Here is a 57,671-nt window from a genome sequence, read left to right on the forward strand (position 1 = left end):
GTTCCGGATCGAGTACTGGGCGCTCGAGGAGGCCAAGCTGCAGCGGATGCCGAAGCCCAAGCCGCTGGCCACCAGGGTCGCGCTCGTCACCGGTGGCGCCTCCGGCATCGGCAACGCCACCGCCCAGCGGCTCGCCGCCGAGGGCGCCTGCGTCGTCGTCGCCGACCTCGACCTGGAGAAGGCGCAGGCGGCCGCCGCGGAGATCGGCGGGCCCGACGTCGCCGTGGGCGTGCAGGTCGACGTCTCCGACGCCGCCGCGGTGCAGGCCGCGGTGGACGCGGCCGTGCTGGCCTTCGGCGGGCTCGACCTCGTGGTCAACAACGCCGGGCTCTCGCTGTCGAAGTCGCTGCTGGACACCACGGAGGCGGACTGGGACCGGCAGCACGACGTCATGGCCAAGGGCTCCTTCCTCGTCTCCCAGGCGGCGGCGCGGGTGCTCATCGACCAGCGGATGGGCGGCGACATCGTCTACATCTCCTCGAAGAACTCGATCTTCGCCGGCCCCAACAACATCGCCTACTCCGCGACCAAGGCCGACCAGGCCCACCAGGTCCGGCTGCTGGCGGCGGAGCTGGGCGCGCACGGGGTCCGCGTCAACGGCATCAACCCCGACGGCGTGGTCGCCGGGTCCGGCATCTTCGCCGGCGGGTGGGGCGCCAACCGGGCCGAGGTCTACGGCGTCGAGGAGAAGGACCTGGGCGCGTTCTACGCCCAGCGCACCATCCTCAAGCAGGAGGTCCTGCCCGAGCACTGCGCGGCAGCGGTCTTCGCGCTCGTCGGCCCCGACCTGCGGCAGACCACCGGGCTGCACGTGCCGGTCGACTCCGGGGTCGCCGCCGCGTTCCTGCGGTGAGCGGTATGCCGGAGGAGACCGGGACCGCCACCGTCGCCGCGGTCGACCTCGGCGCCAGCAGCGGCCGGGTCGTCCTCGCCCGGGTCGGGCCGGGGACGCTGGAGCTCACCGAGACCGGACGCTTCGACAACGGTCCGGTGCGCCTGCCGAGCGGGCTGCACTGGGACCTGCTCGCGCTTTATGCCGGGGTGCTGGAGGGCCTGCGCGAGGCCGGGCGGCAGCTGGCCGGGACCGGCGAGGACCTGGCGAGCATCGGCATCGACTCCTGGGCGGTGGACTACGCGCTGCTCGCCGGTGAGCGGGGCGTCGGGCTCACCCATCACTACCGCGACGAGCGCCGTGGTGAGGTCGGTCCCGCACGCGTGCACGAGCAGATCTCCCGCGAGGAGCTCTACTCCCGGACCGGGCTGCAGTTCCTGCCGTTCAACACCGTCTACCAGCTCGCCGCGGAGGACAAGGGCGTGCTCGCGACCGCCGACCGACTGCTCCTCGTCCCCGACCTGCTGGCCTCCTGGCTGACCGGGGTGCAGGTGACCGAGAGCACCAACGCCTCCACCACCGGGCTGCTCGATCCCCGCACCGGTGCCTGGGACGGCGGGCTGATGGACCGGCTGGCGCTGCCCCGGACCCTCTTCACCGACCTCGTCGCGCCGGGGGAGCGCATCGGCTCGCTGACCCCCGAGGTGCAGGAGCAGACCGGCCTCGGCGAGGTCCCCGTCGTCGCCGTCGGGTCGCACGACACGGCCTCGGCGGTCGTCGGCGTGCCCCTGGCCGGTGAGGGAGCGGCATACCTCTCGCTGGGGACGTGGGGACTGGTGGGGCTGGAGCTGCCCGCGCCCGTGCTCACCGACGCGGCGCGCGAGGCGAACTTCACCAACGAGGGGGGTGTCGACGGCACGACCCGCTTCCTCACCAACGTCATGGGCACCTGGATGCTCAGCGAGGCCCAGCGGGTGTGGGAGGAGTCCGGTGAGGCCTCCCAGCTCGCGGATCTCCTGGCCGCCGCCGCGGAGGTGCCCGTCGGCACCGTGCCGGTGATCGACGTGCAGGACCCGCGCTTCGCCCCGCCGGGCGACATGCCCGCGCGGATCGAGCAGTGGTGCGCCGAGCACGACGTGACGCCCCCGCAGGGCCGCGGCGCCGTCGTGCGCTGCATCCTCGTCAGCCTCGCCGCGGCCTACGCCCACGCGCTCGAGGACGCCGCCAGGCTCACCGACCGGAGCATCTCGACCGTGCACGTCGTCGGCGGGCCGGCCCGCAACGAGCTGCTCTGCCAGGCGATCGCGGACGCCACGGGGTGCGAGGTCGTCGCCGGCCCGGTCGAGGCCACGGCCATCGGCAACGTGCTGGTGCAGGCCCGGGCCGCGGGGGTCGTGGGGCCGACCTTGTCCGATTTGCGTGCGGTCGTGCGTGAGACCCAGGACCTGCGCACCTTCGCGCCTCACGGGCAGGGCTGACGCCGCCCGCGCCCTGCCGGACCGTCCCTGCCCCACCGCTTTGGGGCTCGAGCTCGTCTGAGATCCGAGACGGTGAGGCCGCCGCAGGGGGTGACGCCGGCGCGGCAGACCGCTCCAATGGTCTCCATGAGCCGTCTCCCCGAGCCTGACCTGCCCCGCGAGGTCGTCGTCACCGTCGGCCCGATGTCGCACGCCGAGGTCGTCGCCGTCGCCCGGCACGGCGCGCGCGTGAGCATCGCGGACGACGCCGTCGAGGGCATCGCCGCGACCCGCCGCATCATCGAGGACCTGGCCGGTGACACCCAGCCGCACTACGGCATCTCGACCGGCTTCGGCGCGCTGGCCAACACCAGCATCCCCCCGGACAAGCGGGCGCAGCTGCAGCGCAGCCTGGTCCGCAGCCACGCGGCGGGATCCGGCCCGGAGGTCGAGCGCGAGGTCGTGCGTGCGCTCATGCTGCTGCGCCTGTCGACCCTCGCGACCGGCCGCACCGGGGTGCGGGTCGAGACGGCGCAGGCGTATGCCTCGCTCCTCAACGCCGGCATCACCCCCGTCGTGCGCGAGCACGGCAGCCTCGGCTGCTCCGGCGACCTCGCGCCGCTGGCCCACTGCGCCCTGGCCGTCATGGGCGAGGGCATGGTCCGGGTCGGCCCGGAGGCGGGCGCGGACCAGGAGGCCTGGCAGGCGTCCCCGCAGGAGCTCATCCCCGCCGGCGAGGCGCTGGGCCGAGCCGGGATCGCCCCGGTCGAGCTGGCCGAGAAGGAGGGCCTGGCCCTCATCAACGGCACCGACGGCATGCTCGGCATGCTCGTGCTCGCCCTGCACGACCTCGACACGCTGCTCACCACCGCCGACGTCGCCGCCGCGATGAGCGTCGAGGGCCTGCTCGGCACCGACGACGTCTTCGCCGCCGACCTGCACGACCTCCGGCCGCACCCCGGCCAGGCGCGCTCGGCGCAGAACCTGCGAGACCTCATGTCCGACAGCGCGATCCGCGAGTCGCACCGCACCGAGGCGTGCACCCGCGTGCAGGACGCATACTCGCTGCGCTGCTCGCCCCAGGTCCACGGATCGGCCCGCGACACCTGCGGGTATGCCCGCACCGTCGCCGACCGCGAGCTCGCCGCCGCCGTCGACAACCCGGTCGTGACGCGGGACGGACGGGTCGAGAGCAACGGCAACTTCCACGGCGCGCCCGTCGCCCACGTGCTCGACTTCCTCGCGATCGTCGCCGCCGACGTGGCGAGCATCAGCGAGCGGCGCACCGACCGCTTCCTCGACGTCGCCCGCAGCCACGGGCTGCCGCCCTTCCTCGCCGACGACCCCGGGACCGACAGCGGGCACATGATCGCGCAGTACACCCAGGCCGCGCTGGTCAGCGAGCTCAAGCGGCTGGCCGCCCCGGCGAGCGTGGACTCCATACCCTCCTCCGCGATGCAGGAGGACCACGTGAGCATGGGGTGGGGGGCCGCCCGCAAGCTGCGCCGCGCCGTCGACGGGCTGACCCGCGTCGTCGCGGTCGAGGTGCTCACCGCCGCACGCGCCCTCGACCTGCGCGCGCCGCTCACCCCGGCCCCCGCGACGGCCGCCGTCGTGGCGCTGCTGCGCGGGTCCGGCGTCGAGGGCCCCGGCCCGGACCGCCACCTCAGCCCCGAGATCGAGACCGTCGTCGACCTCGTCGCGGACGGCCGCGTCCGGGACGCCGCCGAGAGGGTCACGGGCCTGCTCCACTGACGACCGGACATACCGGACGTCCGGTATGTCCGGTCGGAGAACGACCGACAGACACACACGCAAGAACGAGTCGAAGGAGACCACCATGGAAGGCGCCCGCCCCGTGCGCGCACCGCGCGGCACGAAGCTCACCGCCCGCTCCTGGGCCACCGAGGCCCCGATGCGGATGCTCATGAACAACCTCGACCCCGAGGTCGCCGAGCGCCCGGACGACCTGGTGGTCTACGGCGGCACGGGCCGCGCCGCACGCGACTGGCGCAGCTTCGACGCCATGGTCCGCACCCTCACCGACCTGCGCGAGGACGAGACCATGCTGGTCCAGTCCGGCCGCCCGGTGGGCGTCATGCAGACCCACGAGTGGGCGCCCCGCGTGCTCATCGCCAACTCCAACCTCGTCGGCGACTGGGCGACCTGGCCCGAGTTCCGGCGGCTCGAGCAGCTCGGCCTGACGATGTACGGCCAGATGACCGCCGGGTCCTGGATCTACATCGGCACCCAGGGCATCCTGCAGGGCACCTACGAGACCTTCGCCGCGGTCGCCGCCAAGAAGTTCGACGGCAGCCTGGCCGGCACCCTCACCCTCACCGGCGGCTGCGGCGGCATGGGCGGTGCCCAGCCGCTCGCGGTCACCCTCAACGGCGGGGTATGCCTGGTCGTCGACGTCGACGAGGCGCGCCTGCGTCGGCGGGTCAAGAGCCGCTACCTGGACGAGGTCGCCGACTCCCTCGACGCGGGCGTGGAGCGCGCGCTGGCGGCCAAGGGGGCGCGCGAGGCCGTCTCGATCGGCGTCGTGGGCAACGCCGCCGAGGTCTTCCCCGAGCTGCTGCGCCGCGGCGTCGACATCGACATCGTCACCGACCAGACCTCCGCGCACGACCCGCTGTCCTACCTGCCGACGGGGATCGACCTCGCCGACTGGCACGACTACGCGGACAAGAAGCCGGAGGAGTTCACCGACCGGGCGCAGGAGTCGATGGCCCGGCACGTCGAGGCGATGGTCGGCTTCATGGACGCCGGGGCCGAGGTCTTCGACTACGGCAACAGCATCCGCGACGAGGCCCGCCAGGGCGGCTACGACCGGGCCTTCGAGTTCCCCGGGTTCGTCCCGGCATACATCCGGCCGCTGTTCTGCGAGGGCAAGGGGCCCTTCCGCTGGGCCGCGCTCTCGGGCGACGAGAAGGACATCGCCGCCACCGACCAGGCCGTCCTCGACCTCTTCCCCGACAACGAGCACCTGCACACGTGGATCCGGGGCGCGCAGGAGAAGGTCTCCTTCGAGGGGCTGCCGGCGCGGATCTGCTGGCTCGGCTACGGCGAGCGCGACAAGGCCGGGGTGCGCTTCAACGACATGGTGGCCTCCGGCGAGGTCAGCGCCCCGATCGTCATCGGCCGCGACCACCTCGACTGCGGCTCGGTCGCCAGCCCCTACCGGGAGACCGAGGCCATGGCGGACGGGTCGGACGCGATCGCCGACTGGCCGCTGCTCAACGCGATGGTCAACACCGCGTCCGGGGCGTCCTGGGTGTCGCTGCACCACGGCGGCGGCGTCGGCATCGGCCGGTCGCTGCACGCCGGCCAGGTCAGCGTCGCCGACGGCACCGACCTGGCCCGCCAGAAGCTCGAGCGGGTCCTCACCAACGATCCGGGCATGGGCGTCATCCGGCACGTCGACGCCGGCTACGACCGCGCCGACGAGGTCGCCGCCGAGCGCGGCGTCCGGGTCCCGATGCGCGAGGGCGACTGAGTGCATACCCGAATTCGACCTCTCGAAACGTCGCCATGGCGAGCAAAGCAGTAGTCGAAAACGGGCAGAGACACATCCGGCAGAGAGAGGACCATGAGTGACATGAGCGCCCAGACCCGTTCCGAGGAGGTCCCGGACACCGCCGCCCCGATGTGGAAGTTCTTCGTCCTGTCGGCGATCGGCGTCTTCATGTTCTTCGTGCCGATCACGATCGGGGAGCGGAGCACCATCCCGCTGGACCACATCGTGTCGTGGCTGCGCGAGGCGATCCCCGGCGTCCTGCCCTGGTATGCCCTCGCGCTCATCCTCGCGGGCGCGATCTACCCCTGGGTCACCGGGTCGTGGCGGCGGAGCACCACCGACGCCGTCTTCGCCGTGGCCCGCGTCATCGGGCTGGTCGTCGGGGTGATGCTCGTCCTCGGCGTCGGCCCGGACTGGCTCTTCGCCGACGACATCGGCCCGTTCCTGCTCAACGCGCTGGTCATCCCGGTGGGGCTGCTCGTCCCGATCGGTGCGGTCTTCCTGGCGCTGCTCGTGGGCTACGGGCTCATGGAGTTCATCGGCGTCCTCGCCCGCCCGCTCATGCGCCCGGTCTTCCGCACGCCGGGCCGCTCGGCGATCGACGCGGTCGCCAGCTTCGTCGGCTCCTACTCCCTGGCCCTGCTCATCACCAACCGGGTCTACCTCGACGGGAAGTACACGCGTCGCGAGGCCATGGTCATCGCGACCGGCTTCTCCACCGTGTCGGCGACCTTCATGATCGTCGTCGCGAGCGCGCTGGACCTCATGCAGCACTGGAGCCTCTACTTCTGGTCCACCCTGCTCATCACCTTCGCCGTCACCGCGATCACCGTGTGGATCCCGCCGCTGTCGCGGGTGCCGGACGAGACCGTCCCCGGCGTCGAGCACCAGCCGGAGCATCCCGTCGAGGGCGGCCGGTTCGCCACCGCGTGGCGGGAGGCCCGGCATACCGTCGCCGCGGACCCCGGCCTGCTGCGGACGGTCTGGTCCACCTTCCTCGACGGGCTCAAGATGGCCATGGCGATCCTGCCGAGCATCCTGTCGATCGGGCTGCTGGGCCTGGTGCTGGCGGAGTTCACGCCGGTCTTCGACTGGCTCGGCTACGTTTTCTACCCCATCACCTGGGCGCTGCAGATCCCCGAGCCGCTGCTCGTCGCCAAGGCCGCGGCGCTCGGCGTCTCGGAGATGTTCCTGCCGGCCGCGCTCGTCGCGGAGTCTGCGATGTCGGTGAAGTACGTCGTCGCCGTGGTCAGCGTCAGCCAGATCATCTTCTTCTCGGCGATGGTGCCCTCCCTCGTGGGCACGCAGATCCCGGTGTCGATCCCGCGGCTGCTCGTCATCTGGTTCGAGCGGGTATGCCTGAGCCTGGTCCTCGCGATCCCCGTGGGGCTGCTGCTGTTCTGAGGCGCGGCCGGCGTGGGCCGTGGGTACGTTCGCAGCATGGGCAACGTCGCAGTGCAGCGCCTCGGCGCCGAGGAGTTCATCTCGTTCACGACCTTCCGCCGCACCGGTGAGCCGGTGCCGACCCCGGTCTGGGTGGTGCCGCTGCGCGACGGTGAGCGGATCGGCTTCTACACGACCATGGGCACCGGCAAGACCAAGCGGCTGCGGCATACCTCGCGGGTCACGGTGCAGCCCTGCGAGCGGCGAGGCACCCCCAAGCCCGGCACCGAGCCGGTCGAGGGGACCGCCGAGATGGTGCAGGGCGGGGCCGACTTCGACGAGGTCAGGGCCGCGGTGCGCGCGAAGTACGGCTGGCAGACGCGGGTCTTCCGCCTGGTCGGCAAGCTCACCCAGCGCGGCAAGGGGCTGACCTACGGCGACACGGTCGTGCTCGTCACCCCGGGGGTCCTGCCCGGCTGACCTGTGGACGACGCCGGTGTGGGTCGGCCCGGACCGGCATGCTGGACGTCATGACGCGGGAGGGGCACGATGGAGAGCATGAGCATGACCGAGGTCGGCATCTACACGGTCGAGGACCTGTATGCCTACCGCGAGCAGCGGGACGACATGACGATCCAGCTCATCGAGGGTGAGCTGGTCGTGTCGCCCGGACCCAGCATCATCCACCAGGCGGTGAGCGGGGAGCTCTTCGCCCTCCTGCGGGCCGCCTGCCCGCCTCACCTGCGCGTGCTCACCGCACCGCTGGACCTGAGGGCAGGGGAGCGCAGCATGATCCAGCCCGACCTCATGGTCATCCCGCGCGAGATCCGCGAGGGCGGTCAGGTCGAGGTGCCGCCGGTGCTGGCGGTCGAGATCCTCTCGCCGTCCAGCCGTCGGGCCGATCTCGTCGCCAAGCCGGACGTGCTCGCCCGGTTCGGGTGCCGGCACTACTGGGTCGTGGACCCGGAGGCGCCGGGGATACGCGTCTACCGTCTCGTGGGTGGCGCCTACGAGTCGGGCGAGGTCGTCATGGGAGCGGCGACCTTCGAGGTGCGCGAGCCGTTCGAGGTGTCCTTCCGGCTCTCCGACCTCACCCGGTGACGTCGGCGACCCGGGCGTCGAGCGCGGCCAGGGCCGCCTCGGCGTCGACGGTCACCGCGACGCCGTGCGCGCCGGCCCCGAGCGAGATCCGGCGGCCCGGCTCGCCGGTCAGGCTCTCGTCGGCGACGACCGGCCACGCGGTCGTCGAGCCGAAGGGCGTGATCGTGCCGCGCTCGTAGCCGGTCGCCTCCTTGGCCGTGGCGGCGTCCGGCATCGAGAGCCGGCTGACGCCGAGCAGCGCTCGGAGCTTGGGCCAGGCGATCTCCCGGTCACCCGGCACGAGCACGAAGAGGTGGTCACCGTCGCCGCGCCGCACCACCATCGTCTTGACGATGTCCCGCGGCTGCACCCCGCGCACCCGGGCCGCCTCCTCGAGGCTGCCGACGCGCCCGTGGCGGGTGACGGCATAGGCCAGCCCGGCCGCCTCGACCGCCGCCAGCGCGCGTTCCTCGCTCATGGGACGAGGGTATGCCCCACGCATCTTGGCCTCCCCCGCACTTCGTCCCACGGCCCCCGCCCTGCAGCGTGGGGGAGGTGAGCGAAGCGTGGGGCTGTCGTGGGGGCGCGGGGCCGCGGAGGAAGGGGGGCGGCGAGGTGGCTGGTCTGGGATCCGAGACGCCTAGGACGCCTGCGGCCTGTCCGCGACGCCGGACCCCGCCCTAGGGTCGGGGCGTGAGCACCGCAGCCGCCCTCGCCGCCTTCGACCGCATGTGGGCCGACCTCGACCCGGTCGGCCGGGTCGGCAGCGGCGGCTACCGCCGCTTCGCCTGGACCCGGGAGGACGCCACGCTGCGCGAGTGGTTCGCCGGGGAGGCGGCGGCGCGTGGCCTCGACGTTGTCGAGGACCGGGTCGGCAACCAGTGGGCGTGGTGGTGGGACGGCCCGGGGAGCGTGGACGACGCGGTGCGGGCGGGGCATACCGGCCTCGTCATCGGCTCGCACCTGGACTCGGTGCCGGACGGCGGCGCCTTCGACGGGCCGCTCGGGGTGGTCAGCTCGTTCGCCGCGCTCGACCTGCTCCGCGCGGGCGGGGTCGCGCCGTCCCGGCCGGTCGCCGTGGCCAACTTCGTCGACGAGGAGGGGGCGCGCTTCGGGATCGCCTGCGCGGGCTCCCGGGTGCTCACCGGGGCGCTGCCCGCCGACCGGGCGCGGGCGCTCACCGACGGCGACGGCGTGACGTATGCCGAGGCGCTCGCCGCAGCCGGCCGCGACCCCGAGGCCCTGGGCCGGGACGAGGAGACGCTGGCGCGCGTCGGCGCCTTCGTCGAGCTGCACGTCGAGCAGGGCCGGGCGCTGGTCGACCTCGACGCTCCCGTCGCGGTGGCCAGCGACATCTGGCCGCACGGGCGGTGGCGCTTCGACTTCCCCGGCGAGGCCAACCACGCCGGGACCACCCGGCTCGAGGACCGGCGCGACGCGATGCTCGGGTATGCCGACCTCGTCCTGGCAGCCCGGGCCGGTGCCACCGATCGCGGCTGCGTCGCCACCGTCGGCAAGGTGGCCGTCACCCCGGGCGGGGTCAACGCGATCCCCTCGCACGTCACCGGCTGGCTGGACGCGCGCGGGCCGGAGGAGGCGCAGGTCGAGGCGCTCGTCGCCGACCTCGAGGGACGGGCCGGGCAGCACGGCGCCGAGGTCGTCCGGGAGTCCTGGACCCCGACCACCCGCTTCGACGCCGCCCTGGCCGACCGGCTGCGCGCCGTGCTGGGCAGCAGCGACGAGCTGAGCGTGCCGGTGCTCGGCACCGGCGCCGGGCACGACGCCGGCATCCTCGCGGGAGCGGGCATACCGACCGCGATGCTCTTCGTGCGCAACCCGACCGGGGTCTCGCACAGCCCGGCCGAGCACGCCGAGACGCCCGACTGCCACGCCGGCGTCGAGGCCCTCGCGGCGTGCGTGGCCGACCTCGCGGCGGGGCAGCCGTGAGCACGACCTTCCACGCCGCCCACGCCCACCTGCCCACCGGTGTCACCGCCGACGTGCGCATCGCCGTCGAGGACGGTCGGATCACCGCGGTGGGCGAGGGCATACCCGCGGCCGAGGGCGACCACCGCCTCCCCGGGATCGTGCTCCCCGGACTGGCGAACGCGCACAGCCACGCCTTCCACCGGGCGCTGCGCGGGCGGACGCACGGCGGTGGCGGGACGTTCTGGACCTGGCGCGAGACGATGTATGCCGTCGCCGCCCGGCTCGACCCGGACCGCTACCTCGCCCTGGCCCGCGCGACCTATGCCGAGATGGCGCTCGCGGGCATCACCGCCGTGGGCGAGTTCCACTACCTGCACCACGGGCCGGGCGGGAAGCGCTACATGGACCCCAACGTCATGGGGAAGGCGCTCGTCGAGGCGGCCGCCGAGGCCGGGATCCGGCTGACGCTGCTGGACACCTGCTACCTCGCCGGGGGACTCGACGGCGCGGGGCACACCGAGCTGGAGGGCACGCAGCTGCGCTTCGGCGACGGCGACGCGCAGACCTGGGCGCTGCGGGTCGAGGACCTGCGCGACCACACCGACGGCGGACCGGAGCACGTGCGGGTCGGTGCCGCGATCCACTCGGTGCGGGCCGTGCCCCGCGACCAGCTCTCGACCGTGGCCTCGTGGGCACGCACAGCAACCCCCACCCCCGACCGGACACCCCTTCTCACCCCCGACCGGACACCCCTTCCGTCCGCAAATTCGCGGACGGAAGGGGTGTCCGGTCGGGAGGTGGCTGGGCGGCGTGGGCCGGCTGGGCGGCCGGTGCACGTGCACCTGTCCGAGCAGCCCGCCGAGAACGACGCCTGCCTCGCCGCGCACGGCCTCACCCCGACCGGGCTGCTGGAGGCCGAGGGGGTGCTCGGGCCCGACCTGTCCGCCGTCCACGCCACCCACCTCACCGAGCGCGACGTCGCGCTGCTCGGGCAGCACCGGTCCACCGCCTGCTTCTGCCCCACCACGGAGCGCGACCTCGCGGACGGCATCGGCCCGGGGCGGGCGCTGCGCGACGCGGGAGCCCGGCTGTCGCTCGGCTCGGACCAGCACGCGGTCGTCGACCTGCTGGAGGAGGCCCGGGCGCTGGAGATGCACGAGCGGTTGGCGAGCCTCGAGCGGGGCCGCTTCGCCCCCGCCGACCTGCTGGCCGCGGCCACCGCGCACGAGAGCATCGGCTGGCCGGACGCCGGCCGGATCGAGGTCGGTGCCCGCGCCGACCTCGTCGCGGTGCGCGACGACACGGTCCGCACGGCCGGCTGCGACCCGGCCCAGGTCGTGCTCGCCGCGAGCGCTGCCGACGTCGACACCGTGGTGACCGACGGGCGGGTCGTCGTGCAGGACGGGCGGCACCGGCTCGGCGACGTCGGCCGGCTGCTCGCAGGCGCCATCCACCCGCTCCTGAGCGACTGACCCCGGCACGAGAGGATCGAGCCCATGAGCATGCTCATCACCGGCATCCGCGAGCTGGTCACCTGCGACGACACCGTCGAGAACGCGCGCGGGAGGACCAACGCGGACCTGACCCGCGGCCTCGGTGTCGTGCCCGACGCCGCGGTCGTCATCGGCGGCGGGAGCGAGGACTCGGCGCCTGCCGTGGAGTGGATCGGGCCGGCCGACCAGGCGCCCGCCGCGGACTGGGCGATCGACCTCGGCGGCAAGGCGGTCCTGCCCGGTTTCGTCGACAGCCACGCCCACCTCGTCTTCGCCGGCGACCGGTCGGCGGAGTTCGCCGCCCGGATGACCGGGCAGCCCTACGACGGCGGCGGCATCGCCCTCACCATGGCGGCCACCCGCGAGGCGGGCGACGCCGAGCTGCGCGACCTGCTCGCCAAGCGGGTCGGGGAGATGCGCAGCCAGGGCACGACCACCGTGGAGATCAAGAGCGGCTACGGCCTCGACGTCGAGCACGAGGTCCGGGCGCTGCGGCTGGCCCGCGAGGTCACCCCCGAGACCACCTTCCTCGGCGCCCACGTCGTCCCGCCGGACCGGCGTGGCGCCGGCGGGCGGGAGGCATACCTCGACCTCGTCTGCGGCGAGATGCTCGCCGCCTGCGCGCCGTACGCCCGCTGGGTCGACGTCTTCTGCGAACCGGCCAGCGCCCACGCCTTCGACGGCGAGGAGTCGCGCCGCGTGCTCGAGGCCGGGCGGGACGCCGGGCTGGAGCTGCGGGTGCACGGCAACCAGCTCGGGCACGGCCCCGGTGTCCAGCTGGCCGTCGAGCTCGGCGCGGCGAGCGTCGACCACTGCACCTACCTCAGCGACGAGGACGTCGAGGCGCTCGCCGGGAGCGGCACCGTGGCCACCCTGCTGCCGGGTGTGGAGTTCTCCACCCGGCAGCCCTACCCCGACGCGCGCCGGCTCTTCGACGCGGGCGTGGACGTGGCCCTCGCCACCGACTGCAACCCCGGCACGTGCAGCTCCTCCTCGATGCCGCTCATGATCGCGCTCGCGGTCCGCGAGATGGGGATGACGCCGGCGGAGGCGCTGCGCGCGGCCACCGTCGGCGGGGCGCGGGCGCTGCGCCGCGACGACGTGGGGCGGATCCGCGTCGGGCAGCGGGCGGACCTCGCCGTCGTGGACGCCCCGAGCGTGCTGCACATCCCCTACCGCGTCGGGGTGCCGATCGTGCGCGCGCTGGAGGTCTGAACCCGAGCCGGCGCCTCCGACCACGGACGGACGCAGGACGCGACCGCGGTATGACGCGGCCCGGCCCTCCGCGGCCTAGACGGTATGGAGTGACCGCTCGGGTTGACTGAGGGGTTGCGGGCCGGGGCCTCGCTCACAAGATTCGTGGGTTGCCGGGCAGGGGCCGCCTGCTCGGCCTATCCGACAAGTGTGGGAGGCCCCGGGTGTTTACCGAGCGTACGAGTGTTGGGTTGGACGTGCACGCTCGCTCGGTCGCGGCAGCAGCGATCGATAGCGACACGGGCGAGTTGATCCAGGCGAGGTTGTCGCCGTCCAAGGAACAGATCACGCACTGGGTTCAGGCTCTGCCTGGGCCGGTCGCGGTGACATATGAGGCCGGCCCGACGGGTTTCGACCTGTGCCGGGCACTGATGGCGGTCGGCGTCCGGTGCGAGGTCGCCGCCCCCTCGAAGGTGCAACGCCCGTCCGGGGATCGGGTCAAGACCGACGCCAAGGACGCGGTCCACCTGGCCCGGCTGCTGCGGATGGATGAGATCACTCCGGTGGCGGTCCCCTCGGTCGATCAAGAAGCCGCCCGGGACCTGGTCCGTGCTCGGGAAGACGCCCGTGGGGACCTGATGCGGACCCGGCACCGCCTGTCCAAACTGCTGCTACGCCACGGGATCGTCTACTCCGGCGGGGCGGCGTGGACCGGTCGACACGATGCGTGGCTACGCACCTCGGCACTACCGCAGCTAACGTCGGCGGCGACCCGGTTGACGTTCGACTCCGACTACGAGGCGGTCCGGGGCACGCTCGCCCGGCGAGACCGTCTCGATGCCCACATCACGCAGCTGGCCGCGGACAGCGAGTTTACCCCGGTGGTGCACCGACTGGGGTGCCTGCGCGGCATCAGCACCCTGACCGGGTTCGCTCTGGCCGTGGAGATCGGGGACTGGCACCGGTTCACCGGCAACACCATCGGCTCCTTCGTCGGACTCGTCCCCTCTGAGCACTCCTCCGGTCAGTCCCGGTCCCAGGGGTCGATCACCAAGACCGGGAACACCCATGTGCGCCGGTTGCTGGTCGAAGCGGCCTGGCATCACCGGGCCCGCTACCGGATCGGTAAGACCATGCGGGACCGGTGGGACCAGGCCCCGGCAGGTGCCCGGGCACGCGGCGATGTCGGCAACCGGCGACTGCACGCCCGGTGGGTGAACTTCCTGGAGCGACGCAAGAAGCCGACCATCGCCAACGTCGCTGTCGCCCGCGAGCTCGCCGGCTGGTGCTGGTCCCTGGCGGTGATGGACGACTGAACCCCACAGTCTGCTGAGTCGAGCCACGGTGGCTGGAAGCAGCGCGTGGAGCGACCCGCGGAACACCTATGGGCAGTCAGCCCATGCTGGCCACGCCCGTTCCTAGACACGCGGTCCCGCTCCTTGCCGAACCACCGTCCTGCGGTACCCAACCCGCGCATATCAGTCAGACCGCGCGTCGCCAACGACACGCTCACCGCCCATCGGCACGACACAGCACGAGGCGCCCGCCCCGATCGCTACGGGACGGGCGCCTCACCCTGCCACTTGACAAGAGATCACTCCATATCAGGTGTACTCGGCCGTCAGGTTGGTGACAGTCGGCTGGTCGGTGGGAGTCCGCCGAGCGCGCTGTGGCGTCGTTCAGTGTTGTAGGACTCCAGCCAGGGCGCAAGCGCGTCCCGCCGGGCCTGGTTGCTGGTGAAGGCGTGCCGGTAGGCCCACTCGGTCTGCAGGGTGCGGTTGAACCGTTCGACCTTGCCGTTCTGCCAGGGGCAGTGTGGCTTGATGAACTTCTGCCGGGCGCCGATGGCGGCGATGGCGTCGAGGAACGCGCGTCCGTGCCGGTAGGCCAAGGCGTTGTCGGTCATCACCCGCTCGATGCGGGTGATGCCGTGGCCGGCGAAGTAGGCCGCCGCGCGGGTTAGGAAACCGGCGCAGGTGTGGTCCTTCTCGTCGTCGTGGATCTCGGAGTAGGCCAGCCGGGAGTGGTCATCGACCATCGAGTGCACGTAGTCGTAGCCGATCTTGGCCCGCCGGTTCTTGTCCGCCGTCGTGGCGGCGCGGCCGTGGGCGCGCCACCCGCCACCGTCGGGGATCTTGCCGATCTTCTTGACGTCGACGTGCACCAGCTCCCCGGGGCCGTCGCGCTCGTACCGGGTCGCCGTGACCTTGGAAGAGCGGATCACCTGCCCGGTCATCGGGTCCAAGCAGGCCAGGTAGGCCACCCCGGCGCGGCGCAGCACCCGGGACACGGTGCGCGGGGCCAGCCCGAGCTCACCAGCGATCCAGTCCTGCCCACGGCGGTGCTCACGGCGGCAGGCCAGGATCTGCTGCTCGACATGGGACGGGGTGCGGCCGGGACAGGTACGTGGCCGGCTGGAGCGCTCACCCAGCCCGGCGATGCCGTGCTGGTCGTAGCGGGCCAGCCACCGGTGGGCGCACTGGCGCGAGATGCCCATCGCCTTGGCGGCATGGGCCACGGCCCACCCCTGCTCACGGACCCGCTGCACCAGCAGCAGGCGGCCATGGACGGTCAGACGGGCATTAGCGTGGGGCATGAGGACCTCCGGGTTGCGGGCAGTGACTCTCGACAAGCCACACCCCACCCGGAGGTCCTCCTCACGTCAACACCCCACTGTCACCAACCTCCCGGCCGGGTACACCTGATATGGAGTGATCTCTTGTCAAGTGGCAGGGTGAGGCGCCCGTCCCGTAGCGATCGGGGCGGGCGCCTCGTGCTGTGTCGTGCCGATGGGCGGTGAGCGTGTCGTTGGCGACGCGCGGTCTGACTGATATGCGCGGGTTGGGTACCGCAGGACGGTGGTTCGGCAAGGAGCGGGACCGCGTGTCTAGGAACGGGCGTGGCCAGCATGGGCTGACTGCCCATAGGTGTTCCGCGGGTCGCTCCACGCGCTGCTTCCAGCCACCGTGGCTCGACTCAGCAGACTGTGGGGTTCAGTCGTCCATCACCGCCAGGGACCAGCACCAGCCGGCGAGCTCGCGGGCGACAGCGACGTTGGCGATGGTCGGCTTCTTGCGTCGCTCCAGGAAGTTCACCCACCGGGCGTGCAGTCGCCGGTTGCCGACATCGCCGCGTGCCCGGGCACCTGCCGGGGCCTGGTCCCACCGGTCCCGCATGGTCTTACCGATCCGGTAGCGGGCCCGGTGATGCCAGGCCGCTTCGACCAGCAACCGGCGCACATGGGTGTTCCCGGTCTTGGTGATCGACCCCTGGGACCGGGACTGACCGGAGGAGTGCTCAGAGGGGACGAGTCCGACGAAGGAGCCGATGGTGTTGCCGGTGAACCGGTGCCAGTCCCCGATCTCCACGGCCAGAGCGAACCCGGTCAGGGTGCTGATGCCGCGCAGGCACCCCAGTCGGTGCACCACCGGGGTAAACTCGCTGTCCGCGGCCAGCTGCGTGATGTGGGCATCGAGACGGTCTCGCCGGGCGAGCGTGCCCCGGACCGCCTCGTAGTCGGAGTCGAACGTCAACCGGGTCGCCGCCGACGTTAGCTGCGGTAGTGCCGAGGTGCGTAGCCACGCATCGTGTCGACCGGTCCACGCCGCCCCGCCGGAGTAGACGATCCCGTGGCGTAGCAGCAGTTTGGACAGGCGGTGCCGGGTCCGCATCAGGTCCCCACGGGCGTCTTCCCGAGCACGGACCAGGTCCCGGGCGGCTTCTTGATCGACCGAGGGGACCGCCACCGGAGTGATCTCATCCATCCGCAGCAGCCGGGCCAGGTGGACCGCGTCCTTGGCGTCGGTCTTGACCCGATCCCCGGACGGGCGTTGCACCTTCGAGGGGGCGGCGACCTCGCACCGGACGCCGACCGCCATCAGTGCCCGGCACAGGTCGAAACCCGTCGGGCCGGCCTCATATGTCACCGCGACCGGCCCAGGCAGAGCCTGAACCCAGTGCGTGATCTGTTCCTTGGACGGCGACAACCTCGCCTGGATCAACTCGCCCGTGTCGCTATCGATCGCTGCTGCCGCGACCGAGCGAGCGTGCACGTCCAACCCAACACTCGTACGCTCGGTAAACACCCGGGGCCTCCCACACTTGTCGGATAGGCCGAGCAGGCGGCCCCTGCCCGGCAACCCACGAATCTTGTGAGCGAGGCCCCGGCCCGCAACCCCTCAGTCAACCCGAGCGGTCACTCCATACCGTCTAGGGTCGACCTCGTGAGCGAGATGGTGCGGGAGGCCCGCGAGCAGGTGGCCGGTGCGTGGCGCCGGGCGCGCGCCGTGCCCTGGCTGCTCGACGCCGCGCTCGTCGGCGCCCTGCTGCTCTTCGTGCTCGTCACCGGCGCCGGGCTGGCCGGGCCGGGTTACGTGCTCGTCAGCCTGGTGCAGATCGTGCCGCTGCTGTGGCGCCGCAGCCACCCGCTCACCGCGGCCCTGGCGGTCGCGGGCGGCTGCCTGCTGCAGGTCGTGCTCCTGGACCGGCCCGTCCCGGCGAACGTCGCCGTGCTCCTCGCGGTCTACAGCGCGGCGGGGTTCGGCAGCCGCCGCACCTCGCGGATCGTCCTCGGGGTCGGGCTGGTGGGTGCCGTCCTCGCGGGGCTGGACTGGGCGGCGTCGATCTACGACGGGCTCGGCTACTTCCTCGCCGTCGCCTCGGTGCAGACGGGTTTCATGGCCTGCTTCGTCGGTGTCGCCTGGGCGCTGGGTGACGTGATGCGTCGCCGCCGGGAGGTGGTCTCCCGGCTGCAGGCGCAGAACCGGGCGCTGGCGCGCGACCAGGCGCAGCGCGAGCGGCTCGCCGCCCAGGACGAGCGGGCCACCATCGCGCGGGAGATGCACGACGTCGTCGCGCACTCCCTGGCGGTGGTCGTCGTGCAGGCGGACGGCGGGCTGTATGCCGCCCGGCAGGCGCTCGCGCGCGGGACCGACCTCGACGCCGACCGGTCGCGGGCCGCGCTGGAGCAGGCCGCCACGACCCTGGAGACGTTGGCGCAGACGGCACGGGCCTCCCTCGCGGACACCCGGCGCCTCGTGGGGGTGCTGCGCGACCCGGGGTCGGACCCGGACTACGCGCCGCTGCAGGGGCTGGCGCACCTGGAGGAGCTGGTGCAGCGGGTCCGCGCCTCGGGGGTCGACGTCGCCGCGCACGTGCGGGGCGAGGTGGGTGACCTGTCGGCGGACGTGGACCTGGCGGCCTACCGGGTGGTCCAGGAGGCCCTGACCAACGCCATGAAGCACGCCGGCCCGGACGCCTCGGTGGACGTCGACGTCCTGCGCACCCCGGGCGTCCTCATGGTCCGGGTCACCGACGACGGACTGGGGGCGGCCGAGCAGCCGCTCGACGGCGAGGGCAACGGGCTGCCCGGTATGCGTGAGCGCGTGGAGGTGCTCGGCGGCACGGTCCATGCCGGGCCGCGACGGCGTCGCGGCTGGGAGGTCGTGGCGACCCTCCCGCTCGCCGCGGCCCCCGCCACGGCGACCCCCACCACCGCGACGGAGGACCGACCGGGCGCCGCCGTGGCGCCGGGCGGAGGGCATACCCCAGGAGACGGCAGATGACCGACGCACCCACCCGGCTCTTCCTCGTCGACGACCAGGAGCTGGTGCGCGCCGGCTTCCGCATGGTCCTCGACGCGCAGGACGACATGACCGTCGTCGGCGAGGCGGGCGACGGGGTGCGGGCGATCGAGGCAGTCGCGCAGACCCGGCCGGACGTCGTGCTCATGGACATCCGGATGCCGCGGATGGACGGGGTCGAGACCACGCGCCGGCTGCTCCAGGGGGCTCCCGCCGGCCAGAGCCCCAGGGTGCTGGTGCTGACGACCTTCGACCTCGACGAGTACGTCTTCGCCGCGCTGCGTGCGGGGGCTTCGGGCTTCCTGCTCAAGGACGCCGGGCCGGCCGAGCTCCTGGCGGCCATCCGGGCGGTGCACCAGGGCGACGCCGCGATGGCCCCCTCGACGACCCGACGGCTGCTCGAACGCTTCGTGCCCGACCTGCCCGACGCGCGGGCGGAGGACGCGGCGGCGAACCGGCGCCGTGCCGCCGCCGGACGGCTGGACGTCCTCACCGAGCGGGAGCGCGAGGTGCTCGAGGCCGTGGGTCGGGGCCTGACCAACACCGAGATCGCCGCCGAGCTCTACCTCGCCGAGGCGACCGTCAAGACCCACATCGGCCGGGTCCTGCACAAGCTCGACCTGCGCGACCGTGTGCAGATGGTCATCACCGCCTACGAGACGGGCCTCGTCGGCCGCCCAGGCTGACCGGACGTCCGCCCGACCGGGCGCCCGGTCATACCTGGGGTGGACGTGGGAGAGGCCAGGTCGCGACCGGCGACTGATGTGGGCCGCGACCCGGGGTCCATAGCGTCGCCGGTATGACGACCACAGCATCGCGCTCCACCGCCGCGCTCGCGGCCAGCGCCCTCGACCTGACCAAGACCTACGGCCGTGGGGAGGCCGCGGTGACCGCCCTGGACGGCATCACCGTCGGCATCGACGCCGGCCGGTTCACCGCCATCATGGGGCCGAGCGGCTCGGGCAAGTCCACCCTCATGCACCTGCTCGCCGGACTCGACACCCCCACGACGGGGCGGGTCCACCTCGGTGACCACGAGCTCACCGGGATGCGGGACGCGGCGCTGACCCGGCTGCGCCGCGACGCGGTCGGCTTCGTCTTCCAGGCCTTCAACCTGCTGCCCACCCTGACCGCCGCGCAGAACATCCGGCTCCCCCTGGAGCTGGCCGGACGTCGGGTGGACCCCGCGTGGGAGCGCACGGTCGTCGACGGGCTGGGGCTTTCCGACCGGCTGGGGCACCGGCCGGGTCAGCTCTCCGGCGGGCAGCAGCAGCGGGTCGCCCTCGCGCGGGCCCTCATGACGCGGCCGGAGGTGATCTTCGCCGACGAGCCCACCGGTGCCCTGGACTCCACGACGGGCGCCGAGGTGCTCGCCCTGCTCCGCCGCGCCGTCGACGAGTGGGGCCAGACCGTCGTCATGGTGACCCACGACCCCACCGCTGCCGCGGTCGCGGACCGGGTCCTGCTGCTGGCCGACGGCCGGCTGGCCGGCGAGATCCTCGAGCCGGACGCCGACGCCGTGCTCGCGGCCGTGCGCGACCTCGGGAGGGCCTGATGGCCGCGGCATACCTGACCTCGGGGCTGGCCTCGCGGGGCCGACGCCTCCTCGCCGCCGCGGTGGCGATCGTCATCGGCGTCGCCTTCCTGGCGGCGAGCCTGATCGTGGTCCGGACCGCCCAGACCGCGCTCGAGGACGCGGTCGCCGCGGGCGTCCGCGACGCAGACCTCGTCGTCATGGGCGAGGACGGTCTCGCTCTGACCCCGGAGGAGTACGACGCGGTGGGCGACCTCGACGGCGTCACCGGGGTGGTCGGTGAGGGGGTCGCGACGGCCGAGACCGAGGACGGGTCCTTCGTCGTCGGCCTCAGCGTCCCGAGCGCCGGGACGACCCTGCTCGAGGGCCGGGTCCCGCAGGAGCGGGGCGAGATCGCCCTCAACCCTGCCGCGGTCGAGGGTGGTCTGGCCGTGGGGGACGAGGTCACGGTGCGCGCCTTCGACGAGGAGGGGCAGCCCGGTCGGGAGACGCAGCTCACCGCCGTGGGCGTCCTGCGCCCGGACGCCGGACCGGGAGGCATGTTCGGCGAGGGCTTCTACGCCGCCGACGCCACGCTGCGCGCGGTCGACCCGCTGCTGAGCTACCAGGCGCTCCAGCTCACGCTCGCCGACGGCGCCGACCAGGCCGCCGTGCGAGAGCAGGTCCTCGAGGCCGTGCCAGGCGGCAGCGTCATGACCGGGCCGGAGGCGGCGGAGGCACGGGTCGCCACGCTCACCGGCGGGACGCTCGTGCTCGGCGCGATGCTGCTCGGCTTCGGGGCGGTGGCGCTCGCGACCGCAGCCATCGTCATCGCCAACACCTTCACGATCACCCTCGCCCAGCGCACCGGCGAGCTGGCCCTGCTGCGCTGCGTCGGCGCGACCCGGGCGCAGGTGCGCCGGTCGGTCCTGCTCGAGGCCGCCCTGCTCGGGCTCGTGGCCTCGGCCGCCGGGGTCGCTCTCGGCATCGGGGCGGCCGCCTTGCTGCTGGCCACGGGGCGCCGGATGGACATCGGCATCCCGCTGGGCACCGGCCTCAGCCTCGGCTGGACGGCGCTGCTCCTCCCGGTCCTGGTGGGTGTCGGGGTCACCGTTCTCGCGTCGCTGTGGCCGGCCCACCGGGCCACCCGCGTGTCACCGCTCGCCGCGCTGCGACCCGCGGACGGCGCCGCGTCGCCGGCCCGCGCCGGGGTCGTCCGCATCGGCCTCGGGCTGCTCCTGGTGGCCGGTGGCACCGGGCTGATGCTGGTCGGGGCCGGCTCGCGGGACGTGCTCCTCGGGGTGGCCGGCGGTCTCGTCTCTTTCGCGGGCGTCCTGGTGGCGAGCACGCTCATCGTGCCCGCGGCCGTGCGCGCCCTGGGCGTCGGGGCCCGGGTCGCCGGGGTGCCCGGCCGCCTCGCCGTCGACAACGCCGTCCGCAACCCCGGCCGCGCCGCCAGCACCAGCGCCGCCCTCCTCGTCGGCGTCACGCTCATCACGATGACGACGGTCGGTGCCGCGTCCGGCGAGCAGACGGCCCTCGGCGAGATCGACAAGGAGTATGCGATCGACCTGGTCGCGCAGGCGCCCCCCACGGACGCGTCGGGGGAGCGGCCGGTGAGCGGTGAGATCACCGCCCAGGACGCCTCCCGGATCGCCGAGGTCGAGGGGGTGGGGTCCGCGGTGCCGGTGCGGACGGCATACCTGACCGTGGGCGGGTCGCAGGTGGTCAGCCCGGCCCTCGCGCTGGACCGTCGGACGGCGGCGGAGGTGCTCCGCAGCGAGCAGCTCGTCGCGTCGGTGGGTCCCGGGATGCTCGGCATGGACGGCGTGGACATGTCGATGAGCGGCCTCGAGCCGGGGGACACCGTGCCCGTCGAGGGTGCCGGCGGCACCGGAGAGCTGACCGTGACCGAGCTCGGGCTCGGCGGCGGGCGGCTGGCGCTCGACCCGGCGGACCTGGACCGGCTCGCCGGCGAGGAGGCGCGCGAGGGCGCCGTGCTGGTCCGGCTGGACGAGGACGGCGACCTGGTGGGCGCGTTCGGCGAGATCACCGACATCGCCGAGGAGGGCGGCCTCATGGTCGACGGGGCCGCCGCGCTGCGCGCGCAGGTCGTCCAGATCCTCGACGTGCTCGTGCTCATCGCCGCAGCCCTGCTGGGAGTCGGGGTGGTGATCGCCCTCGTCGGCATCGCCAACACGCTGTCGCTGTCGGTCATCGAGCGGCACCGCGAGCACGCGCTGCTGCGTGGGCTCGGCCTCACCCGCACCCAGATGCGGTCGATGCTGCTCGCCGAGGGGGTGCTGCTGGCGCTGGTCAGTGCGGGCCTGGGGCTCGCGCTGGGCATCGGGTATGCCGCGCTCGGGATCCAGACGATCCTCCCCGAGGACACGGCGGTGGCCGTGAGCGTGCCCTGGGAGCGGGTCGGCCTCATCCTCGGCGTCGCGCTGCTGGCCGGGGTGCTCGCCAGCGTCCTCCCGGCGCGGAGGGCCGCGCGGGTGAGCCCGGCCGAGGGGTTGGCCGCGGCGTAGACCGGGTGGTGCGGCGCAGGGACTCGCCGCACCGCTCAGGGGGTGCTCGCCTCAGGGCGCGGGCAGACCCCCGAGGGCCGGCCGGGACGGGACACCCGGCCGGCCCTCATGCCGTCCCCTCCCCGACGCGGGTCAGCTTGTAGTGGAGCCGGACGGCCCGTGCGGACCACAGGCGCAGGGCGTGGTCGGTCCGCAGCACCCCCTCGTCGTCGACGTAGACCCGGAAGCTCTCGTGGATCGGCACCCGTGCGGCGTGCGTGCCGGCCTCGTCCACGACGACGTAGGCGCCGTTCTCGCCGAACCTGCCCGCGGGGGAGCTCAGCTCGAGGTCGCCGCCGGGAAGGACGCGGGGCCGCAGGAAGACCTGCACGTTGCCCGACTCCAGCGGGAAGGTGACGTGGACGCTGGGACGCGTGCCGCCGGGGAGCAGACGGGTCGAGTAGCAGCCGCTGTAGACGTACTCGCCCGTGGCGCGCAGCGTGCGCAGCCACGCGGCAGCGCGTTGCCGGCCCTGCTCGTCGGTGATGAGCGTGACCCGGCTGTCCATCCCCCGGGCGACGTCCAGCGGGCGGGTCGGCAGCGCGAGCTGCTGCACGCGGCGCCCGAAGAGCCGGGAGACGAGCTCGCCACCGGGCTGGAAGAGCGGGTTCCACTGGGTCCACACCTCCATCCGCCAGTCCGCGGTGTGCTCGTAGAAGTCCCGGACCTGCGGCCTCAGGTCGGCGGCGCGGAAGCCCGGCCCGTCCAGCGCGCCCATGTCCGCCAGCAGCCCGGCCCCAGGACGCTCGACCGCCTCCCCGCCGTGCGCGGCGGCCGCCGCGCGCACCCAGGCGTCTCCGACGGTGGGGCCCACGCTCATGGGCGCGGCCAGCCACGACTCGGTGCCGGCGAGGTCCACCGGCCGACCGCTGACCCTCCAGAACCGCCGGGTCAGCCGGTCGAGGTTCGCCGTGGGCAGAGCCATGGGCTCACCGTGCCACAGCCGGGTCGTCGGCGCGTGGGTCGTCGACGCGTGGGTCGTCGGCGCGCGGGCCGGCGCCGAGACGCTGCCGCAGACCGCTCGCCCGGACGACGCGACGCTGCACGGCCGCCCGCACCTCCTCCTCCGAGCCGACGACCCGGATCGACCTCTCGGCGCGGGTGACCGCGGTGTAGAACAGCTCGCGGGTCAGCAGCGGGCTGTCCAGCTCGGGCAGCAGCACGGTGATCGCCTCCGCCTGGCTGCCCTGCGCCTTGTGGATGGTCATCGCGTGCATCGTCTCGACGTCGCCGAGGCGGGACGGCGTATACCTCTTGCGGCCTGCGGCCCCGTCGATCGCGGCCATCCGCACGGGGACCCCGGCCGAGGTCTGCGAGGCGACGACGACGCCGGTGTCGCCGTTGAGCACGCCGGTGGCGTAGTCGTTGGCGGTGACGAGCAGCGGGCGCCCGAGGTACATCGGCTCGTAGAGGTTCAGCCCGGTGTCCTCCGCGAGCCAGGTCTCGACGAGGTGGTTCCACCGGCGCACGCCGCGCTCGCCCTCGCGGTGCGCGCACAGCAGCCGGTGCCGGTGCAGGGCGCGCAGCGCGGCGTCGTCGTCGCCGCGCCGGGCGGCCTGCTGGATCTCCCGCGCCTGCCGGGTCAGCTGCTCCTGCAGGTATGCGCTCGCGTCCTCGTCGCGGACCCACTCCACCTCGGTGCCGCCCACCGAGAGGGCGCTCACCACGGCGTCCGCGTCGCCGACCCGCAGCGCCTGGGCCAGCGCTCCGATCGTCTCGCCGAAGCGGTGCACCGTGCGCAGCCGCGCCAGGGCCAGCGGGGCGGGGCCCGGTCCTGGGCTCTCCGCGGCATCGTCCGAGGCCTGCCCGGCCGCGCCGTCCTCGCCTGCCGCGTCCCCCTGGGCGTGGCCCTCCTCGCGCTCCGGCACGGCGGCGACGAGGTCGGCGAGGACGGCGCCCGCCTCCACCGAGACCAGCTGGTCGGCGTCGCCGACGAGGATGAGTCGGGCCGAGGGACGCAGCGCCTCCAGGAGCCGCGCCATGTGGGTCAGCGACACCATCGACGCCTCGTCGACGAGCACGACGTCGTGCGGCAGCCGGTTGCCGCGGTGGTGCCGGAACCGGCTGCGCGACCCGGGCCGCCATCCCAGCAACCGGTGCAGCGTGCGCGGCTCGACGGTGCGCAGCCGCTGCACGACCTCGCGCCCCTCCTCGCTCACGGCCCGGGCCTCGATCTCGTCGAGCGCCCGGTCCACCGCGGCCTTCACCCGGGCCGCGGCCTTGCCGGTGGGCGCGGCCAGGCCGACCCGCAGCGGCTGCTCGCCGGCCTGCGCCGCCTGCTCGGCCAGCAGGGTGAGGACCCCGGCCACGGTGGTCGTCTTGCCGGTCCCCGGACCGCCGGTGATGACGCCGGTGCGCGAGCGGACGACGACATCCGCCGCGAGCCGCTGCTCGGCATACCCCGCGCCGGGGAAGATGCGCTCCAGCCCGGCCTGCAGCACCTCCTCGTCCACCGCGGGGGGTCCGAGCTCGGCCCGGGCGCGCAGGTCGGCGACCACCTGGACCTCCTGGTGGTGGTAGCGCTGGAGGTAGACCAGGCCGGTCGTCCCCTCGACCACGAGCCCGCCCTCGCGGGCTAGCCGGCTGCCGGCGACGCTCGCGGTCCACGTCTGCGGGTCGGGCCACGGCAGGTCCGGGAGCGCCTGCGCCCCCTCGGTCGCGAGCGCGGCGAGGTCGACCGCCACCGACCCTGAGCGCACCGCCCTCGTGGCCACGGCCGCGGCGAGGAGGACCTCCGCGTCCTTCTCGCCCGCCGCCCGGGCCAGCCCGGTCGCCACGTGGACGTCGGCCGCGGTGAGCAGCCCGGCCCGGTTGAAGTCGCGCAGAGGGCCGGTGGCGGTCAGCGCCAGCCTCCGGTCGTGGTCGTCGACCCGCTCGAAGAGCTCGATCATCGGCGCCGCACGCTCCAGGACGTCCTCACCGGCCGCGATCGTCCTCGACCCCTCGCTCACGAGCCCACCTCCACGTCGCGCCCCGCGCCGTCGAGCAGGTCGGACAGCCCGAGCACGAGGTCGACCGGCGGGCGCCAGGAGAAGACGCCGCACGGCATACCGTCGACGACCGGGGTGTCCGGCCCGCACATCCCGCGGAGGTAGAGGTAGAGCACACCGCCCAGGTGCTGCTCCGGGTCGTAGCCGGCCAGGCGCCAGCGCAGGAAGCGGTGCGCCACGACGGCGTAGAGCAGCGCCTGCAGCGGGTAGGACGAGTGCCCCATCGCCTCGGCGAGCCGCTCGGGGCGGTAGTCGGCGGCGGTGAGCGCCTCCTCGGGGCTGCCGAGCCAGTTGGTCTTGTAGTCGGCCACGAGGAAGGTCTCCCCGCCTCCGCCGCCGACCCGCAGCACCACGTCGACCGACCCGGTGAGGTAGCCGCGCAGTTCCTGACCGGCGAGGTCGGGCGCCGCGTCGAGCACGTCGGCCCAGGCGCGCACCGGGTCCCCGGGCGGGAGGTGCTCCCGCAGCAGCGGGGCGAGGTCGCCCAGCACCGCCGCCTCGCCGGAGGGGCCCCGGCGCAGGTCACCGCCTCCCAGCGGCAGCTCGAAGTCGAGCTCGCACAGCCGGTCGGCGGTGCCGATCCGCCGCAGCGTCGTCCCGCCGGCGAGCGGCCCGAGCGGGGTGTCGCAGACGGCGACCAGGGCGTCGACGAGCAGGTCCTCGCCGGCCTGGTCGAGCTCCACCGGCCACAGCACCTTCTGCTCGTGCAGGTGACGGGCCAGCTCGGCGTGCAGGTCGGCGGCCTGCGGGTCGGCGTGCTCGAGCACGGCGTGCACCAGCGAGCCGAAGGTCGCGCCCACGGGCAGCTCGGCCATGGGGGAGGGGACCTCGGAGCCGGCGGGCGGCGCGACCGCGTCCAGCCCCGGCAGCGCCGGGGTGCTCTCGGCGACGGGGTCGGGGCCGGAGGGCTCGTCCTCGCGCCCGGTCAGGCCGACCTCCGGCTCGCTGCCGACACCGGCCACGCCGGGACCGCTCTCGGCCGGCGTGGACAGCGCGGTGTAGGACGTGCGCCGCCAGTCGTGGTCGATGCGCCGCGACCACATGGCCAGGCGCAGCTCCGGCGCGGTCGGCCGCAGCGCCGGGGCCAGGTCGGTGGCCGGGTCGGCCCGCTCCAGCGCGAAGGCCCCCTGGTCGGCCCACCGGCGCAGGTGCTCGGTGGCGGCGTCGTCCTGACGCGGCACCCGCACCCGTTGCGGCACCTCGCCCTGCCCCGGCTCGCGGCCGAAGAGCACGCGGTGCAGCGCCGAGCTGCTGGCGTTGTTGACCGGCGCCCACCAGGTGACGACCTGGCTCTGGGCCCGGGTCATGGCGACGTAGAGCAGCCGTAGCGACTCCCCGGCGTCCTCTTCCTTGTGGCGCCGCACCGAGTCGGCCCAGCCGGGGTTGGCCGCGTGCTCCCCACCCACGTCGAGGCAGCGGGTGCGCTCGGGGGGCGACTCGTGGAAGAGCGGGATCGTCGGGGAGTCGCTGACCCACCGGTCGCCGAGGGAGGGGAGGTAGACGACGGGGTACTGCAGGCCCTTGCTCCCGTGGATCGTGGCGAGCTGCACCGCGGCGGCGTCGCTGTCCAGCCGACGGGTGCGCGCCCCGGCGCTCTGCGGGGCGTCCTGCGCCATCCCGGCGCGCAGCCACTCCAGCAGCGCGACGAGGCCGAGCTGGTCGCGCCGCGCGGTCTCGTGCAGCAGCTGGGCGACGTGCCGCAGGTCGGTGAGCGAGCGCTCGCCGCCGACCTGGCCCAGCACCCGGTCGGGCAGCCCCTGGATCGTCAGCAGCTCGAGCACGGCGGCGATGCCCTGGCGGGCGTAGACCCCCGCCAGCTCGCGACAGGTCTGCGCCAGCTCGTCCTCGAGCTCGGCGTCCGCCCGCTCGCCGCGCTCGCCGACCCGGGCGACGGCATACCCCAGCAGGTCGGTGAGCGCCGCCGCGCGCGTGAGCACGGGGCGGTGCGGCGCGACCATCGCCTCGAGCAGGGCGAGCCAGTCGTGCGCCGCGCGGCTGTGCAGCACGGTCGACCCGCCCGTGGTGACAGCGGGTATGCCCAGCTCGGCCAGGGCGTCGCGCGCCGCGACGAGGTCCTTGCCGCGGTGCGCGAGGACGGCGACGTCGCGGGCCTGGACCGGGCGGCCCTCGAAGGTCGCGCCGGAGGCGAGCAGGGCGGCGACGTCGTGCGCCAGGTCGCGCGCGATCCACGGCCGCACCGTGGGCATCCGGCTGTCCCCGCCGAGGTGGTCGCGCAGCAGCACCTGGCGCAGCCGGACCGGTGCCGTGCTCGGCGCGCCGACGAGGCGCGAGCCCTCCCGGTCGGCCGTGACCGGGTGCACGAGGATCTCCTCGTCGCCGAGCTGGGTGCCGGTGAGCATCGCCCCCAGCGCCTGCGTCACCCCGGGGTCGGAGCGGAAGTTGCGGGGCAGGGTGCGGCGGTCGGCGGCCGTCGCCGCCGCGGTGAGGTAGGTGGGGACGTCGCCGCCGCGGAAGGCGTAGATCGCCTGCTTCGGGTCGCCGATGAGCACCATCGCATGGGCGTGACCGGAGAAGGCCCGCTCCAGCACGGACCACTGGATCGGGTCGGTGTCCTGGAACTCGTCGACGAGCACGACCCTCCACCGGCGCCGCATCCGCACGCGCGCCGGGGAGCTCGGCTCCTCCAGCGCCTCGGCGAGCTGGGTCAGCAGGTCGTTGTAGTGCATGACCTGCAGCCGCTGCTTGCGCAGCCCCAGCTCGTGGCGCACGGCATGGGCGAAGCGGACCCGTCGGTCCGGCACCGAGCGTGGCTCCGCCCCGTCCGGCCGCAGCTCGGCGTGGACGTCGTCGACCACCGTGCGGGCGATCTGCAGCGCCTCGCGGCGGGAGAAGAAGGGCTCGTCCTCACGCTGGGCGAAGGCCCGCAGGTAGAGGTCGTCGACGACCTCGACGAGCAGCCGGTCCAGGTCGTCGACCAGCTCGGCGTCGGCGTCCGCCGTGCCCGCGACCCCGAGGCTGCGCAGCACCTGCTGGCAGAACTGGTGGGTGGTCGCGATCGTCGCGGCGTCGATGTCGGAGAGTGCGGTACGCAGGCGTCGCCGCCGCGCGGCCCGCTCCTCCTCGTCCACGTCCAGGAGCAGGGTCAGCAGCTCGTCGCGCTCCTGCGGCGGCGGGGGCTCGGTGAGCGCCCGCTCGGCGGCGACCAGCTGCTCGCGCACGCGGGCGCGCAGCTCCTGGCTGGCGGCCCGGCCGAAGGTGACGACGAGCATCTCCGGCAGGAGGACCACGCCCTCGGCGACGTAGCGGGTCACGAGCGCGGCGATCGTCCAGGTCTTGCCGGTGCCCGCGCTCGCCTCGAGCAGCACCGTGCCCGTCGGCAGCGGGTCGGCGATGGAGAAGTGGGCCAGCGCCGTCATACCCGCTCCTTGCGCTCGGCGTCGCCGCTCAGCACCGGGCCCCACACGCGCAGCGCGAGCTGGCCGAGCCGGTGCTCCACCCCGGGCGTCCACCGCTCGTCCTCGAGCGGCACGCCGAGGATCTCCTGCAGCGGGACCGCGCCGCCGTGGACGTAGGAGCGGCTCGGGTCGTCCTGCTCCTTGGGGAAGGCCTGGTCGAAGGTGTCGTCGGTGCGCCACTCGCGGACGGCGTCGAGCGTCGCGGCCCGGTCGTCGCCCGGACCACCGAGGTAGGACTCCGCCCAGCGCAGCGAGGTCTGGACCGGCAGTGGCAGCGGCTCGACCAGGCCCCGGTCACGCAGGTCCACGAGCTGGCCGAGGAGCTCGCGTGCGCGGGTGGGGTCGTGCGGGCCGTGGACGTAGTGGACCCCGCCCTGGTGCCTGCCCCAGCGCTGCCGCCCCAGGAGGTGGCTCGTGGCGTCGCCCCCGAGCGCGGCGGACAGCACGAGCGAGGTGATCCACGAGCGCAGCCGCTGCTTGGCCTTGACCGTCGAGAAAGTCGCGGTCACCGCGCGGTCGCCGACGAGCCCGGTGACGGTGCCGGTGAGCCGCCGGCCGCCGGGCAGGTCGAGGTCGACGTCGAGCGTGTCCCGCTCGAGCGGGACGCCCCAGCCGCCCTGGCCCAGGGCGGACCAGGTGGCCTCCGCCACCCGCTGGGCGTCCCGGGTGACGTCCTTCATCACCCCGGTGCCGAGGGCTCCGGGCGGCAGCTCGCCGCGCCACAGCTCGGCGTCGACGGTGGCGCCGGGGTCGCGCCCGGCGAGGACGGCGGCCAGCACCCGGTCGCCGACCGCCCACTTCTCCAGCCCGTCCAGCTCGACGGGTATGCCCTCGCTCGCCTCCTCCGGCACCTCCGGCAGGAGCAGCCCGAGTCGGTCCCGCAGGTAGGCCCGCGCCGGGTTGTCGAAGAAGCGCAGCAGCGCGTCCAGCTCCACCGGCTCGTCGGCGTCGGCACGCGGGGCCAGCGCCGTGTCCACGGGTCGCGGACGGGGCTCGCGCTCGCCCACCGCGGCGCGGCCCCCGCGCAGGGCGGCCGGGTCGTGGCTGAACGGATCGTCCTGCGGCAGCAGCGGCGGTATGCCCTCGCCCGCCGCGCCGAGGTTGCGCGGGTCGAAGGGCTGCAGCGGGTGGTGCGTGAGCACCCGGGAGACACCCGGGGACATCGGGTCGGCGGTGCGCCGCACCGTGTCGATCAGCTCCCCGAGGGGCACGGCCGGGGGACGGGGGGCACCGGTGTGCTCGTCGAAGCCGGTGTAGGTCACGACGAGGGCGTCCCGGGCCGCCATGAGGGCGTCGAGCAGCAGCTGGCGGTCCTCGCTGCGCGGGTCGCGCTCGCCGGTCACCGAGCGTCGGGCGGTCGCGTCGTCGCCGTCGGCGGCGGTGGTGCGCGGGAAGACGCCGTCGTCCAGGCCCACCAGCGCGACCACGCGGTGCGGCACCGAGCGCATCGGCACCATGGTGCACACGGTGAGGGTGCCGGTCCGGAAGTTGGACCGGGTCGCGCGGCCCGCGGCCTGCTCGTCCAGCAGCGCGTGCACGTCGGAGAGCGCCAGCGTCGTCCCGGACGCCGTGCCCGCCGTGCCCGCGTCGGCGGCGGCTCCGGCGTGCCGGCGCACGAGGTCCAGCTCGCGCCGCAGCTGGGTGACCTGCCACCCCTCGGTGGGGCCGACATCGGCCAGACCCAGCACGCCCTCGTCCAGGCCGTCGGCCCACTCGCTCACCTGCTCTGCCCGGCGCAGCGCGCGCAGGGTCCGGCCGAGCCGGTCGACGAGCTCGCTCATCCGACCGGCGAGGTCGAGGTCACCGCTGTCGAGGTCGTCCAGGCCGAGCGTGGTGCCGAGGTGGTCGACCTCCTCGCCGTCGACGGCGGCGCCGACGAGCACCCGGGCCAGCCCCGCCTGCCAGGTGTTCTGGCTGAGACCCGCCAGGGCGTAGTCGGCACGGTGCTCCTCGTCCAGCCCCCAGCGGACGCCCACGGCGCCCACCCAGTCGCCGAGGCGTTCGAGGTCGTCGTCGTCGAGCCCGAAGCGACGGCGCACCGGGGCGCTGCGGGCGAGGTCGAGCACCTCGCCCGCCGTGAGCCGCCCCCCGGCGAGCTCGACGAGCCGGGCGGCCAGCGCGAGCAGCGGGTTGCCCTGGGTCGGGGCCCGGTCGGCCAGGCGCACCCGCAGCGAGTGCGCGGGGTGGGTAGCGGACGACCCGTGGTCGCCGTGCCCATTGCGGACGACCTCCCCGAGCCCGAACCCCGCGTGCACCAGCGGGGCGTAGGCGTCGATGTCCGGGCACATGACGAGGATGTCCCGGGGCTCGAGGGTCGGGTCGTCCTGGAGCAGGTCGGCGAGCACATCGCGCAGCACGTCGATCTGGCGGGCCTGGCCGTGGCAGGCGTGGACCTGCAGGCTGCGGTCGGTCGCCGGGACGTCGCGCTGCGCCACCTCCGGCGCCCCCGGGACGTGGTCGCGGGCCAGGTCGCCCTGGAGCAGGTGGAGCAACGTCGCCGACGACGGTGGCGGGTCCGGCGTCGCCGCCGGGGACGAGGCGTGCGGCACGAGCGCGAGGGTGCGCTGCAGCTCGCGGGCGTCCCGGCCCAGGCTCGCCAGCAGGGGGTGCTCCACCAGCAGGGCGGTGTCGTCCTCGTCCCGCGGCACGGGGCCCGGCGCCACCTCCGGTGCCAGGCGCTCCCACGCGGCGGGCGAGGCCTGCGGCAGCCAGAGGTGGACGTCGCGGTGCTCGGCCAGCGCCGAGAGCACCTCGACCTCGCTGCGCGCGATCCGGGTGTGCCCGAAGAGGGACAGCCGCCCGGGCAGCACCAGCCCCGGCAGGTCCGGCCCCCGCTCGCCGGAGCGCAGCGCCGCGACCACTCGCGCGTGGCGCACGTCCGGCGGTTCGGCGTCGACGACCTCGAGCACCCGGCGCCAGAGCGGCGGCTGCCAGGCGAGGTCCTCCTCGACCTGCCCGCCGAGCCCGTCCCCGTCCCCGCCCTCGCGCCAGTCGGTGATCATCGCCGGGCGGGAGGCGGCATACCCGGAGAAGAGCACGGCCAGCCGCCGGGCGACGGCGTAACGCCGCCCCCGCCGCAGCTGCGCCTCCTCGCTGCTCTCCGCGCCGCTGCCCAGGTGCCGCGCGAGCGTGTCGGCCCAGCGCTCGCCCAGGCTCGTGTCGATCGCCTGCAGCACCGGCCACACCAGCCGGTCCGGGTGCCACGGGTCGTCGCGGTCGATGCCCAGCACCAGCGAGACCAGCGAGTGCGGGGTGAGGAAGCGGATGCCCGCGCAGACGCCGTCGTGGCCGGTCGTCCCCGCACCGAGCGTGTGCGACAGCCGCTGCGCCAGCCACCGCTCGACCCCCTTGGCCGGCACGGCCACGACCTCCTCGGCGAACGGATCGGGCAGCGGGTCGGCGAGCAGCCCGGCGAGCCCCTCCGCCAGGGCCGCGGTGCTCACGTCCCGATGCACGACCAACGTCACGCGCTCGACCTTAACCGCGCCCGCCGACAGGCCACGCACGCCGTCGATCCGCCCAGGTGACCCGCCGGGCGGACCCTTGTCAGCGAGGGCACGTGACTTCTAGGCTGTGCGTATGGCGAGGCACGTTGCATGATGGGCAACACGTACCCCTCGGTGGTGCTGGAGCGGCTGCTGCGGGGGGCGCGGCTGGAGATCCTGCCCACGGCCTCCGTGGCCGACCAGGTGTATGCCCACGTGGAGCCCGGGCGGACGCTCACCGTGACCGCGTCGCCGGCCAAGGGGCTCGAGGCGACCCTGGCGCTCACCGAGGAGCTGGCGGCGTACTACCACGTCGTCCCGCACCTGGCGGCCCGCATGGTCGAGCGCGCGGCGCTGCCCGATCTTGTCGCGCGCCTGAGCGCGGCCGGCATCACCGAGATCTTCGTCCCGGGCGGTGACGCCGAGCCGACGGAGGAGACCTTCAGCAGCGCCCTCGACCTGCTCATCGAGCTCGACGCGATGGGCTCGCCCTTCTCCGGCGTCGGGATCACCGGCTACCCCGAGTCCCACCCGGGCATCGACGACGACGTGGTCGTGCAGTCGATGTGGGACAAGCGCCGCTACGCCACCTCCGTCGTCTCGAACATGTCCTTCGACGACGACCTCGTCGGGCAGTGGCTGGAGCGGGTGCGTCGGCGCGGTGTCGAGCTTCCGGTCTGGGTGGGGGTGCCCGGGCCCGTCGACCCCGCCAAGCTGCTGCGGATGGCGAGCACGATCGGGGTCGGCGACTCGATGCGCTTCCTGCGCAAGCAGCGGGGCGTCTTCACCCGGATGGTCATGCCGGGCTTCTCCACCACCCGCTTCGCGCACCGTATGGCGGTGCTCGGCACCGCGGACCGGCTCGGCATCGCGGGGCTGCACCTCTACACCTTCAACCAGATCGCCCAGACCGAGGGCTGGCGCCGCACCCAGCTGTCGAAGGTGGCGGAGCTGCGCGACCCGGCGGCCGGGACGTGAGAGGCTGGAGCGCGGCCTGCGCCGCACGGGGTGTCTCAGGTTGCGCTGTCGCGCATGGCGCATAGGGTTGCGGCATGCGCAACGACGACGACAGCAACGGTGCCAGCGTCCAGTCCGTCGACCGTGCCCTGACGATCCTGGAGATCCTGGCCAAGGTCGGGGAGGCGGGGATCGGCGAGGTCGCGACGACGCTGGGAGTGCACAAGTCCACCGCCAGCCGCCTCGTCTCCACGCTCGCCGCCCACGATCTCGTCGAGCTCACCGGTGAGCGCGGTCGGGCCCGGCTCGGGGTCGGCGTCCTGCGCCTGGCCGGGTCGACCAGCGCCCGCCTGGACCTCGTGCAGGAGGCGCGCCCCGTCTGCCAGGAGCTCGCGGCGGAGACCAACGAGACCGTCAACATCGCCGTGCTCGGTGGGCGCTCCGCGCTCTACATCGACCAGGTCATCGGCCCGTCCACGATCACCTCGCACAACTGGGTCGGCCAGCACATCCCGCTGCACGCGACGAGCAACGGCCGGGTCCTCGTCAGCGAGCTGTCACCTCGCGAGCGTCGCGCCACCTGGGGCGAGCTCACGGCATACACCGAGGGCACGGTCACCGACCCGGACGAGCTGGACCGGCTCGTCGACGCCGCCCGGGAGCGCGGGTGTGCCGTCGTCCGGGACGAGCTCGACGTCGGGCTGACGGCGGTGGCCGCCCCGGTGCGCAACGCCCACGGCGAGATCTGCGCCTCGATGAGCGTCTCCGGGCCGAGCTTCCGGATGGACCCCGAGCGGGTCGAGGAGGTGGTGCCGGTCCTCGTGGCCGCTGCCGCCGAGGTGTCCTCCCGGCTCGGCTGGCACCAGGAGCCGGTCGGCCTGACCGCCGCCACCTGAGCATCCCGGACGCGCACCGGGGCCCGACCGTCGCTGCGGTCGGGCCCCGGTGACGTCTCGGCGAGCGGCCGGCTCAGAAGGACTGCTGGCCCTCCTTGAGCACCTCGCGGGTGTTCGGGTTGACCGAGGGACGGAACGGCACGTCGACGATCGTCGCGTCGACCGGCTCACCGGGGGTGTCGGCATACTGCTCCGGCAGCCACACCCGCACCTGCGTCCCGACCCCGCTCATCCCCCACGGGACGTAGCCCAGGGCGATGTTGGTCTCGAGCTCGGGGGAGTACCACGGCGAGGTGAGGTAGCCGACCGGGTCGTCCGAGTCCGCCGTGCTGACCAGCCAGAAGTCCGGGGCGTAGTCGGTGATCGGCTTCCCGCCGAGCCGCAGCCCGACGAGCATGAGCTCGAACGGCGGCGAGCCGGCCTCGAGCTGCTCCCGCTGCGCCTCGAGCGCGGCCTTGCCGATGTAGTCCTCCTCCTTGAGGCGCGGCACCTGGTAGGCCAGGTTGGTCTGCAGCGGCGAGGTCTCGGAGTCCATGTCCTGGCCCCAGGAGAGGATCCCGGCCTGCACCCGGCGCGGGTGCGCAGGGGCGATGACGCGCAGGTTGTGCGCCTCGCCGGCCTCGAGGACGGCGTTCCACATCTCCTCGGCGTGCAGCGTCGCGTCGTAGAGGTAGATCTCGTAGCCCTTCTCCCCGGTGAAGCCGGTCTGGGAGACGATGACCGGCAGCCCCGCGACCTCCGCCGCGGCGAGTCCGTAGTTGGGGATCTCGGAGACCACCGGACCGATGAGGTCGCGCATGAGCGCCTCGGACTTCGGGCCCTGGATCTGCACCGGGCAGACGTCGATCTCGTCGATGGTGACGTCATACCCCTTGCTGATGTTGACCCCCTGGAGCCAGAACATCAGGCTCGAGTCGGACAGGCTGAACCAGAACTCGTCCTCGCTGATCCGCAGGAGCACCGGGTCGTTGAGGATCCCGCCCGCCTCGTTGCACAGGATGACGTAGCGCGCGTGCATCGGGGTGATGGTCTTGGCCTGGCGGGTGATGACGTAGTTGACGAAGTCCTCCGCGTCCGGGCCCTTGACCTGGATCTGCCGCTCCACGGCGACGTTCCACAGGGTGACGTCGTTGACGACGGACTTGTGCTCGGCCAGCGGCCCGCCCTCCTCCATGGAGAGGTAGCCGCGCGGGTGGTAGACCCGGTTGTAGACCTCGGCGCGCCAGACGCCGGCCTCGACCGAGAGGTGCCAGTAGGGCGACTTGCGGATGCGGGTCGAGATGAGCAGCTCGACCGGGGTGGGCCCGGTCTGGCGCAGGTTGACGGGGACGGAGCGCCCCTGCTGCACCGTCGGGTGGTTGTGGTTGGTGGGGGCCGTGTCCGGGGCCGTGGCCCCCGCCGACTGGTCCTGGGTCTGGGTGGAGATCGGGGTTGCCGCCATGGGCGTCGCCCTCCTGTCGTGCGGGGCCGATCCTGTGACCGGCCGAACGGTGGGCTGGTTTCCAGCGTGCTTCGGACGCTACACCGCGCGTCTCGCCTGATGCAATGGTCTTCGTCATACGCAACACGGCGTGTCGCGGGTGTGGTCCGGTCCGGCGCTCAGGACTGCTGCTCGGAGGACCAGTCCGGGTCGCGGCCGAGGCGGGCGAGCAGCCGATCGGTCGGGGAGGCGTCGTCGGAGACCTCGAGCGGCGGGGCGCAGATCCCCGCGCTGTAGAGCGCCTCCCCCCAGCCGTCGGCCGTGGCGGTCAAGGCCGCGGCCTGCTCCTCGTCCACCGACCACGGCTGACCCGTGGCGCGGGCGACGTCGGAGGCGTGGATGACGAGATCCCAGCCGTAGAAGTCGGCCATCGTGGCTCCGAGGGTCGTCGGACCGAAGTAGCCGTCGTACTCCCGCTCTGCGACTCCGTCCTGCAGGAGGATGTCGCAGGCCTGCTCTGCGTGCTCGGCCCATGCCCGTCCGGGGTCGCCGAGGTCGGGCGCCAGCCCGAGATCGAATCCCTGCTGCCCGAGGAAGTCGCGCTGCGTCTCGATGACGTGGGCCACGACGTCGCGCGCGCTCCACCCCGCGCACGGCGAGGAGGCGTCCCAGCGGCCCTCCACGCCGCGGACGACGAGGGTGAACTGTGCGGCGCGGTCGGCGAAACTCTGTGCTGTGTGGTTCATGCAGCCACGATGGCGCGACCGTGGGTGCCGCCTCTTGTCATAATCCGACACATGCCAGCCGAGGAGGGTCGCGCGCGCCTCCCCGACCCGGTCGACCGTGCGCACCTGACGGGCGTCAGCCGGCCCTCGCCACCGATCCATCGCTACATGCCCTCGCCCCACCTGCGCGACCTGGTGGAGCGCTACTGGATCCCGGTGTGGTCGCTGCCCGAGCCGTCGACGCAGAGCACGCTGCAGCACCCGGTCTGCCTCGTCGTCGTCAGCAACACGTATGCCCGCTTCTACGGCGTCGTCCGCGGCCGGTCGTCGGTGACGCTCGAGGGCGACGGCTGGGCTGTCGGGACGATGCTCACCCCGGCCGCCGGGCGGCTGGTCCTGGGCCGCTCGGTCGCGTCCGTGACCGACACGCACCTCGACCTGGGGCAGCTGCCGGGGACGGACGCGGACGCGCTCGTGGCGCAGATCCGTCGTGCGATGGCGGACGACCCCGGTTCGCCGCGCGCGCACACTGACGCCGTCGTGGCGACCGAGCGGTGGCTGACGGCATACCTGCCCGTCGACGACGCCGGCCTCCTCGTCAACGACCTCGTGGCCTGGGTGCGGGACCACCCGGAGGTGACGCGGGTCGACGAGCTCGCACGGAGGGCGGGGCTGGGGGAGCGGGCGCTGCAGCGGCTCGTCGAGCAGCGCGTCGGCCTCAGCCCCAAGTGGCTCATCCAACGGCGGCGGCTGCACGACGCGGTCGTCGCGCTCAAGGCCGGGGTCGGACCCGGGGCTCTCGCGGACCTCTCGATCCGGCTCGGGTATGCCGACCAGGCCCACTTCACCCGCGACTTCCGGGCCGTCACCGGGTTGACCCCGGGCGAGTTCGCGAGGGACCAACTGGTGCGCTGAGGGCGTCGGCGATGAACGCTCACCTGTGTCGGACCCGAGGCGTAGCGTCGGGTCATGGATGCCGAAGAAGTGGTCCCCCGGCTGGTCGAGACGATCGATGGCCACCGGTGGGAGGACCTGCCCGACCTGCTGGCGCCGGGCTTCACCAGCCGCCTCGTGCATACCGACGAGACCTTCGACCGGGACGCCTGGGTCCGGCTCAACGCGGACTACCCCGGGTTCGAGCGGATGGAGCTCGAGGACCTCGTCGCGGACGGGGGCCGCGCGGCGTGCCGGGCGCACGTCACCGGTGTGGTCGAGGGGCGGACGGCCCACTTCGAGGTGGCGATGTTCGTGACCGTGGCCGAGGGGGTGATCCAGGAGATGACCGAGGTCTGGGCCGACCTCGACGGCGTCGCCCCCGAGGGCACCCGGCCCTCGTGAGAAGCGGATCGGCCCGTCGATGTCGAGAAGCGGGATAGCGCCCCGACGTCCAGGGTGAGCGTCGGCATCCGCCGGTGCCACGACGAGAAGGAGCACCATGAAGTACGTCATCCTCATCCAGTCCAACCCCCAGCCCTGGGGCCACCCCACCAGCGACTATCTCCCGGCGTACCAGGACCAGACGCAGGAGGAGCGGGACCGCGGCAACGCCGACTTCGACGCGATGCTCAGGCAGCTCAGCGAGCGGGGCGAGCTGCTCGGGGGTGAGGCGCTGGGCGACCCGGCCACCTCGCGGCTGTTCCGCTGGGCGGATGGTGAGCGGGTGATCACCGACGGACCGTATGCCGAGGGCAAGGAGCACCTGGCCGGCTTCTTCCTCATCGACGTCGAGAGCCAGGAACGCGCCGAGGAGGTGGCCACGGCGTTCAGCGGACCCGGGGAGACGGTGGAGCTGCGGCCGGCCATGGGTGGTGGTGGCGACGCCGACTGATCCTGACGCGAAGACCTACGAGCAGGTCTGGCGCGCGGAGCGGCGGCACGTGCTCGCCGCTCTCGCGCGCCGGCACGGCGATCCGGCCGACTGTGAGGACGCCGTGCAACAGGCGTTGCTCGCCGCGGCGGAGCAGTGGCCGCGCGAGGGTATGCCGCAGAGCCCGCGGGCCTGGCTCGTGCGGGTCGCCTCGCGTCGTCTCATCGACCAGGTCCGTGCCGACGAGGCCCGACGGCGGCGCGAGGAGGTGGTCGAGCAGCAGGAGCGCGCCCTGCACGGCGGGGCGAGCCGGCCCGACCCGCCGTCCGAGCACGAGCCCACAGCGGTCGCCGACGACACGCTCGAGCTCATGCTGCGGTGCTGCCACCCGGCGATCTCCCCGTCCTCGCGGGTCGCGCTCACCCTGCGCGCCGTCGGTGGGTTGACCACCCGTGAGATCGCCGCCGGCTTCCTCGTCCCCGAGGCGACCATGGCGCAGCGGATCAGCCGCGCCCGCGCCACGCTGGCCGGTGACGGTGCGCGGTTCGGGAGCCCCGACACGGAGGAGCTGGCCGAGCGCCTGGCCGCCGTCCGCCACGTGGTGTCGGTGATCTTCACCGAGGGCCATCAGCGATCGTCAGGGGACACGGTGGTGGACGAGGCGTTCGCCGACGAAGCGATCCGGCTGGCGCGGGTCCTGCGCGCCGCCGATCCCGACGACCCGGAGAGCAGCGGCCTGCTCGCCCTGCTGCTGCTCACCCACGCCCGAGCTGCCGCCCGTGCCGACCACGCCGGCGACCTCGTGCCGCTGGAGCAGCAGGACCGCACGCGCTGGGACTGCGCACTCATCGCCGAGGGTGTGCGGCTCCTCGAGGAGTGCCTGCCCGCCGGGGAGGTTGGGCCGTTCCAGCTGCAGGCGGCCGTGGCTGCCGTCCATGCCGAGGCCGCCTGTCCGCAGGAGACCGACTGGCCGCAGATCCTCGTCCTCTACCGCATGCTCGACCGGGTGGCGCCGGCGCCCGCCACCACCCTGGCGCTGGCGGGTGCCACCGCCGAGGTCGAGGGGGCGGCAGCGGGCCTGGAGGTCCTGGGCCGGATCCAGGACGAGCGGTGGCACCGGCCGTACGCGGTCCGGGGCCACCTGCTGCGGCGACTGGGCGATGAGCAGGGGGCGAGAGAGGCCTTCGCGACCGCGGCACGGCTCACGTGCAGTGTCCCGGAGCAGCGCTACCTGCACCGGCTCGTCCGGGAGCCGGGGTAGAGGGGGCGTCCCGCACCCACCGGCGTGCACGACAGGGGTGCGCGAGGGCATACCCGCAGGTCGCCGGTGAAAGTGCACGCCGGGCGGCGCGAACGCTTGACACCCTTGCTGAGACGGATGAGACTTATTGCACCATACGCGCCGCGTTGCATATTACGCACCAACGAAGGGTGAGCATGAGCACCACATCCCTCCCTGCCCGCTGCGACGTCCTGGTCATCGGGGCCGGCATCGTCGGCAACTCGCTGGTCCACCACCTGGCCGAGCTCGGGTGGACCGACATCGTCCAGATCGACAAGGGCCCGCTGCCCAACCCAGGAGGGTCGACCGGGCACGCGTCCAACTTCATCTTCCCCGTGGACCACAGCCGCGAGATCACAGACCTGACCCTGGACTCGATGCGGCAGTACGAGGAGATGGGAGTGCTCACCACCTCCGGCGGCATCGAGGTCGCCCGCACCGAGGAGCGGATGGAGGAGCTGCGGCGGCGCATGAGCTCGGCCAGGGCGTGGGGCATCGAGTCGCGGCTCGTCACCCCCGAGGAGATCGCCGAGATGGTGCCGTTCCTCGACCCCTCCGTCGTCGTCGGCGGCTTCTACACCCCGAGCGTCGGCGTCGTCGACTCGCTGCGCGCGGGCACGATCATGCGGGAGAAGGCTCAGGACAAGGGCGTCCTCACGACCGTCCCCAACGTCGAGGTCACCGGCATGACGGTCACCGACGGACGGATCTGCGCGGTGCAGACCGACAAGGGCGAGATCGAGGCCCCCGTCGTCGTCATCGCCTGCGGCGTCTGGAGCCCGCGGCTGGCGCGCATGGCCGGCGCGCACATCCCGCTCACACCGGCGGTGCACCAGATGATCTCCGTCGGCCCCTGCGAGCAGCTCGCCGACAAGCCCGGCGAGATCAGCTTCCCCATCATCCGCGACATGGACACCTTCTGCTACGAGCGCCAGCACGGCTCGGACATGGAGGTCGGCTCCTACGCCCACCGCGCGATCCTGCACGAGCCGGACGAGATCCCCTCCATCGCCCAGGCCAAGCTGTCCCCGACCGAGATGCCCTTCACCGAGGACGACTTCGACCCCCAGCTGGAGCAGGCGCTCGAGCTCATGCCCGAGCTGCTCGGCGACGAGCGCGCCGAGATCCGGTATGCCATCAACGGCCTGCTCTCGCTCACCCCGGACGGCGCGCCCGTCCTCGGCGAGACGCCCGAGGTCACGGGCCTGTGGAGCTGCGCCGCGGTGTGGATCAAGGAGGGTCCGGGCGTCGGGCGCGCGGTCGCCGAGTGGATGACCCACGGCATACCCGAGATCGACCTGGGCCACAGCGACATCGCGCGCTTCTACCCCCACCAGCGCACCCGCGCCCACATCCGCGCCCGCACCAGCGAGGCCTTCAACAAGACCTACGGCATCGTCCACCCGGGCGAGCAGTGGGCCAGCTCGCGCCCGGTGCGGAAGTCGCCGATGCACGAGAGCCAGAAGGCGCTCGGCGCCGAGTTCTTCGAGGCCGTGGGCTGGGAGCGCCCGCAGTGGTATGCCTCCAACGAGCCGCTGCTCGAGGAGTTCGGCGACGCGGTGATGCCGCGCGAGAACGAGTGGGACTCGCGCTGGTGGTCACCGATCATCAACGCCGAGCACCTCGCGATGCGCGCCCGCGGCGGGATCGTGGACCTCAGCGCCTTCGCGATGTTCGACATCGTCGGGCCCGCCGCGCTGGACGCGGTGCAGCGGATCATCGTCGCCCAGGCCGACGTCGCGATCGGGCGGGTCGTCTACACGCCCGTGCTCGACGAGCAGGGCGGCTTCCGCTCCGACCTCACCGTCATGCGGCTCGCGCACGACCGCTTCCGCGTCGTCACCGGCGGCGCGCACGGCATGGTCGACGCCAAGTGGTTCGCCGACCACCTGCCGGACGGGGCCTCGCTGGTCGACCTGACCTCGGCATACACGACGATCGGGGTCTGGGGTCCGCGCGCCGGCGACGTCCTCGCGAAGCTCACCGACGACGACCTCTCGCCCGAGACGTTCACGTTCGGCACCTGCCGGCTCATCGAGGTCGGCGAGCTGTCCGTCCTCGCCTCGCGCATCTCCTACGTCGGCGAGTTCGGCTTCGAGCTGTATGCCCCGATCGAGACCGGTGCGGCGCTCTGGGACCGGCTCATCGAGGCGGGCCGCGAGCACGGCGTCGTGCCCGTCGGGATCGGGGTCTACACCGCGACCGGCCGGATCGAGAAGGGCTACCGCGCCTACGGCGCCGAGCTCGACTCCGAGCGGACCCTCGCCGAGACCGGCATGCAGCGCGCCAAGATCAAGGACGCCGACTTCATCGGCAAGGAGGCGGTCACGGCGCAGGCGCAGGAGGAGCCCCAGGCCGTGCTGTGCGCGCTGACCGTCGACGACCACACCTCCGCGAGCGGGGTGAAGCGCTACATGCTCGGCGGCGAGCCGATCCTCACCCGCGAGGGCGAGCAGCTCACCGACGGCCACGGCCACCACCCCTACGTCACCTCCGCGGCCTCGGCGCCGAGCCTGGGCAGGCACGTGCTCATGGCCTTCCTGCCCCCCGAGCAGGCGGTCGTCGGGACCGGGCTGGCGGTGTCCTACATGGAGGAGCTCTACCCCGTCACCGTGGCGAGCGTCGACGCGACGCCGCTGCTCGACCCGGACAACCTGCGGGTCAAGAACCGCTACGACGAGCTCGAGCCGGAGGCCGCCGGCGGTGCCGTCGCGCAGGAGCCGGTGGGGGTGGCCGGATGACCGACGTGCTGGTCTGCGTCAAGCGGGTGCCCGACACCTCCGGCGAGGTCGTCCTCACCGCCGACGGCGGCGGCGTCGACGGGCGGTATGCCGGGTGGACGATGAGCGCGCACGAGGAGTGCGCGGTCGAGATCGCGGCCGGGATCGCCGGTGACACGGGCGGCTCGGTCACGGTGCTGACGCTCGGCGACGAGGACAGCGTCGAGCAGCTGCGCTCGGCGCTCGCCGTCGGCGCGAACGACGCGGTGCGGATCGACGCCACGGCCGACGACTACGGCCCGGCCGACGTGGCGGGCGCGATCGCCGAGGTGGTCCGCGGCCGTGAGGCGGGCGGCGAGGGCTACGGCGTCGTCCTGCTCGGCAACGACGCCGCGGACACCGGGGACCACCAGGTCGGGATCCGGCTCGCCCACCTGCTGGACCGGCCCGTCGTGGCGGGGGCGCAGGAGGTGATGGCGAGCGGCGACCGGCTGGAGGTGCGCGTCGGGACCCCGGCGGGGACCGAGATCTACGACCTCCCGGTGCCGGCCGTGCTCACCGTCCTCGAGGGCGGCGTCGAGCCGCGCTACCCCAACATCAGCGGCCGGATGAAGGCCAAGAAGGCGCAGGTCGAGGTGGTCGAGCCCGGCGCCGCGCCGCAGGGATCGGGACGGCTCGGCCTGCGGGTCCTGCCGCCGCCGGAGAGCAACGTCGAGATGCTCGGCGAGGGGCCGGCCGCCGCGCCGCGCCTGGTCGCCGTGCTGCGGGAGATCGGAGTCGTGCGATGAGCGTGCTGGTGGTCGTGGAGCCGGACGAGAGCGGGAACGGGCTGTCGGTCGTCTCGCAGGAGACCCTGACCTTCGCGCGCCAGCTGCCGGGGGAGGGTGTCGACGCCGTCTTCGTCGGCTCCGTCGGTGACCCCGACGAGGCGGCGCTCGCCCAGTGCCGTGAGCACGGCGTGGGCACCGTCCACGTCACCGACGACGCACGGCTGGAGCGGTATGCCGCCCGCGCCTGGGCCCAGGTCGTGGAGACGGCCGCGGAGACCGGCGGTGCGGCATACCTCGTGGCGGGCGGGACCCCGCGAGGCAACGAGGTGCTGGCCCACGTCGCGGCCGCGCGCGGCGTGCCGATGCCGTGCAACGTCGTCGCCGTCGTGCAGGACGAGCCGCTGGAGGTGGAGCGCCAGGTCGTCGGTGGTGCCGTGCTGGAGCGGGTCGCGCTGGGTGGCGGTGGTGGCCTCGCGGTCGCCTCGGTCGCCGGCCACGCCGTCGCGCCGGAGCCGGCGGGGGAGCCGGGCGAGGCGCGCGTCGAGCGGGTCGAGGCGCAGATCGGCGACTCCGACCTCGCCGCCCAGGTGGTGCGGGTCGAGGAGCGCGAGGGTGGCGACACCTCCGCGCTGACCGGCGCGGACGTCGTCGTCGGTGCCGGCCGCGGCGTGGGCGGTGCCGACCAGTTCGCCGACGTCGAGCAGCTCGCCAGCCGGCTCGGCGGGGCGGTCGGGGTGTCCCGGGTCGTCACGAGCCTCGGCTGGCGTCCGCACCACGAGCAGGTGGGGCAGACCGGCAGCCGGATCTCGCCGGACCTCTACCTCGCGTGCGGCATCAGCGGCGCCATCCAGCACTGGGCGGGTTGCAGCTCGAGCCGGACGATCATCGCGGTCAACACCGACGCCGAGGCCCCCATGGTGACCAAGGCCCGGTATGCCGTCATCGGCGACATGCACGAGATCATCCCCGCCGTGCTCGAGGAGCTCGGCTGACCCCTCCCGCACGTTTTCGACATCTCGAATCGTCGCCATGGCGAACAAACCAGAGGTCGAATTCGGGCAGCCCGGGGTCTCGCACGTTTTCGACTACTCGAATCGTCGCCATGGCGAGCAAAGCAGAGGTCGAATTCGGGCGGCGCGGGTGCCGGAGGCGACAGGCCCGGGCTCCCGCGGTGAGGGCCCCGGCGGTCGGGGTCCCCGCCCGTCAGGGGGCGAGCAGGTCGGCGGAGCCCAGCCAGCGCTCGCCCTCGTCGAGGTAGCCGAGCCGGTGCAGCCATACCCCGGTGCAGACCCGCTCGACGAAGGCCCAGGCGTCCACCCGGTCCGCCTCCAGCCGCAGCCGCGCGCCGACCCGGTCCACCTGAGCCCGGTGCCAGGCCCGCACAGCCGCCGCGGGCTCGGTCCGCGCCAGCGCCTCCAGCTCGGCCATGAGGTCGCGCAGCGCCACGCCGGCGTCGTACTCCCGCTCGCAGAGGAAGCCGTCGGGGTCGATGAAGGCGTACCCCGAGCCCGGCCGCTGCAGCACGTTGAGGCTGTGCGCGTCGCCGTGCACGACGACCCGGTCGGTCGAAGGATCGGCGACCAGGTCGCGCGCGAGGGTGGCGGCGTGGTCGAAGGCGCGGGTATGCCCGTCCACCCACCCGCCCTCGGCGACCTCGGTCTCGACGATGGCGAGCAGCTGGCTGGCCTTCTCGCCGAGCTGCTCGTCGTGCGCGACCGACAGCGGCAGCTCCCAGGCGGGCTCCAGCAGCCCGACGAGGACCTCGACCTGCGCGAGGCCGTCGGGGACGGTGCGGGCGAGGGAGGGCCCGAGCCGTTCGAGGAGCGCCGAGCCGATCTCCTCGGCGTGGTCGAGCACCCGGCAGTAGCCGCGCCCGTCGGCGGCGGCCATCACCCGCACCTGCTGGCCGAGGTCGGTGCCGGCGTCGTCGAACTTCACGGCGGCGGGCAGGTCGCCCCGCCGCACCTCCAACACCGGCAGCCCGACCCCGTCGAGGTGCGCCTGCTCGATGACCAGGCCCCACCGGTCCACGGTGCGGGCCAGCACGTCGGGGAAGGCGTCGAGGAGGGGAGCGGCCCAGTCCTGGTCGGCCCAGGGTCGGGCACGGGCGAGCGCCACCACCTCCGACTGCTCCACGCCTCGATCGTGCCAGACGCCGCACCTTAGACTCCCGGGTGTGCCTCTCCCCGCCCGCCGCGCTCGACCGCGCCCGCTCGCGCGCCTGCGCGCGACGGCGGCGACGCTGCTGGCCGGGGCGCTGCTGCTGGCCGGGGGACCTGCGAGCGCGCTGACCGGCGACGAGGACGACCTCGGCGCCCGCGCCCTGCGGGAGGACGGCTGGAGCGAGCCCCACGCGGACCTCGAGGACGTCACGCGCAGCGGGCCGGTGGTCCCGACGAGCCCGCCGATCACCAACGTCACGCAGATGACGCCGTCCTACTACGCGGACGGCTGCCACGTCTTCCGCAGCGGCACCACGGTGCTGCCGGGCTGCGTCTACGGCGACGTCGACAGCGAGGTCGAGGTGGCGGTCCTCGGGTCCTCGAAGGTCGGGCAGTACTTCCCGGCGCTCGAGGAGATCGCGCTGCGCGAGGGCTGGCGGCTGCGGATGTACACCAAGCTCGCCTGCTCCTTCACCGACGAGCCGGAGCCGACCTACCCCGAGTGCGACGCCTACAAGGCCGACCTGCGCGAGCACCTGGCGGAGCACCCGCCGGACCTCGTCATCACCGGGGGGATGCGCCAGGACGTCGCCGACGGCTACACGCGCACCTGGACCTGGCTGCGCGGGCTGGGTGTCGAGGAGGTCGTGGCGCTCTGGGACTCGCCCGGTCCCACCGGCGGCAACCCCGCCGCCTGCGTCGCCCAGGCGATCGAGGAGGGCGAGAGCCTGAGCTCGTGCGCGGTCTGGCTGCTGGACCAGCACAGCGGCAACCCCTCGATGCGCGAGGCCGCGGCCCAGGTGCACGGGGCCTCCTTCGTCGACCTCCGCGACTGGGTATGCCCCAGCACCCACCTCGATCCCCGGTGCCCCGCCGTCGTCGGGCGCGCCCAGCTCTACGGCAGCGGCTCGCACCTCGTCCCCTCCTACACCGCCACCCTGACCGACCCCCTCCACCAGCGGCTGCACGAGGCCGGGATCGCGGCATACCGTCCCTCGGTGGACCGGGTCGGGGGCGCGGACCGGTATGCCACCGCCGCGCTGCTCGCGCGCGACGCCGCGCCCGGTGGCCGGGTCTTCCTCACCAGCGGCGCCGACTTCCCGGACGCGCTCGCCGCGGCGGCCAAGGCGGGCGCCCAGGACGAGGTCGTGCTGCTGACCCGTGGGGCGTCGCTGCCGTCGGTGACCCGCGAGGCCCTCCTCGAGCTCGAGCCCTCCCAGGTGCTCGTCGTCGGTGGCGAGGAGGCCGTGCCGCAGAGCGTTCTCGAGGAGGTCGCCGAGCTGGCGCCGGCGGAGCGGGTCGCCGGGAGCGGCCGCTACGAGACGGCCGCGGCGCTCGCGGAGGTGGCGCCGGTCGTGCGCGGCGAGGTGGTCTACGTCGCGACCGGCGAGGCCTTCCCGGACGCGCTCGCCGCTGCCGCGCAGGCCGGTCAGGCGTCGGCGCCGATCCTGCTCGTGCGCCACGACGAGGTGCCGGTGGCCACCGAGTACGCGCTGGACGCGCTCGACCCGGAGCGGGTGGTCGTCGTCGGCGGCGAGGCTGCCATCTCGGGGGACGTCCTCGAGGACCTGCGGCGGCTCGCTCCCGATGTGGGACGCGTCGGCGGGTCGGACCGGTATGCCACGGCGGCACTGCTCGCCGACGGCGCGCAGGAGGTGCTGCACGTGGGCTCGGGACTGTCCTTCGCCGACGCCCTCGCCGCGGCGCCGGTCGCGGCCGCGGCGGACGGGGCCGTGCTGCTCACCGAGGCGGATCGGGTGCCGGCGGCGACCAGCCAGGCGTTGCAACGGCTCGCGCCGGAGCGGGTCGTGCTCACCGGGGGAGCCGGCGTGGTCGGCGAGGACGTGCGGCGGGCGTTGCTGCGGCTCGCCTCCTGAGGGTCGGGGCTCGGCCGGGACGACCAGCCCCCGGCCTCAGAGGTCGGCGAGCAGGGCCGCCGGCTGCTCCACGCAGTCGGCGACGAGGCGCAGGAACCCGCCCGCCGTCCCGCCGTCACACACGCGGTGGTCGAAGGTGAAGGACAGCTGCGTCACCTTGCGCAGCTTCACCTTGCCCCGGTGCGCCCACGGCTTGTCGACGATCCGGCCGACGCCCAGCATCGCGGCCTCGGGGTGGTTGATGATCGGCGTGGAGCCGTCGACACCGAAGACCCCGTAGTTGTTGAGCGTGAACGTGCCTCCGGTCAGCTCGGCGGGGGAGAGCTTGCCGTCCCGGGCGCGGACCGTGAGCTCGCGCAGCACGGCGGCCAGCTCGGTGGTCGTCATCGCGTCGGCACCGTGCACGACCGGCACCACGAGCCCGCGCGGGCTCTGCGCCGCGAAGCCGAGGTTGACCGCGCCGTGGTGGACGATCTCGCCGGCCTCGGTGTCGACCGAGGAGTTGAGGGCGGGGTAGGCTCGCAGCCCGGCCACGGTGATCCGGGCCAGCAGCGGCAGCACGCCGATGCCCGCGTCGGGCCGGGCCGCCTTGAGCGCGTCCTTGGCCTTCATGAGCCGGGTGGCGTCGACGTCGACCCAGGTCGTGGCGTCGGGGATCTCGCGGCGCGAGGTCGAGAGCCGCTCCACCATGAGCCGCTGCACACCCTGGATCGGGATGCGCCGCTCCTCGCCGCCTGCCGACCTGCCCTCCTCCCGACCGGACAGGCCTTCCGTCCGCCCCTTCTGCCGCGACACATCGGGCGTTCGGTCGCCCGCGGAGGCGAGGTATGCCGTGAGGTCGGCCTTGCGGACCACGCCGGTCGGGCCGGGGGGCACGTCCGCGACGTCGACGCCCTCGTCGGCGGCGAGCCGGCGGACCAGCGGGGAGATCACGCGCACGGCCACTGGTGTGTCCGATCCGGCGCGGACGGAAGGGGTGTCCGGTCGTGCCGAGGCCGTCGCGCGACGGCGGCGGCCGCCCGGGCGGGAGCGCCGGGCGGGCTCCTCGCCCGCGCCGTAGCCGATGAGCGGCCGCTCGGGCTCGTCCTCGGGCAGCTCGGCCCCGGCGCGCTCCTCCTCGCGGTACTGCTCGCCCCCGGCACCCGCCGTGCCGTCCGTCACCGCCACACCGGGTCCGGCGACGACGTCGCCGCCGATGGTGATGAGCGGCTCGCCGACGGGCAGCACCTGGCCGGCCTCGGCGTGCACCTGCGCGACGGTGCCGGCATACGGGCACGGCACGGACACCGCGGCCTTGGCCGTCTCGACGGTGACGACCTCCTGGTCGACGACGACCTCGTCACCCGCGGCCACGTGCCACTCGACGATCTCGGCCTCGGTCAGCCCCTCGCCCAGGTCGGGCAGCCGGAAGACCTGCGTCATGCCGACACCTCCGCCGGGGTATGCGTGTGGTCCGGCTCGTCGTCCCACTGCAGCCGGGCGATGGTGTCGAGGATGCGGTCCACCCCGGGCAGGTGCGTGTGCTCCAGCTTGGGCGGCGGGTAGGGGATGTCCAGCCCGCTGACCCGCAGCACCGGCGCGGCCAGGGAGTGGAAGCAGCGTTCCTGCACGCGGGCGGCGATCTCGGCGCCCATCCCCGCGAAGCTCTGCGCCTCGGCGAGCACGACGGCCCGGCCGGTCTTGCGCACCGAGGCCTCGACGGTGGCGTCGTCGAAGGGCACGAGCGAGCGCAGGTCGATCACCTCGACGTCCCAGTCCTCCTCGGCCGCGGCGACCTCGGCCGCTTTGAGCGCGGACGGCAGCTGCGGTCCGTAGGTGATGAGCGTGACGTCGGCCCCCTCGCGCCGCACCGCGGCCTGCCCGATCGGCTCGGTGCTCGTGGGCAGCTCGAGGTCGGCCTTGGTGTAGTACTGGCTCTTCGGCTCCATGAAGACGACCGGGTCGTCGGAGGCGATGGACTCGCGCAGCAGCGAGTAGGCGTCGGCCGGCGTCGCGGGGGTGACGACGTGCAGCCCCGGGGTGTGGACGTAGTAGCCCTCGGAGGAGTCGCAGTGGTGCTCGACGCCGCCGATGCCCCCGGCATACGGGATCCGGATGACCAGCGGCATCGGCAGCGCGCCGCGGGTCCGGTTGCGCATCTTGGCGATGTGCGAGGTGACCTGCTCGAAGGCGGGGTAGCCGAAGGCGTCGAACTGCATCTCGACGACCGGGCGGAAGCCCTGCATCGCCAGCCCGACGGCGAAGCCGGCGATCCCGGCCTCGGCGAGCGGGGTGTCGATGCACCGGTCCTCGCCGAAATCCCTGGTCAGCCCGTCGGTGATGCGGAAGACGCCGCCGAGCGCGCCGACGTCCTCGCCCATGACGAGCACGTCGTCGTCCTCGGTCAGCGCGTCGCGCAGCGCGGTGTTGAGCGCCTTGGCGTAGGTGATCTTGCTCGTCGACATCACTGCGCGTCCTTCTCGTCGTTGCTTCCGTGCGCCGCCGTCGCGGTGCCCGCCAGCTCGGCGCGCACCAGCTCGCGCTGCTCGCGCAGCTGCGGCGTGGGCTCGGCATACACGTGGTCGAAGAGCTCCAGCGGCTCCACGATGCTCTCGGCGTTCATGCGCGTCCGCAGGTCGGCGGCCATGGCCTCGGCCTCGGCGCGGACCTCCTCGATCCGCGCGTCGTCGAGGTGCCCCTGCTCCACGAGGTATGCCTGGAGCCGGACGATCGGGTCCTGCCCGGTCCACCCGTCGACCTCGTCCTTGGTGCGGTAGCGGGTGGCGTCGTCGGCGTTGGTGTGCGCCTCCATGCGGTAGGTGTGCGCCTCGACGAGCACCGGGCCGTGGCCGGCGCGGGCGTGGGCATACGCCTCGCGCATGACCGCGAGCACCGCGGCCGGGTCGTTGCCGTCGACCTGCTCGCTGCGCACGCCGTAGCCGACCCCCTTGTAGGCGAGGGCGGGCGCCTTGGTCTGCTTCGCGAGCGGGACGGAGATGGCGTACTTGTTGTTCTGCACGAGGAAGACCGCGGGGGCCTCGAAGACGGCGGCGAAGTTGAGGCCCTCGTGGAAGTCGCCCTCGCTCGTGGCGCCGTCGCCGATGAGGCAGAGCGCCAGCGCGTCGGTGCCGCGGCGGGCCAGGCCGTGGGCGGCGCCGGCGGCGTGCACCGCCTGGGTGGCGAGCGGCGTGCACTGCGGGGCGGTGCGGGTGGCCTGCGGGTCGTAGCCGCAGTGCCAGTCGCCGCGCAGGAGCGTCAGCACCTCCATCGGGTCGATGCCGTGGGTGACCAAGGACATCGAGTCGCGGTAGGTGGGGAAGAGCCAGTCCCCCTCGGCCAGCGCGAGCACCGGCGCGACCTGGCAGGCGTCCTGGCCGCGCGAGCTCGGGTAGACCGCGAGGCGCCCCTGCTTCGTCAGCGCGGTGGCCTGCGTGTCGAAGCGGCGGCCGACGACCATGGCGCGCCAGACCGCGAGGAGGTCCTCGGGGTTGGGCATCGCGTAGCCGCGCTCGCGGGCCTGCTCGCTCGGCTCCACGGCGGTGCCGTCGGCGGCGATCAGCTGCACCGGCTCGGGGCAGGGAAGCAGGTCGGTGATCTCACTCATCGTCGAGTCCTCGGGTCTCACGGTTGGACGTCTGTCGCCCATCTTCCCGCGTGGGTGCACAGGCGGACCACTCCTGCGCCTGAGTCCAGACATATGGCACGATCGAGGTATGTCTGAGGACCGATCGTCCGGTGACCGGCCCGGCGGTGCGCGGCCGGCCGGACAGGTGGCGGCGGACCTGGACGACACCGACCGCGCGATCGTCGCCGAGCTGCGTCGGGACGGCCGGCTGTCCGTGCGCGCGCTCGCCGAACGGGTCCACATCAGCCGGGCGACGGCATACACCCGGCTGGAGCGGTTGCACCGGGACAAGGTGATCACCGGGTATGCCGCGCAGGTCGACCCCGACAAGCTCGGCCTGGCGACCGCGGCCTACGTGTCGGTCTCGATCGAGCAGGGGAGCTGGCGGGAGGTGCTCGACGCCCTCGAGGTGCTGCCGGGGGTGGAGCGGGTGGCGCTCGTGGGGGCGGAGTTCGACATGCTCGTGGAGGTGCGGGCACGCGACAACCACGAGCTGCGCGACGTCGTGCTCGGGCGGATCCAGGGGGTGCCGGGGGTCCGCGCCACCCGGACCTGGCTGATCTTCGAGGAGTGGGAGCGCTGACCGCCGCCCCCACCGTGGTCACTTCCCGGGCAGGGCTCAGAGCGAGGCGGCGGCGAGCTTGACGCCGAAGCCGACGAAGACCGTGCCGACGAGCCCGGTCAGGCCGCCCGAGGTGCGGCGGTGCCGGCTGAAACCGCGGGCGAGCGCGGTGCCGCCCACGATGAGCAGACCGAGGTAGATCATGCTCAATACCTGCATCGTCGTCGCGAGCACGAGGAAGTCGAGCAGTGGCCGGGCCGAGTCCGGGCGGAGGAACTGCACGAAGAAGGCGACGAAGAACAGGATGGCCTTGGGGTTGAGCAGGCTCAGCACCAGCGCCGTGAGGAAGGAGCCGCCGCGCCGGGGCGGGGCCACCGTCTCCTCCGCCGTCGCGGGCTGCTGCTGGCCGAAGGCGGCGATGCCGGCCCGCACCAGGCGGAAGCCGATCCAGGCGAGGTAGGCCGCGCCGAGGTACTTCACGACGCTGAAGACCACGGGGTTGCCCTGCAGCAGCGAGGCGGCGCCGAGGAAGGTGAGCCCCATGAGCACCGAGTCGCCCACGAAGACACCCAGGGCGGCGGCCCAGCCGCGGCGGACCCCGTTGCGGGCCGCCTCGGAGACCACGAACATGGAGTTCGGCCCGGGCAGCAGGACGATGAGCAGCGCGGCGACGAAAAACGTCCCGTAGTCAGGGATCCCCAGGAGCACAGGACCAGGGTAGGCGGGGGTGGCTCGAGGGGGAAGTCTCTGTTCGGGCAGGTGGCCTATCCAGGAAGCGGCCCCACCCTGAGGTGCCGAGCCCGGGCCACGGACGCCAGACGCAGGTCCAGAGTGCCGAGCATCGACCCGGACTGCAGCGCGGTGTGCAGGGCGCAGCAGTCCGGCAACTTCAGCCCTGTCGTCGAGCGCAGTGTCGCGAGCCGCAGCGGCTCGCCGTCGTCCCGGTCCGCGACCTGGACACCGATCGCGCGCAGGTCATCGAGCAGCTCCTGACCGCGACCCGTCGCCACGGCACCCACCAGCACCTCGGTCACGGTCAGGGAATGCATGAGGAAGGGCTCGTGGGCGTGGTCCCGGAGAAAGGTGGAGACGGCGAGGTGGTGCTGCTCGCTGGGCTCGAGATGGGCGATCACCAGGCTGGCGTCGAGCGTGATCATGCCGGCCAGTCGTCGCGCAGGTCGCTCAGGTAGCCGTCGGCGAAGGCATCGGCGTACTTCCCCGCCGTGTCACCGATCGCCGCGAGCCGTCGCCCTGTCTCCTCGTCGTGGCCCTCGGCGAGGGTCAGGCCGCCTGCCGTCACCAGTCGGACGAGGAGTCGGGAGCGCGGCTCGTCGGGCCAGCGACGGGCGGCGAGGTCGAGCGCTCGCGCGACCTCGGGGGTCTCGGTGACCTGGTGTCGTGGGCGCGTCGTCGGCATTCGCATAGTGTACCACTTTCCTATAAGTGGGTCACCTGCTGGCGAGGGTCGTAGTCCCAAGGCGCAGGCCTGGCGGCACGAGGAATAGTCCGGCTCCTCGGACGTTGACCTGCCCAGGCCCGATTCGGGCACCTCGACCCCACACCTCACGGAGGAGATGGTCATGCGCGCAGCCAGCTACGACACCTACGGCGGCCCCGAGGTCCTCACCGTCGGTGAGCTGCCCGACCCGCCGGTCGGCCCCGACACGGTCCTCGTGCGGGCCCGCGCGACCAGCGTCAACCCGGTGGACTGGAAGGTCCGGGAGGGCTACCTGCAGGGCGCCTTCCCCCACCACCTGCCGATCGTCCCGGGCTGGGACGTCGCCGGTGTCGTCGAGGCCGTGGGGCCGGCCGTGCGCACCGGGCTGCAGGTCGGGGACGAGGTATGGGGCTACGTCCGCCGCGACGACGTCCACGCCGGGACGGCCGCAGAGCTCGTTCCCGCCCCCGAGCGCACCGTCTCGCTCAAGCCCGCCGGACTGAGCTTCGAGGAGGCGGCCTCGGTGCCGCTCGCCGGTCTCACGGCATACCAGGCGCTGACCGAGGCCCTGGCCGTGGGCGAGGGGGACCGCGTGCTCGTGCACGCGGCGTCCGGCGGTGTCGGCCAGTTCGCCGTCCAGATCGCCCGCTCCCTGGGCGCCGAGGTCATCGGCACCGCCTCGCCGGCCCACCACGACCTCGTGCGCGAGCTCGGGGCGACCCACGTCCTCGACCACGGAGCCGGGCCGGTCGGCGAGCAGCTCGGCACCGTCGGCGGACCTGTGGACGCCGTCCTCGACCTCGTCGGCGGCGACGCGATGGCGGACGTCTCGGCGCAGGTCAAGGACACCGCCCGGGTCGCCTCGGTCATCGATGCCGAGCAGATGGGCCAGATCGGGGGGCGCTACGTCTTCGTCCGTCCCGAGCGCGCGCACCTCGACGCGCTCGCCGAGCTCGTGGACCGCGGCGAGCTGCGGGTCACCGTGGCTGCCACCTTCGACCTCGACCAGATCGCCGACGCGCACCGTCTGTCCCAGGAGGGCAGCCCGGGCGGCAAGATCGCCGTGCGCATCTGAGGCGTCTTCCGCCGTCAGGAGGGCGACGGGGCGCGGCGGTGCTCGTCACCGAAGCCCGGGTGCAGGTCCGGTGGGCCAGATGTGCCCTCGGGGTTGAAGCGGTATCCGACGCTCCGGACGGTCTCCACCATCTCGCCGGCCCCGTGGGCGCGAAGCTTCCGCCGCAGGCGGCTGACACGCGACTCCAGGGCTCTGCGGCTGATCGTCTGCTCCTGCAGCTCGATGGCCAGGGTCCCTCGGGTCACGAAGACCCCGGGCCTCCCGGTGAGTGTCAGGAGCAGGTCGAACTCGGCCCGGGTGAGATCCACCTGCTGCGTGCCCAGGTGGACCGAGCGGGACTCGGGATCGATGTGCAGACGCGGGACGGAGGGGGCGGGCTCGATCAGCCACCCGCTGGCGTGGCGGAGCAGTGCCTCCAGCCTGGCCGCGAGGATCCGCACCGGAGTGGAGGAGCTCACGACGTCCTGGGCACCGCGCTCGAGCAGGGTCGCCTCGAAATGAGGCGTCAGGTCGTCGACCACCACCATCGTGGCCACCCTGAACTCCTCGAGCCAGCGTTGGGCGTCGAGGAGGTCGGCCGAGACCGGCCCCCCGAGCACGATCGCCGCCCCGGGCCGGTGGTGGTTCAGGAGCCCGCGGAGCGCCTCGAAATCGATGACCTCCGCCTGGGCCTGGCGGCGCTGGAGCAGCTCCTGGCTGCGTCGCACTTCGGCCGGACCGGCACCCACCGGGATGAGCCAGACCATAAATTCCAGGTTCATGCGCGACGTGGGGGACGCCATCACTGCCACGGGCGGTCTCCGAGCTGGACGTTGTCGCCGACGAGCAGGAGCGTTCTCCGCGACAGCGCCGCCCAGCACCGTGAGCCTTCAGTGGCCACCGCCCCCATCGACATCCTCTCTCACCGCCGTGCCCCGACGGCGTCGAGGCCCCGGCAAACCTGCAAGTAGAGTAAAGAAGACGTAAAGAAAAGGTCAAGAGAGGGTTAGGGCGGATGGGTGCTCAGGGGGTCCTCGCCATCATCTTCGGGTGCCCGCCGAGCTGACACCGCTTCGGGGCCCGCAGGTCTCCGCGGCACCTCCGACCGCGTACAGACGTCGACGCTTGCCGCTCCGTCAGCAGGGGAGCGGGGCAACACCTTCGCGCGCAACCGAGATGCGGGCTCTGGGAGAGGTCGAGCGCGCCGCCACCACCTTCTCGGTTCAGGGCTGGAGGAGCACCTCGCGCAGCTCCGGTGCCAGGAACTCGGAGTAGCGTGCCGTGAGGTGGTTGCCATCGGCGCGAACCGGGATGTCGTCGACGAACGCCGGACACAACCCGTCTGATCGACAGAACCAGTCGCGAGTTGAGACATAGCGCGCGCCCTCTGTGGCTTGCGCAGCCCCAAGCTCAGCCTCACTCTGGAGGGTCCAGTTCTCGCCGATCGTCGAGGTGCAGGAACTCGGCCCGTTGAACCTGGTGACGCATCCCTGGAGGTTGACGCCTTCGGGGGGCGGAGCAAGCACGACGACATCCCGTTCTGGGGCCACGAGCCGCTTCAAGGTGCGCTCGGTGGCGGTTCGCCACTCGAGCACGGCGCCGCGCTCCGTAGCGCTGGAGGTCAGCCGACCCAGAGAATTCTCGGCGCTGGACAGTACGACGAGATCGGGGGAGTAGTCATCAACCTTCTCGTTGCTCCAGTCCTGAAACGTCTGGCATCTTCCCGCGAAGTCGGCAGCTCCTCCCAAGTCACTCACAGACGCAGCGACTGCCGGGCACTGGCCCATGGTGATGAGGACCACCTCGTAGTCCGCGTCACTCAGAGCCTCACGTATGCCAGCCATCCAGCTGATGGCGACCGAGTCGCCAAGGACGACGGCGGTCTTACTCGCTGGTCCCTCATAGGTACATCTTTCGAGATCGGCGTCGGACACGTCGATGCAACCATCCTGCGTCCATTCTGGTGCCTTCGAGTCTTCGAGGTTCTCGAGGGGGACAGCGAACTGCGGCCAGTCTGTCCGCTCCAGGGCGATACTGATCTGCTGCTCAATACTCTGCGGTGCCTCTTCGGCCTGCTCGTGTTCCTCCGCGGGCCGATCCAGGGTGGCTGCCGACGTCGCCGGCGTGACGTCTGGCCACGCATGTAGAACGGATGCGTACGCAGCCCCTCCGGTCAGGGGGAAAAGGATGGCAAGGACCGTAGTCTGAATCTTGAAGCGGCGGCGTCGCGCGGCGTTACCGATTCTCCGACGGGCCGCGGGGGTCAGCCAGGCAGACCGCCGGATGGGGTCTTCGACAAGGTGGTAGCTCAGTGACGCAAGGACAAGTGACAGGGCTAGGGCTGTCAAAACGTAGGGTAAAGAACCCTCGCGGATAAATGGTTGAAGAAAAACGACTACGGGCCAGTGCCACAGGTAGAGAGAGAATGAAATGCGGCCCAGGTAGCGAGCTGGACGATTCGTCAGCAAAGAGTTCAGGCCATCACTGGGTGCCCCGATCCCACTCGCAACGATGAGAAGCGTGCCAGCGACGGGAAGGAGGGCCCAAGGTCCGGGAAAGTCCCAGTCGGGAGTGAGCATGAGGCCAGCGGCGATGATGATGCCGAGGCCGAGGTGGCTTGCCCAGAGGTGTACTCGCGGGTCGCGTGTCCGAAAACGTGAAGCGGCCACCGCCAGCAACCCGCCGAGACCCAACTCCCAGGCGCGGGTGAAGGTGGAGAAGTAGGCTGTGGAAGGACTTTGTAGTGTTTCTACCATGGCCCAGGCCAGCGAGGCGGCTGTCACCATGCTGAGAACGATGAAAACCCGTCGGCGACCCATCTCGGAGCGGCGACGTCCTCCTAGCGAGAGGGCACCGAGCATGAGGAGCGGCCAAACGAAATAGAACTGTTCCTCGACCGCGAGTGACCAATAGTGCTGTAGAGGCGAGACTGCGCGATCGGCGGCAAAGTAGTCTTGGCCCACCAAGATGAAACGCCAATTCGCAGAGAAGAAGGTCGCGTACACCGCGTCCATCATGATCTGGTTGAGTCGCGGACCCAGGAACACAAGGTAGGACGTGGCCGCGGTCGCAGCAATGACCAGCATGGACATGGGGAAAATTCGCTTGACCCGCCTGGCATAGAAAGCGCGAAAAGAGATGCCCCCGGTGCGCTCGAACTCCTTCAGAAGAAGTCCAGTGATGAGGAATCCGGAAAGGACGAAGAAGACGTCGACGCCGATAAAACCGCCCTTGGGCCACCCAATGACGTGGTCGAGCAGGACCAGGACGACTGCCAGGGCACGAAGGCCCTCTAGGTCGGTGCGGAACCGAGTCGTCGCCGAAGCTCTAGCCGTCGCCGCCGTCGCACCTGTGTCTGGTCTCATGGGAATGACTGCTGCTTTCGCTGAAGATGGATCCTGAGGACGACCGGAGGGGAGGGCCAGGCCCTACTGAACCTGGAGGGAATGGGTGTCGTGGTGCGTGGGTGGCGACTCGGTGGGCGCCGTTCTGTTGGGCGTCCTGATCGAAGGAAGGGCATGACGCTGCGCGCGCTGGTAGGAGGTGGTCGAGCAGTAGTTGAAGATGACCCCGAGTAGCGGCGCGCCGCTGTTCTCCAGGGCAGCGGCACTCTGGCCGACCTCTCGCCGCGTGGTGGCCCGACGGTCAACTCTGATAACAAAGAGCGTGCCGGTGCACATCTGAGACAGGATGGCGCCCTCCGTCGCAGGGATAAGTGGCGGAGTGTCGAGGATGACGACGTCGTAGGTGGTCTCCAGCTCGCGGATGACAGGCAGGGTTGATTCCCGTGCGAGTAGATCTGCGGGATTGGGGGGTGCCGAACCAGCAAGGATGACGTCGAAACCATGGCGAGAGCGAACGGTGACCGAGTCGAGGTCAGCGACACCGACGAGCACGTCGGTCAGTCCCATGGTCTCGGCGAGTCCGAGACGTTGCGCGGCACTGGGGTGACG

Annotated in this window: 46 protein-coding genes (2 of these 46 only partly in view); 27 read left to right on the top strand and 19 right to left on the bottom strand. The window is 73.1% G+C overall.

The window, feature by feature from the left end; translation table 11 throughout:
- The 7 genes from SGUI_RS11850 to SGUI_RS11880 form a co-directional block, all read left to right on the top strand.
- A protein-coding gene (locus tag SGUI_RS11850) for a bifunctional rhamnulose-1-phosphate aldolase/short-chain dehydrogenase (RefSeq protein WP_066640495.1) crosses the window boundary here: on the top strand, positions 1–853 show its 3' portion. Its footprint begins 1,190 nt before the window's first position; only the last 853 of its 2,043 coding nucleotides appear in the window; the start codon falls outside the window, past its left edge; its stop codon occupies positions 851–853.
- Between the two features lie 5 nt (positions 854–858).
- Positions 859–2,310, top strand: a complete 1,452-nt coding sequence (locus tag SGUI_RS11855; RefSeq protein WP_066640498.1) for a rhamnulokinase — start codon at positions 859–861, stop codon at positions 2,308–2,310.
- 126 nt (positions 2,311–2,436) lie between these two features.
- Positions 2,437–4,044, top strand: coding sequence for a histidine ammonia-lyase (hutH, locus tag SGUI_RS11860; protein ID WP_066643329.1), 1,608 nt, complete (start codon positions 2,437–2,439; stop codon positions 4,042–4,044).
- Between the two features lie 85 nt (positions 4,045–4,129).
- Positions 4,130–5,788, top strand: coding sequence for a urocanate hydratase (hutU, locus tag SGUI_RS11865; RefSeq protein ID WP_066640501.1), 1,659 nt, complete (start codon positions 4,130–4,132; stop codon positions 5,786–5,788).
- Positions 5,789–5,890: 102 nt separating this feature from the next.
- Positions 5,891–7,213, top strand: coding sequence for a YjiH family protein (locus SGUI_RS11870; RefSeq protein WP_066640518.1), 1,323 nt, complete (start codon positions 5,891–5,893; stop codon positions 7,211–7,213).
- Between the two features lie 36 nt (positions 7,214–7,249).
- Entirely contained in the window at positions 7,250–7,672 is a 423-nt protein-coding gene (locus SGUI_RS11875) for a PPOX class F420-dependent oxidoreductase (RefSeq protein ID WP_066640521.1), read from the top strand.
- A gap of 78 nt (positions 7,673–7,750) precedes the next feature.
- Complete coding sequence (locus SGUI_RS11880) at positions 7,751–8,293, top strand: Uma2 family endonuclease (protein ID WP_191090903.1); 543 nt, start codon at positions 7,751–7,753, stop codon at positions 8,291–8,293.
- On the opposite strand, the gene SGUI_RS11885 is transcribed toward SGUI_RS11880, so the two are convergent.
- Positions 8,283–8,750: an aminoacyl-tRNA deacylase gene (locus tag SGUI_RS11885; protein ID WP_066640527.1), complete on the bottom strand. Its 468-nt coding sequence runs from the start codon at positions 8,748–8,750 to the stop codon at positions 8,283–8,285. The genes SGUI_RS11880 and SGUI_RS11885 overlap by 11 nt on opposite strands.
- A 215-nt stretch (positions 8,751–8,965) precedes the next feature.
- Between SGUI_RS11885 and SGUI_RS11890 the strand changes: the two genes are divergently transcribed.
- The 4 genes from SGUI_RS11890 to SGUI_RS11905 all read left to right on the top strand — a co-directional run bounded on the left by SGUI_RS11890 (position 8,966) and on the right by SGUI_RS11905 (position 14,204).
- Positions 8,966–10,219, top strand: a complete 1,254-nt coding sequence (locus SGUI_RS11890) for an allantoate amidohydrolase (RefSeq protein WP_237141342.1) — start codon at positions 8,966–8,968, stop codon at positions 10,217–10,219.
- A complete protein-coding gene (locus SGUI_RS11895; protein WP_066640535.1) occupies positions 10,216–11,673 on the top strand; it encodes a formimidoylglutamate deiminase in 1,458 nt (485 codons plus the stop codon). Before SGUI_RS11890 ends, SGUI_RS11895 begins: the two co-directional genes overlap by 4 nt.
- Before the next feature lie 24 nt (positions 11,674–11,697).
- A complete protein-coding gene (gene hutI / locus SGUI_RS11900) occupies positions 11,698–12,909 on the top strand; it encodes an imidazolonepropionase (RefSeq protein WP_066640538.1) in 1,212 nt (403 codons plus the stop codon).
- Positions 12,910–13,112: 203 nt separating this feature from the next.
- Positions 13,113–14,204 (top strand): IS110 family RNA-guided transposase, encoded by a 1,092-nt coding sequence (locus SGUI_RS11905; protein WP_066640541.1) that lies wholly within the window; start codon positions 13,113–13,115, stop codon positions 14,202–14,204.
- 305 nt (positions 14,205–14,509) lie between these two features.
- Here the strand turns inward: SGUI_RS11905 and SGUI_RS11910 are convergent, their stop codons facing one another.
- Together SGUI_RS11910 and SGUI_RS11915 are read right to left on the bottom strand one after the other, a co-directional pair.
- Positions 14,510–15,484, bottom strand: coding sequence for an IS481 family transposase (locus SGUI_RS11910; RefSeq protein WP_066640544.1), 975 nt, complete (start codon positions 15,482–15,484; stop codon positions 14,510–14,512).
- 397 nt (positions 15,485–15,881) lie between these two features.
- Positions 15,882–16,973 carry an IS110 family RNA-guided transposase gene (locus tag SGUI_RS11915; protein WP_066640541.1) on the bottom strand — a complete coding sequence of 364 codons (1,092 nt, stop codon included), beginning with the start codon at positions 16,971–16,973 and terminating at the stop codon, positions 15,882–15,884.
- Positions 16,974–17,120: 147 nt separating this feature from the next.
- On the opposite strand from SGUI_RS11915, the gene SGUI_RS11920 reads away from it, so the two are divergent.
- From SGUI_RS11920 to SGUI_RS11935, 4 genes are all read left to right on the top strand, one after another.
- Positions 17,121–18,452 carry a sensor histidine kinase gene (locus SGUI_RS11920; protein WP_237141511.1) on the top strand — a complete coding sequence of 444 codons (1,332 nt, stop codon included), beginning with the start codon at positions 17,121–17,123 and terminating at the stop codon, positions 18,450–18,452.
- Complete coding sequence (locus tag SGUI_RS11925; RefSeq protein WP_066640554.1) at positions 18,449–19,156, top strand: response regulator transcription factor; 708 nt, start codon at positions 18,449–18,451, stop codon at positions 19,154–19,156. Before SGUI_RS11920 ends, SGUI_RS11925 begins: the two co-directional genes overlap by 4 nt.
- 113 nt (positions 19,157–19,269) lie before the next feature.
- Positions 19,270–20,025 (top strand): ABC transporter ATP-binding protein, encoded by a 756-nt coding sequence (locus tag SGUI_RS11930; RefSeq protein ID WP_066640564.1) that lies wholly within the window; start codon positions 19,270–19,272, stop codon positions 20,023–20,025.
- Positions 20,025–22,514, top strand: a complete 2,490-nt coding sequence (locus SGUI_RS11935; RefSeq protein WP_066640567.1) for an ABC transporter permease — start codon at positions 20,025–20,027, stop codon at positions 22,512–22,514. The genes SGUI_RS11930 and SGUI_RS11935 overlap by 1 nt, the downstream gene beginning before the upstream one ends.
- A gap of 106 nt (positions 22,515–22,620) precedes the next feature.
- Here the strand turns inward: SGUI_RS11935 and SGUI_RS11940 are convergent, their stop codons facing one another.
- Genes SGUI_RS11940 through recC form a run of 4 tightly spaced genes read right to left on the bottom strand, consistent with a single transcriptional unit; the run spans position 22,621 to position 32,402 of the window.
- Positions 22,621–23,478, bottom strand: coding sequence for a hypothetical protein (locus tag SGUI_RS11940; RefSeq protein WP_066640570.1), 858 nt, complete (start codon positions 23,476–23,478; stop codon positions 22,621–22,623).
- A gap of 4 nt (positions 23,479–23,482) precedes the next feature.
- The gene (gene recD / locus SGUI_RS11945; RefSeq protein WP_237141343.1) at positions 23,483–25,504 is read right to left on the bottom strand and encodes an exodeoxyribonuclease V subunit alpha; all 2,022 of its coding nucleotides are present in this window, start codon (positions 25,502–25,504) and stop codon (positions 23,483–23,485) included.
- Positions 25,501–28,920, bottom strand: a complete 3,420-nt coding sequence (locus SGUI_RS11950) for a UvrD-helicase domain-containing protein (RefSeq protein ID WP_066640574.1) — start codon at positions 28,918–28,920, stop codon at positions 25,501–25,503. Before SGUI_RS11950 ends, recD begins: the two co-directional genes overlap by 4 nt.
- On the bottom strand, positions 28,917–32,402 hold the full coding sequence (gene recC / locus SGUI_RS11955; RefSeq protein WP_237141344.1) for an exodeoxyribonuclease V subunit gamma: 3,486 nt from the start codon (positions 32,400–32,402) through the stop codon (positions 28,917–28,919). The genes SGUI_RS11950 and recC overlap by 4 nt, the downstream gene beginning before the upstream one ends.
- Before the next feature lie 153 nt (positions 32,403–32,555).
- On the opposite strand from recC, the gene SGUI_RS11960 reads away from it, so the two are divergent.
- A complete protein-coding gene (locus tag SGUI_RS11960) occupies positions 32,556–33,422 on the top strand; it encodes a methylenetetrahydrofolate reductase (RefSeq protein WP_237141345.1) in 867 nt (288 codons plus the stop codon).
- 74 nt (positions 33,423–33,496) lie between these two features.
- A complete protein-coding gene (locus SGUI_RS11965) occupies positions 33,497–34,297 on the top strand; it encodes an IclR family transcriptional regulator (protein ID WP_066640582.1) in 801 nt (266 codons plus the stop codon).
- Positions 34,298–34,370: 73 nt separating this feature from the next.
- Here SGUI_RS11965 and SGUI_RS11970 read toward each other — a convergent pair whose 3' ends face one another.
- Both SGUI_RS11970 and SGUI_RS11975 read right to left on the bottom strand, forming a co-directional pair.
- The gene (locus SGUI_RS11970; RefSeq protein WP_083190660.1) at positions 34,371–35,738 is read right to left on the bottom strand and encodes an aminomethyl transferase family protein; all 1,368 of its coding nucleotides are present in this window, start codon (positions 35,736–35,738) and stop codon (positions 34,371–34,373) included.
- A 158-nt stretch (positions 35,739–35,896) separates the two neighbouring features.
- Positions 35,897–36,463 carry a TIGR03086 family metal-binding protein gene (locus SGUI_RS11975; RefSeq protein ID WP_066640589.1) on the bottom strand — a complete coding sequence of 189 codons (567 nt, stop codon included), beginning with the start codon at positions 36,461–36,463 and terminating at the stop codon, positions 35,897–35,899.
- Positions 36,464–36,514: 51 nt separating this feature from the next.
- On the opposite strand from SGUI_RS11975, the gene SGUI_RS11980 reads away from it, so the two are divergent.
- From SGUI_RS11980 to SGUI_RS12010, 7 genes are all read left to right on the top strand, one after another.
- On the top strand, positions 36,515–37,357 hold the full coding sequence (locus tag SGUI_RS11980) for a helix-turn-helix domain-containing protein (protein ID WP_066640590.1): 843 nt from the start codon (positions 36,515–36,517) through the stop codon (positions 37,355–37,357).
- A 54-nt stretch (positions 37,358–37,411) separates the two neighbouring features.
- Entirely contained in the window at positions 37,412–37,780 is a 369-nt protein-coding gene (locus SGUI_RS11985; RefSeq protein ID WP_083190662.1) for a nuclear transport factor 2 family protein, read from the top strand.
- A gap of 97 nt (positions 37,781–37,877) precedes the next feature.
- On the top strand, positions 37,878–38,270 hold the full coding sequence (locus tag SGUI_RS11990; RefSeq protein ID WP_066640592.1) for a YciI family protein: 393 nt from the start codon (positions 37,878–37,880) through the stop codon (positions 38,268–38,270).
- Positions 38,254–39,510, top strand: coding sequence for an RNA polymerase sigma factor (locus SGUI_RS11995; protein ID WP_066643352.1), 1,257 nt, complete (start codon positions 38,254–38,256; stop codon positions 39,508–39,510). The genes SGUI_RS11990 and SGUI_RS11995 overlap by 17 nt, the downstream gene beginning before the upstream one ends.
- Before the next feature lie 176 nt (positions 39,511–39,686).
- Positions 39,687–42,272 carry a GcvT family protein gene (locus SGUI_RS12000; RefSeq protein ID WP_066640595.1) on the top strand — a complete coding sequence of 862 codons (2,586 nt, stop codon included), beginning with the start codon at positions 39,687–39,689 and terminating at the stop codon, positions 42,270–42,272.
- Entirely contained in the window at positions 42,269–43,039 is a 771-nt protein-coding gene (locus tag SGUI_RS12005; RefSeq protein WP_066640597.1) for an electron transfer flavoprotein subunit beta/FixA family protein, read from the top strand. Before SGUI_RS12000 ends, SGUI_RS12005 begins: the two co-directional genes overlap by 4 nt.
- Positions 43,036–44,013, top strand: coding sequence for an electron transfer flavoprotein subunit alpha/FixB family protein (locus tag SGUI_RS12010; protein WP_083190664.1), 978 nt, complete (start codon positions 43,036–43,038; stop codon positions 44,011–44,013). The genes SGUI_RS12005 and SGUI_RS12010 overlap by 4 nt, the downstream gene beginning before the upstream one ends.
- A gap of 211 nt (positions 44,014–44,224) precedes the next feature.
- On the opposite strand, the gene SGUI_RS12015 is transcribed toward SGUI_RS12010, so the two are convergent.
- The gene (locus SGUI_RS12015) at positions 44,225–45,157 is read right to left on the bottom strand and encodes an aminoglycoside phosphotransferase family protein (RefSeq protein ID WP_066640599.1); all 933 of its coding nucleotides are present in this window, start codon (positions 45,155–45,157) and stop codon (positions 44,225–44,227) included.
- 40 nt (positions 45,158–45,197) lie between these two features.
- On the opposite strand from SGUI_RS12015, the gene SGUI_RS12020 reads away from it, so the two are divergent.
- On the top strand, positions 45,198–47,060 hold the full coding sequence (locus SGUI_RS12020; RefSeq protein WP_066640601.1) for a cell wall-binding repeat-containing protein: 1,863 nt from the start codon (positions 45,198–45,200) through the stop codon (positions 47,058–47,060).
- 36 nt (positions 47,061–47,096) lie between these two features.
- Here SGUI_RS12020 and SGUI_RS12025 read toward each other — a convergent pair whose 3' ends face one another.
- From SGUI_RS12025 to pdhA, 3 genes are read right to left on the bottom strand one after another with little or no spacing between them, the layout of a single operon-like run.
- Positions 47,097–48,482: a dihydrolipoamide acetyltransferase family protein gene (locus tag SGUI_RS12025; protein ID WP_066640603.1), complete on the bottom strand. Its 1,386-nt coding sequence runs from the start codon at positions 48,480–48,482 to the stop codon at positions 47,097–47,099.
- Positions 48,479–49,504, bottom strand: coding sequence for an alpha-ketoacid dehydrogenase subunit beta (locus SGUI_RS12030; protein WP_066640613.1), 1,026 nt, complete (start codon positions 49,502–49,504; stop codon positions 48,479–48,481). The genes SGUI_RS12025 and SGUI_RS12030 overlap by 4 nt, the downstream gene beginning before the upstream one ends.
- Positions 49,504–50,643 (bottom strand): pyruvate dehydrogenase (acetyl-transferring) E1 component subunit alpha, encoded by a 1,140-nt coding sequence (pdhA, locus tag SGUI_RS12035; RefSeq protein WP_066640616.1) that lies wholly within the window; start codon positions 50,641–50,643, stop codon positions 49,504–49,506. The genes SGUI_RS12030 and pdhA overlap by 1 nt, the downstream gene beginning before the upstream one ends.
- Positions 50,644–50,752: 109 nt before the next feature.
- On the opposite strand from pdhA, the gene SGUI_RS12040 reads away from it, so the two are divergent.
- Positions 50,753–51,247, top strand: a complete 495-nt coding sequence (locus SGUI_RS12040) for an Lrp/AsnC family transcriptional regulator (protein ID WP_066640619.1) — start codon at positions 50,753–50,755, stop codon at positions 51,245–51,247.
- Positions 51,248–51,283: 36 nt separating this feature from the next.
- Here the strand turns inward: SGUI_RS12040 and leuE are convergent, their stop codons facing one another.
- Genes leuE through SGUI_RS12055 form a run of 3 tightly spaced genes read right to left on the bottom strand, consistent with a single transcriptional unit; the run spans position 51,284 to position 52,643 of the window.
- Positions 51,284–51,934 carry a leucine efflux protein LeuE gene (leuE, locus tag SGUI_RS12045; protein ID WP_066640622.1) on the bottom strand — a complete coding sequence of 217 codons (651 nt, stop codon included), beginning with the start codon at positions 51,932–51,934 and terminating at the stop codon, positions 51,284–51,286.
- Positions 51,935–51,990: 56 nt separating this feature from the next.
- Positions 51,991–52,383 carry a type II toxin-antitoxin system VapC family toxin gene (locus tag SGUI_RS12050; RefSeq protein ID WP_066640625.1) on the bottom strand — a complete coding sequence of 131 codons (393 nt, stop codon included), beginning with the start codon at positions 52,381–52,383 and terminating at the stop codon, positions 51,991–51,993.
- Positions 52,380–52,643 carry a hypothetical protein gene (locus SGUI_RS12055; protein WP_066640628.1) on the bottom strand — a complete coding sequence of 88 codons (264 nt, stop codon included), beginning with the start codon at positions 52,641–52,643 and terminating at the stop codon, positions 52,380–52,382. The genes SGUI_RS12050 and SGUI_RS12055 overlap by 4 nt, the downstream gene beginning before the upstream one ends.
- A 163-nt stretch (positions 52,644–52,806) precedes the next feature.
- On the opposite strand from SGUI_RS12055, the gene SGUI_RS12060 reads away from it, so the two are divergent.
- Positions 52,807–53,739 carry an NADP-dependent oxidoreductase gene (locus tag SGUI_RS12060; RefSeq protein WP_066643356.1) on the top strand — a complete coding sequence of 311 codons (933 nt, stop codon included), beginning with the start codon at positions 52,807–52,809 and terminating at the stop codon, positions 53,737–53,739.
- Between the two features lie 14 nt (positions 53,740–53,753).
- Here the strand turns inward: SGUI_RS12060 and SGUI_RS12065 are convergent, their stop codons facing one another.
- From SGUI_RS12065 to SGUI_RS12075, 3 genes are all read right to left on the bottom strand, one after another.
- On the bottom strand, positions 53,754–54,521 hold the full coding sequence (locus SGUI_RS12065; RefSeq protein WP_066640632.1) for a winged helix-turn-helix domain-containing protein: 768 nt from the start codon (positions 54,519–54,521) through the stop codon (positions 53,754–53,756).
- Positions 54,522–54,941: 420 nt separating this feature from the next.
- Complete coding sequence (locus tag SGUI_RS12070) at positions 54,942–57,083, bottom strand: acyltransferase family protein (protein WP_066640635.1); 2,142 nt, start codon at positions 57,081–57,083, stop codon at positions 54,942–54,944.
- A 63-nt stretch (positions 57,084–57,146) separates the two neighbouring features.
- On the bottom strand, positions 57,147–57,671 hold the end of the coding sequence (locus SGUI_RS12075; RefSeq protein WP_066640639.1) for a tyrosine-protein kinase domain-containing protein. Its footprint extends 891 nt past the window's final position; only the last 525 of its 1,416 coding nucleotides appear in the window; the start codon falls outside the window, past its right edge; its stop codon occupies positions 57,147–57,149.

It is taken from the genome of Serinicoccus hydrothermalis (assembly GCF_001685415.1).
GTDB classification, from domain to species: domain Bacteria; phylum Actinomycetota; class Actinomycetes; order Actinomycetales; family Dermatophilaceae; genus Ornithinicoccus; species Ornithinicoccus hydrothermalis.

Coding starts and splice junctions, on each gene's coding strand:
- SGUI_RS11855 (WP_066640498.1), top strand. CDS start 859: ATGCCGGAGGAGACCGGGACCGCCACCGTCGCCGCGGTCGACCTCGGC.
- hutH (WP_066643329.1), top strand. CDS start 2,437: ATGAGCCGTCTCCCCGAGCCTGACCTGCCCCGCGAGGTCGTCGTCACC.
- hutU (WP_066640501.1), top strand. CDS start 4,130: ATGGAAGGCGCCCGCCCCGTGCGCGCACCGCGCGGCACGAAGCTCACC.
- SGUI_RS11870 (WP_066640518.1), top strand. CDS start 5,891: ATGAGCGCCCAGACCCGTTCCGAGGAGGTCCCGGACACCGCCGCCCCG.
- SGUI_RS11875 (WP_066640521.1), top strand. CDS start 7,250: ATGGGCAACGTCGCAGTGCAGCGCCTCGGCGCCGAGGAGTTCATCTCG.
- SGUI_RS11880 (WP_191090903.1), top strand. CDS start 7,751: ATGAGCATGACCGAGGTCGGCATCTACACGGTCGAGGACCTGTATGCC.
- SGUI_RS11885 (WP_066640527.1), bottom strand. CDS start 8,750: ATGAGCGAGGAACGCGCGCTGGCGGCGGTCGAGGCGGCCGGGCTGGCC.
- hutI (WP_066640538.1), top strand. CDS start 11,698: ATGAGCATGCTCATCACCGGCATCCGCGAGCTGGTCACCTGCGACGAC.
- SGUI_RS11910 (WP_066640544.1), bottom strand. CDS start 15,484: ATGCCCCACGCTAATGCCCGTCTGACCGTCCATGGCCGCCTGCTGCTG.
- SGUI_RS11920 (WP_237141511.1), top strand. CDS start 17,121: ATGGTGCGGGAGGCCCGCGAGCAGGTGGCCGGTGCGTGGCGCCGGGCG.
- SGUI_RS11925 (WP_066640554.1), top strand. CDS start 18,449: ATGACCGACGCACCCACCCGGCTCTTCCTCGTCGACGACCAGGAGCTG.
- SGUI_RS11930 (WP_066640564.1), top strand. CDS start 19,270: ATGACGACCACAGCATCGCGCTCCACCGCCGCGCTCGCGGCCAGCGCC.
- SGUI_RS11935 (WP_066640567.1), top strand. CDS start 20,025: ATGGCCGCGGCATACCTGACCTCGGGGCTGGCCTCGCGGGGCCGACGC.
- SGUI_RS11940 (WP_066640570.1), bottom strand. CDS start 23,478: ATGGCTCTGCCCACGGCGAACCTCGACCGGCTGACCCGGCGGTTCTGG.
- SGUI_RS11950 (WP_066640574.1), bottom strand. CDS start 28,920: ATGACGGCGCTGGCCCACTTCTCCATCGCCGACCCGCTGCCGACGGGC.
- SGUI_RS11960 (WP_237141345.1), top strand. CDS start 32,556: ATGATGGGCAACACGTACCCCTCGGTGGTGCTGGAGCGGCTGCTGCGG.
- SGUI_RS11965 (WP_066640582.1), top strand. CDS start 33,497: ATGCGCAACGACGACGACAGCAACGGTGCCAGCGTCCAGTCCGTCGAC.
- SGUI_RS11970 (WP_083190660.1), bottom strand. CDS start 35,738: ATGGCGGCAACCCCGATCTCCACCCAGACCCAGGACCAGTCGGCGGGG.
- SGUI_RS11975 (WP_066640589.1), bottom strand. CDS start 36,463: ATGAACCACACAGCACAGAGTTTCGCCGACCGCGCCGCACAGTTCACC.
- SGUI_RS11980 (WP_066640590.1), top strand. CDS start 36,515: ATGCCAGCCGAGGAGGGTCGCGCGCGCCTCCCCGACCCGGTCGACCGT.
- SGUI_RS11985 (WP_083190662.1), top strand. CDS start 37,412: ATGGATGCCGAAGAAGTGGTCCCCCGGCTGGTCGAGACGATCGATGGC.
- SGUI_RS11990 (WP_066640592.1), top strand. CDS start 37,878: ATGAAGTACGTCATCCTCATCCAGTCCAACCCCCAGCCCTGGGGCCAC.
- SGUI_RS12000 (WP_066640595.1), top strand. CDS start 39,687: ATGAGCACCACATCCCTCCCTGCCCGCTGCGACGTCCTGGTCATCGGG.
- SGUI_RS12005 (WP_066640597.1), top strand. CDS start 42,269: ATGACCGACGTGCTGGTCTGCGTCAAGCGGGTGCCCGACACCTCCGGC.
- SGUI_RS12010 (WP_083190664.1), top strand. CDS start 43,036: ATGAGCGTGCTGGTGGTCGTGGAGCCGGACGAGAGCGGGAACGGGCTG.
- SGUI_RS12025 (WP_066640603.1), bottom strand. CDS start 48,482: ATGACGCAGGTCTTCCGGCTGCCCGACCTGGGCGAGGGGCTGACCGAG.
- SGUI_RS12030 (WP_066640613.1), bottom strand. CDS start 49,504: ATGTCGACGAGCAAGATCACCTACGCCAAGGCGCTCAACACCGCGCTG.
- pdhA (WP_066640616.1), bottom strand. CDS start 50,643: ATGAGTGAGATCACCGACCTGCTTCCCTGCCCCGAGCCGGTGCAGCTG.
- SGUI_RS12040 (WP_066640619.1), top strand. CDS start 50,753: ATGTCTGAGGACCGATCGTCCGGTGACCGGCCCGGCGGTGCGCGGCCG.
- SGUI_RS12050 (WP_066640625.1), bottom strand. CDS start 52,383: ATGATCACGCTCGACGCCAGCCTGGTGATCGCCCATCTCGAGCCCAGC.
- SGUI_RS12055 (WP_066640628.1), bottom strand. CDS start 52,643: ATGCCGACGACGCGCCCACGACACCAGGTCACCGAGACCCCCGAGGTC.
- SGUI_RS12060 (WP_066643356.1), top strand. CDS start 52,807: ATGCGCGCAGCCAGCTACGACACCTACGGCGGCCCCGAGGTCCTCACC.
- SGUI_RS12065 (WP_066640632.1), bottom strand. CDS start 54,521: ATGGCGTCCCCCACGTCGCGCATGAACCTGGAATTTATGGTCTGGCTC.
- SGUI_RS12070 (WP_066640635.1), bottom strand. CDS start 57,083: ATGAGACCAGACACAGGTGCGACGGCGGCGACGGCTAGAGCTTCGGCG.